Raw genomic sequence first — 57,671 nt, forward strand, 5'->3', positions numbered from 1 at the left:
CATTTTGTCATAACGCCATCTGGTACATCTTTTCGTACTTGTTCTGAAGGTATTGCAGCGTACTTTTTCTTTTTCACGAATAAATCTCTTAGCACAATTTGACCCCCTTCGTTGAGAGCTAAGGTTAGCGTAAGAAGAAAATGGGGCTAACACCAAAGTTTGATGTTAGCCTTATCTTCTCAATCTGTCTAATAACCTCACTCTTTACGTTTAACTTTAACCGCTAAGCGGTAGAATGTTTGTCATAACGTGTCATGGTCATTTCGACAAATTTTATACATTACGAGTGAAACTGTATATTCTCTACTAATTCATCGTAAATTTTTAGTGCATCATTTTCTTGTTTTTCTTCCAAAGTAGCATAAAGCTTTCTATACATATCGATAGAATCTCTTGAAACTTTACAAGAAAGAGTTGCTACGTAATCATTTACGATCATCCAAATGCGATATAGTAAATAATTATCGACTTGTTCAATAAGTGTTTTAAAGAACGTTTGATGAAGCGTTGGGACTGAGCTTTCATTTCCTTCAAGTACTTGGTGTAATCTACTTAGTACTTTAGAAAACGTTTCTTTCGGTAAATTACATACAATTCGAATCATATCTTTCTCAAGTAATCGTTTCGTTTGTAATAAATCACGAATTGTTTTCTCATCTTGCAATAAGAACGGAGCAATTAATTGTACAAGACCGTTATCATAAAAGTTTCGAATAAACGTCCCTTCACCACGTCTCGTTTCAATCAATCCTACCAGTTCTAAAGCACGCAATGCTTCTCTTACAGAGGAACGTCCTACGTTTAAGCGTGAACTTAACTCACGCTCAGACGGCAAACGATCCCCCGCCACCAAACCATCCTCTTCCATAATGGAACGGATTTTTTTTACAATTTCGAGATATACTTTTGTATTTGATGATGTCAATGGAAATTCCTCGCTTATTCTTTACCAATCAGCGCTAATTGTTTTGTTTTTTCAGCGATCTCATTTGGATCTACTTGACGGCGAGCTACTCCTGTCTCCATTGCTGCTTTTGCAACGTAAGCCGCTACTTGAGGCGCTACACGCGCGTCAAATGGTGCCGGAATGATATAGTCTGCATTTAACTCATCTTCTGCTACAAGCTCAGCAATAGCCTGTACAGCTGCCATCTTCATTTCTTCGTTAATTTGTGTCGCATGTACGTCAAGTGCACCGCGGAAAATACCAGGGAACGCCAGTACATTATTTACTTGGTTCGGGAAGTCAGAACGACCTGTTCCAACAACAGCTGCGCCCGCTGCTTTTGCCAATTCTGGCATAATTTCTGGAACTGGATTCGCCATTGCAAAAATAATCGCATCGTCATTCATTGTACGAACCATCTCTTCTGTTAATGCACCTTCTGCAGATACACCAATGAATACGTCCGCACCTTGTACAACATCAGCTAAAGAACCTTCTATACGATTCTTATTTGTATATTTTGCAACTTCATCCTTCACCGGATTCATACCTGTAGGACGACCATCATAGATTGCGCCTTTACGGTCACACATAATAATGTCGCGTACACCATAGCGATATAAAAGTTTAATAATTGCAATACCTGCTGCACCTGCGCCATTTGCGACAACTTTAATGTCAGACATTTTCTTTCCAACTAATTTCAGTGCATTTACAAGACCTGCTACTGTTACAATAGCTGTTCCGTGTTGATCATCATGGAAGATAGGAATATTTGTTTCTTTTTTCAAACGCTCTTCAATAATGAAGCAGTTTGGTGCTGCGATATCTTCTAAGTTAACGCCGCCAAAAGTTGGCTCCATTAATTTTACAGTTTCAACAATTTTATCTACATCGTTTGTATTTAAGGCAATTGGGAATGCATCTACACCAGCAAAGCTCTTGAATAATACAGCTTTACCTTCCATTACTGGAAGAGATGCTTCAGGTCCAATGTTACCAAGACCAAGTACAGCTGTTCCATCTGTCACAACTGCTACCATATTTCCCTTCATCGTATATTCATATACCTTACTTTTATCGTCATAAATTTCTTTACAAGGTTCTGCAACCCCTGGAGAATATGCAAGACTTAAATCTTTTGCATTTTCTACTTTTACTTTTGATACAGTTTCTAATTTTCCTTGATGCACTTTATGCATGTGAAGTGCTTCTTCACGAAGTGTTGACAAACTATCCACTCTCCTCAAATTATTCTTGCTGATATCAATTTCTCCAAGTGGTCTGACCACGAACACTACTACTATAATAATCGAAGTGTAGGGAAATTGTCCATTATATTTTCACAACTACATTTTCTTCCCCGACAATTTCACGAAGTGCTCCTAAACATTCTTCACTTGGATGAATCGATAAACTCCGAGATAATTGTACCATTTTATGTTCCTTTTCATAATAAATTAGTACTTTCGCAAAACCTGAATAGTCGAACAATATTTTCGTAACCTGATTTAAAAGCTTTTTCTCATACTGAGACGGCAATTTCACGTAAACAGATGCGTCTTTCTTTTCTTCATAAACATCCATTTCCTCTAGCGGATATAGTCCATTTACAATCCATTGCAGCTTATGATTTCTTAGCTCAATCGTACCGTCAACTAAAACAATTGCTCCTTCTTGCAACTTATCCGAGAAATGTATATACGTTTCCGGGAAGAGGACCGCTTCCATTTCATCATTTTGATCACAGAATGTAATAAATGCCATCTTTTGAAACTTTTTCGTACGAATCACTCTCACACTTGTTATATACACAATAGCTCTTTGTACTTTTTTCTTGTGTCGCATCGCCTGAGCGAGAGATGGAATTTCTAATTCTTTTGCTAACTTCACATATTGCGCTGTCGGATAACTTGATAAATAAAAGCCAAGCGCTTCCTTCTCTTTATTTAGTTGTTCAATAAAAGATAACTCTTCTCCTTGTACATATTTTGATTTTGGAACAGCATCTCCTAAATCACGTGCGAGATTCGCGTACTCTAACGCCCCTTTAATACTTTTCCATAAATTCGTTCTCGAAACACCAAAATCGTCAAAACATCCCGACCAGACGAAAGCTTCTAAATTACGCTCCGTTACGAACTTTGACGGCATACGAAGACAAAATTCAAATAAATCTTCGAACATTTTTTTCTCTCGTTCTTCTAATAATGCCGTCACTGTAGCCATTCCAATATTTCGGATCGAAAGTAAACTGTAACGTATCGCATTCCCTTCTATTTGGAAGTTGTAGCCACTCCTCTGAAGAGACGGTGGCAAAACGTGAAAACCTTTCCGCTTCGTTTCTCGTATATACTGTACAATCTTATCTTCATTTCCAATTGCGCTTGATAATAATGCCGTCATAAATTCCAGCGTATAATTCGCTTTCAAATAGGCAAGCTGATATCCGATCATACTGTAAGCTACAGCGTGACTTCGGTTAAAACCGTAATTCGCAAATCTTACAATTAAATCATAAATTTTCTCTGCAGATGTCTCATCATAACCATTTCGCAAACATCCTTGGACGAAATGCTTACGTTCCTGATCTAAAATATCACGATTTTTTTTACTCACCGCACGGCGCAGTAAATCTGCTTCTCCGAGCGAAAAACCAGCTAACTTCGATGCAATTTGCATAATTTGTTCTTGGTATACAATGACGCCGTATGTTCTTTCTAAAATTGGCTTTAAATCCGGATGTAAATATTCAATTTTTCTTTTTCCATGTTTCGATTCAATAAAAGTCGGTATCTGTTCCATCGGTCCTGGTCTGTATAACGAGTTAACAGCTACGATATCTTCAAACTCATTCGGTTTTAACCCGCGAAGTACATTTCGCATACCACCCGACTCAAGCTGGAATACACCTGTTGTATCCCCTCTCCCTAATAATTGGAACGTCTTTTCATCTTGAAGAGGTAAGTTTCTTATATCGATTTCTTTCCCTGTTTTGTTCGCGATAAATTTTATAATATTTTCAAGTAACGTTAAATTACGTAATCCTAAAAAGTCCATCTTAAGCAAACCAAGTTCTTCTAGCGCATCGGCTGGATATTGCGTAACATAAACATCGTTATGTCCTTCTTGAATTGCTACACTTCCTGTTAGCGGTTCTTGACTCATAATAACACCAGCCGCATGAATAGACGTATGACGTGGTAAACCTTCTACACGTTTTGCGATTTCAAATACACGCTCATGCAGAAGATTCCCTTGTATAAACTCACGAAGTGATTGTGATTCTTCATATGCATCTTTTAACGTTATACCAAGCTTTGATGGAATAAGTTTTGAAAATATATCAATATCTCGCGGCGGAAGCCCCATTACGCGGGCAATGTCTCTAATTGCCGCTTTTGCTGCAAGCGTACCAAACGTTACAATTTGCGCAACACGGAGCTGACCGTATTTATCTTTCACATAGCGAATCATCTCATCACGTCTTACGTCTGGAAAATCAATATCAATATCGGGAAGCGTCACACGTTCAGGATTTAAAAACCTTTCAAATAATAGATCGTATTCAATTGGATCAATATCTGTAATTTCTAATACGTATGAAACGAGTGAACCAGCTGCCGATCCACGACCTGGTCCTGTTAGAATATGATTTTCATGTGCATACTTCATAAAATCCCATACGATGAGGAAATAATCACTAAATCCCATACGAGAAATAACATTTAATTCATGATCCAAACGCTTTATATGCACTTCTTTCGGTTCACCATATCGTTTCCGCAAACCTTCTTCACAAACACGACGCAAGTATATATCACTCGTTTCATTAGACGGAACAGGAAACTTCGGAAGTTGATTTACATGGAACGGTATTTCTACTTGGCAACGCTCTGCAATTTTTATTGTATTTTGGATTGCTTCCGGCGCATGGGAAAATAGTGCTTCCATTTCATCCGATGACTTTAAATAATACTGATCTGTTTTCAGCCTCGGCCTATCTGGATCAGTCATTTTCGTTCCACTTTCAACAGATAGTAAACATTCGTGAACAAGCGCGTCACTTTGATTGATATAGCGCACATCGTTTGTTGCAACGACTGGAATATTAACCCTACTAATAAATTCAGGTAGTTTCTCTTGTAAAAGCAACTCATCTTGAATCGCATGATGCTGCAAACTCATATAAAAATGGCCAAACATATTTTGATACGTGCGAGCTACTTCTTCAGCCTGACTCTCATTGTCTTCTAGTAATAATTGCTCAATTTCGCCATCTTTACCTGGTGAAATTGCAATTAATCCTTTCGCATAATGCGCAAGCCACTTCTTAGGAATACCTTCTTTGGACTTTGTCATAATACTGCTAGAAATCTTTAATAAATTTTGGTAGCCTATTTCATTCTCAGCAAGTAATACAAGCGGATAAGACCTTTCTTCTTCTTCACTAAAAATAGAAGCGGTTAATCCAATAACGGGCTGTATACCATGTTTCTTACATGCTTTATAAAACGGAATAACGCCATACATAACATTTTCATCCGTAATAGCCAGCGATGAAAAACCGAGTTCTTTCGCCCTGACTACAAGCTCATCAATTTTACAAGCACTTTTTAATAAACTAAAAACGGTTTGACATTGTAAATGCACAAACTTCACTGTTGTACCCTCTCTTTACCTATTTGACTACTTTTATTATAGGTGATGAGGAAAGCGGAAATCAAAACATACTTCTTATACTTTGTCCATATATATGAAGAAGAAAGGGGAATGACGATGGATGTAAGAGAACATACTTTTTTCTCTCTGCTTATTATTAGTTATTTTATTGCCTTTGGGGTTATACTTGGCGGTTCATTAATTGGTGGATTTGGTGCGTTTCTTATCGGAAAACCAGCTCTAACTTACATTAATCAATTCGCCCAAAATTTAAGAATTTGGGCACTCGTTGCAGCAATCGGCGGAACATTCGATACCTTTTATAGCTTTGAAAGAAGTTTCTTTGGCGGAGATATGAAAGATATCGTAAAGCAAATTCTCCTTATTTTTTTCGCAACTGGTGGTATGCAAACAGGTCTCATTATTATTAAATGGCTAACGCAGGAACATGTATGAGAGTACCAAGTGCCAATACAGCAAAAAGATGGTACTTAGTATTAGCTGGAGCTGCTGTTGGAGGCGTGTTGAGCTGGTTTATTTTTTTGTACATATACGGTGTTTTTCAAGAAGAACAAGCTAGTAAAATAGCAGAACAAAGAGAAATTATAGAAAAACAAGAAGCAAAGCTCCACGTCCTTCTCGAAGATCAAGAAAAATTGAACACTGAAAATAAACGGCTCTTAACCATTCAAGAGATTAAAATAAAACTTATCAATCGAGAAAAATACGATTTAGACAATCTCACACTCGAAAATATGACTACATCTATCCATAATGACCTCCAACATCTTTTAACCAAAAACATTCAAAGTATCGCAAAAAATAAAGACCTACTTAAAAAGGTAATCGAAAATAAAACGTACAAACATTACGATCGGCTATACCGTTTTAAAGTCGATACAATATCTTTTGATACAGTGCTTGAAATTAGCATTACTATAGAGAAAGAAAAATAAAGAAGGAGGGCTTTAGCGCCGCTCCTTCTTTTCGTTCTAACATATAGTCTCTTATTTACAAATCTCACGTAAATCAGCAAAAAGACGATCCGCTTCTTCCCAAGAAGATGCCTTCGCACCAGAAGCCATCGGATGCCCCCCGCCGTTATATTGCATTGCTAATTTGTTTATAACTGGTCCTTTTGAACGAAGACGAACACGAATTACGTCGTCTTCCTCTAAAAATAGAACCCACGCCTTTAATCCATCAATATTGCCAAGCGCTCCAACAACACCAGATGCTTCAGAAGGAAGTACATCAAACTCTTCTAATACTTCTTTCGTTAATTTAATGTAAGCTACTCCTTCTTCTACCATCGTAAAGTTTTGTAAAATATAACCGTTTAAACGAGCAATTTTTTCTTTTGTCTTATACATCTCATTGTATAAATCTGTGAATTTCACACCCATGTCAACAAGCTCACTTACGTAACGAAGTGTTTTTGCTGTCGTATTCGGGAATAAGAAACGACCTGTATCTCCAACAATTCCTGCTAAAATAAGGCGGGCTGCTTCTTTTGTTATTTTTAATCCTTTATCTTTTCCATAGTTATAAAACTCATAAATCATTTCACTTGTAGAACTCGCTGTCGTATCTACCCACGTAATATCTCCATATGGATCTTCATTTGGATGATGATCAATTTTAATTAACATCTTCCCTTTTGTATAGCGTTGATCGTCAACACGTTCTTGATTCGCAGTATCACAAACAATAACAAGCGCATTTTCGTATACACTATCTTCAATATCATCCATTACTCGTAAGTATGCTAGTGACGGCTCATTGTACCCAACCGTATAAATATTTTTCTCTGGAAACGATTCTTGTAGAATTGTACCAAGACCACCCTGTGAACCTAACGCATCTGGATCCGGACGCACGTGGCGATGAATAATAATTGTATCAAACTCTTTAATTGCTCCTAAAATTTGCTCATGCATATGTATAATCTCCTTTTTAATCAACTTCTTCACTTTATCCTCCATTATAACGGAAAGTATTTCATACATGCGAACAATTGCTTTATAATAAAAGTTAGAAAGTTTAGATATTTCTTTTTCTTTTCTATTATTTTTCACAAAGCGATGGGAGTGTTCATTATGCCAGTATTAGTCTTCTGTATTATCGTCTCATTTATGTTGTACCTCTTTTACAAAACAAAATACTTTCGTACAAACCGCCCAATGGAGAAAGGTTGGCTCTCAGGAAAATCCGCAATGGCACTCGGTTCATTCGTTTTATTTTTCGGGATAAACCAATTCTTTTTAGAACTTTCAACCGCTCGTATTATCGTTGGTGTTTTATTCGTTCTATTTGGTAGTGCAAGTGTATTTAACGGGTTTCGCCAATACAAACATTTCTTGCCATTAGCAGTTAAAGAAGCTGAAGTCTATGAAGCAACGTAAAAAAGCATCAATATTGTGATGCTTTTTTACGTCCCTTAACTTTCAAAATCATATACGCAACAAACGCAGATGGTATATTAAATGGGTTCCCTTGTACGTGAAAATGTAATTGTTCTTCTCCAAAAGACATTTTTTCATATAGCTCTCGCTGAGATAATCCTGTCTTTTCCTTTTTTTCATGTAAACCTTGTAAATATAAATATTGAATCGGTATCATTACAAGAAAGTAAAATAGTGAGATACTACCAAAAAAGAGTACGGCTGACGACATAATGTATACCACCTCTCACAATTCCATTTTCTTACAATATAATCATAACACAATATACAACTGAATTGAATTATTATTCCGTCTTTTCTCACATTACTTTTCCACTCCATCCCATACATATTTCACCAAAACTCCCATCTAAAATCATACCTTTCAAATTTAAAACAACAAAAAAAGATGGAACAAATCAAAACGATTTGTTCCATCTTTTTATTTATCGATTAACTGAACCATAAGTAATGCTTTTCCAACAACATTACCTTCATGATGCACCTCTACATCGACCTTACCAAATTTACGTCCAATTTCTAATACTTTCGGATGAACAGATACAACATTATCAATTTGAACCGGCTTTACGAAATAAATCGTTAAGTTTTCAACAATTAAATCACTTTTCTTTTGCGCACGAATGACGCGATTTGTCGCTTCTGTCACAATTGTTGCAAATACACCGTACGATAACGTCCCGATTGAGTTCGTCATTTGCGGCGTCACCGAAAATTGATATAGATGCTCATTCTTCGCTTCTTTTGGTGTCATAAATTGATTCGTTACAATATCATCAATGGTTTCTCCAACTTGTGGCTGACGTTGAATCATTTGCAGTGCCTGAAGTACATCTTGACGGCTAATAATACCTTGCAGTTTGTTTCCTTCCTCAACGACAGGAAGTAATTCAATTCCTTCCCACACCATCATACGTGCCGCAGCTGCGACAGACATTTTACCGTTCACTGTAATTGGGTGTTTTGTCATTACTTTATCAATTGGTGTTTCTTTCGCTACTCCGATCATATCTTTTGAAGTTACGATTCCTAGTACTTTGTTACTTTCATCGACAATTGGATATCTTCCGTGCATTGTCTCTTCGTTATATGCATGCCATTGCTGTACTGTATCACTCGGCTTTAAATATAACGTTTCTTCAATTGGCGTTAAAATATCTTCAACGAGTACAATTTCTTTCTTAATAAGTTGGTCATAAATTGCACGATTAATTAACGTTGCGACCGTAAATGTATCGTAGCTACTTGAAATGATCGGCAGCTTTAATTCGTCTGCTAATTTCTTCACATGATCTTCCGTATCAAATCCGCCCGTAATTAATACAGCGGCTCCAGTTTCTAGCGCTAATTCATGTGCATTGGTACGGTTACCAATAATGAGTAAATTCCCAGCTTCTGTATAGCGCATCATCGCTTCTAATTTCATAGCTCCGATTACGAATTTATTTAATGTTTTATGTAGTCCTTCTCTGCCTCCAAGTACTTGACCGTCGACAATGTTAACGACTTCTGCATATGTCAGTTTTTCGATATTCTCTTTCTTCTTTTGTTCAATTCGAATTGTTCCGACACGTTCAATTGTACTAACATATCCTTTATTTTCTGCATCTTTAATTGCACGGTAAGCGGTCCCTTCACTTACACTCAAATCTTTCGCAATTTGTCTTACAGAAATTTTATGGCCTACTGGCAGGCTATTAATATGTTCTAAAATTTGGTTATGCTTGGTAGCCAAATGGTTTCACCATACTTTCTTTTCCCTAAATTCTTCATGTGTTGTACTTTTAGTATACTATATTTTCAAAACTGTTACACTCTCTCTTTGCATACCTGTACTATTTTTTTTATAACAAAATGACGCTTACATTCCACCAGTCATTCTATTACAACAATGTAATGCTATTGTCATCTCATTCGATAGTTCGCCCACTTAATTGCCTATACAATTAAGACAAGAAATAAAACAGAGGAGCGAACACATGATGAAAAAACTTTTAAAGGTTGTAGGTGCTGTATTTTTAGCTTTCGTAGATGGGAAAAAAGTTGCAATGGAATTGAATGAAACACCTGAACAACCACGTACCAAAAGAAAAGAATCACCAAAACAAATACAAGCATTAAAAGCTGGCCTACACACGTAAAAAACCCTTCACTTTTCTTTTCAAATGAAGGGTTTCTTTTCTATAGTGTAATACTTTCTCCAGCTTCTAATACTTTCCCTGTACAATTTTGTAGCTTTTCTACAAATTGATATGGATCTTGTTCAATAACTGGGAACGTATTGTAATGCATCGGTACAACAGTTTTCGCATTAATCCATTTTGCCGCTAGTACAGCATCTTCTGGTCCCATTGTGAAATTATCACCAATTGGTAAAAATGCTAGATCAACTTTATTTAATTCCCCAATTAACTTCATATCAGAGAATAGTGCAGTATCTCCTGCGTGGTATACAGTTTTCTCTTCTGCTGTAAATAAAATACCTGCTGGCATACCTGTATATGTAATCGTCTTATTTTCTTCATCAATATAACTAGAGCCGTGGAATGCTTGTGTAAACTTCACTTTTCCGAAGTCAAATTCATGTGAACCACCAATATGCATCGGGTGTGTATTTACACCTTGCCAACTTAAAAATGTTGCTAGTTCAAATGGCGCTACAACAACTGCATTATTTTTCTTCGCAAGTTCTACTGTATCTCCAACATGATCACCGTGTCCATGCGATAAAAGAATTGCATCCACTTTTACATCTTCAGTTTTTAAATCTGTTTTCGGATTACCTGTTAAAAACGGGTCAATTAAAATAACTTTTCCATTCGCCTCAATTTTCACAACTGAATGTCCATGATAAGATACTTTCATTATTACATTCCTCCCCTGTTCACATTCTCACTTTGTATTCTACATGATTTTTCAATTCCCTGTCTTTTCTAACATCTATTTACTTGTCATAACGCTTTCTTCCGAGTTAAAGTTATATTTGTAATTAAATATCTCGGGGGTGCCAATCGATGAATGCTAGATTAGAAAATTTAATGCAATGGCTAAAAGAAAAAAACGTAGAAGCTGCGTTCTTAACTTCTACACCAAACGTCTTCTACATGACAAACTTCCACTGTGAACCACACGAAAGATTACTTGGTATGTTTGTATTCCAAGAAAAAGAACCTATTTTAATTTGCCCTAAAATGGAAGAAGGTCAAGCACGTAACGCTGGCTGGGCACATGAAATTATCGGATTTACTGATACTGACAGACCATGGGATATGATTGCAAAAGCAATTAAAGACCGCGGCATCAATGCAAATGCAGTTGCAATTGAAAAAGAACATTTAAACGTAGAGCGCTACGAAGAATTAACGAAATTATTCCCAAATGCAGCTTTCAAATCAGCTGAGGAGAAAGTTCGCGAACTTCGTTTAATTAAAGATGAAAAAGAACTTTCTATTTTACGCGAAGCAGCTAAAATGGCGGACTATGCTGTTGAAGTTGGTGTAAATGCAATTAAAGAAGATCGTAGTGAACTAGAAGTATTAGCAATTATTGAACACGAATTAAAAACAAAAGGCATACATAAAATGTCATTTGATACGATGGTATTAGCAGGTGCGAACTCAGCTCTTCCACACGGTATTCCTGGCGCAAACAAAATGAAACGCGGTGATTTCGTACTATTTGATTTAGGCGTAATCATTGACGGTTATTGCTCTGATATTACACGTACAGTGGCATTCGGCGAGATTTCTGAAGAACAAACTCGTATTTACAACACTGTACTTGCTGGACAACTACAAGCAGTTGAAGCATGTAAACCAGGTGTTACACTTGGCGCAATCGACAACGCTGCTCGTTCTGTTATCGCAGATGCAGGTTACGGAGACTTCTTCCCACACCGACTTGGTCACGGACTTGGAATTAGCGTACACGAATATCCAGATGTAAAAGCTGGTAACGAGTCTCCATTAAAAGAAGGTATGGTCTTCACAATCGAACCTGGTATTTACGTACCAAACGTAGGTGGCGTTCGTATTGAAGATGATATTTACATCACAAAAGACGGATCAGAAATTTTAACGAAATTCCCGAAAGAGTTACAATTTGTAAAATAATAGAAAAAGGCAGCGGGAGTGCTGCCTTTTTCTATTTCCCTACTATTTCAAATTTCTCTACAATCATTTTTGCTGGATAACTTTCAAGTATTTGAGAAAACCATACTTTTATTTTATCCCCTGTTTTTAACTGTTTATATGCGTCTTTGTCCTTAAAGCTCAAGACTATATGTGCTGGATGCTCTTTATTCATTTGTTGTTCTATATAATGTTGCAACTCTACTTTTGTTTCAACCGTTTTATCATCGGCAAAAAACATCGTGTCATTTCTTAATATGATATACCCTTCTTTAGGTACTTCTTTTACCGTTACTTGCTCTACTTGTTTTGTATCACACGCTGATAATACGACTAGAAATACACTTAAAAACATAACAATTTTCATATGCCTATTCATTTTTAACTCCTTACTCTAGGCTATTTCAAATTTAACACCATCTTCTCCTCATACTTATCATCCCATTTAATCACAACTTCTATAGGTTCATCTTTAGAGATAGGCGCGCAACTTACACAAGAAGACTTCATTTCAACCTTTGCTCCTCTATGAACTTCTGACGTTTGTGTCATTGTACTAAAGGCTCCATTAATAGCAATCTCTAAGTTTTTAAATTCTGTCTTTCCATCCCCGCCCTTATATTGAAACGTAAACATTCCATCTTCACTGTCATCCTTAATATGCCCTTTATATTGTCCAGTCCAACTTTTGCTCTCGCTAGAAAAAGTAAAATACCAAATCGAGCAGCTTCCTAAAAAGAAAATACAAATGAAAAAGAATAACGCTCTCTTCATCATGCCCCTCCATTCAAATGCACTTATTTATTGTCTATTTCTTCCTTCTATTATACTATTAAAATACAGAATTTTCTAAAATAGAGGGTTTATATGTTACAACAACAGTTAGAAGAAATTCGTAATAATAATTACATACTGGATAACACACTTAACATTGATTCTTTAAGTTCCAATATGCTTGAGCAAATTGGCGATACTGATAGCTATTTAAGGGACAAACTCATCTACTCTACTTTTTTTCATCTCATCAAGAAGGAATATCTTTCACACACACAATTACAGAAACTATTATTAGAAAGCATCAGTGAAAAATATTTATTGTATAAGATTCATTCAGATGATGAAGATGCGGTATTTACCCGAGCATTTACAACATTATTAATTGCCCTCATTATTGATGCTGATACAAATCATAATTTCTTATCACAGACTGATATTTCAAATGTAAAAGATCAACTAATTCTATATATGAACAACGAACATGATTTCCGGGGATATGTGCAAAAACACGGCTGGGCACATAGTATCGCTCATGCTTCTGATACATTTGAGGCGCTTGTGAATAGTCCTAAACTGGAAACTTTATATTACGAAGAAATATTACAAACTTTATTAAACAAAGTTTGTGTTCATTCCATCTATTACAAATATGAAGAAGATGAACGTATCGTTTATCCGATTGTCGCAATGCTACAAAATGGCTTAAAGGAAGAAGCACTCATATTAGCCCTTCGTGATTTAGTAGCTCAATTACCCGTTCAAAAACAAACATTACATATTGAATCATACGAGTTTCTATACGGAAATATAAAATCTTTCTTACGCAGCTTATTTTTCAGACTGCGCAAGCTTTCTATATGTGAAGAAACAGAATGCGAAATTGAAAAATTGCTACAAGAACTTCCAAAATATTATTAAAAAAAGAAGGCCACTCAAAAAGTGCCTTCTTCTATTTCACTAATATTTAATTGAAATTTCACGATCCAAACTGAGAAAAGGTGGACAAGAAGCGCAAACGCCATACATGCTCCGCTTAAAAAAGTTAGTATAGGATGCGAATACACGTGCCCCAATCCATAGGATACCGCCACGAAAAACATTGTTATGTAAATATAAATTGCTCCATGTATTTGCCTCATATAAACCTCCTTTTCCCATATTATAACATAAATTTTCTGATTATTCACATTAATCGCTTGTAATCAATATTTCTCAACTGTTACACCTCTTACAGCAGCCTTAATATATGGTGCTCCTTGTAAACTTTGTAAATCCTCTGTTTTGCCTGTTACGACTACACCGTATATTGGTAGGTCTTTGGGTTTGGTGTTTTTTATTTCTTTATAGTTTGTCCTAAAAGATTCTTAATATCCCTTTTATTTTCACTTAAAGATATCCAAATACAGCTGTTCTACATTTTTATCATAATAAAAAGCACATCTATTTTGATGCGCCCTTCACATATATTTTATTAACATATAAATCACTTTTTTGAAACAAAAACTCTCACTCATCTCTCTCCATACTATCGTTATGACTTAGTTTCCATAATAATTGAACGAGGATAAAACCCCAGCTTTTCATAAAACGATACAGCTTCATTTCCCTACACTACTGTTAATTCAATTTCATCTATCTTCTTCGCTTTAAACCATTCCACTGCACTATTCATTAATTTCAAACCAAATCCGTTTCTTCGGTATCTTTCATCAACGAATAAAACTTCAATCTTTCCGTTTACACTTTTGCTATACGCTATACAACATCCTAATATATTATCTGTTTCCGCCTCAACTAATAATTCAATTCTATACTCTCCATACTTTGAATTTTGTTTATAAATTTCAATACGTTCCTCAAATGTCATTCTTGGATAGTCACCAGAAAAATGCCTTGATGTATTATTATGATATTCATACAATTTATTTAAAGGTTCTCTTATTACTTCTATTTCATCGAGAGTGATATATTTATTACTAATTCTCATCCTACAGCATCTCCAATAATATATATTCCGACCAAAAAGATGACCCTTTTACGGTTATAAAATACCAATCTATTATTTCATCGCGTCCTTCACAACATCTTGAATCATAACGACTTCTGTTTTCATATCAACAGAAGGTGCTTCTTCATCAATACACTCATACCAAAATTCCAAGTGCTTTTTATCAATTTCATAATGAGAATTTTCGACAAGAGCCCCACCTTCTCCTTGCACAGAATACCAATATAAGTACTCTTCTCCATCTCTTATTTCCCGGAAAATTGTCTCAACGTACATCTTTTCGTCGTTTAATGTCAAAAGTACTTCTTTCATATTGTCATTCAGAAGTTGCATCCATTCATCTACACGATGACTTTTATCTTGTTTCACTTTAAATCTCGTTAACTCCACATTCATTTTTATTCCCCCGTTTTCTTACGTACAAACAATCTATATTCTATTGGATGATAAAAACTTAATTTACTAGCTAATTTTTGCGAAGGAATATTGTCTACATAACAATCCCAGCACGGTATAATATCATTTTGTATGCAATGTTCAATAAACCTTGCTGCAACAGCTTGGGCTAATCCTTTCCCTTGATATGCTTTATGCGTCACAATATCAATTTCAGCAAATCCGTTCCCACTAAATATTGAAACACATTCCGCTACAATCATTCCTTCTAGTTCTATACAAAATCCAAAACCACCGTTTAAAAACGTTTCTTTTGATCCCCAATATTCTTTGTAGTACTCCTCTGTAAATTCACTGCTTCGTTCTATATCTCTTCTATCAATACGCTTCACTTCATATGTATTTTTGTTACAATCTCGTTTTCTCTCTTCAAAGGTTACGCTTTGAAATTTCATTCGCGGAATGTTTCGAAGTACATGACTAAAACGTTCTTCTATCATCATTTCCCACTCGTTACTCGAAGAGAACAATGTAAATCTCTTCTCTGTTTTTTCAATAGCCTTTTTTATAAAAGAAAATAAATCTTCGTTATAATTTTGATCATCAGTATCACCAAATAAATAATAAATACCGTTAGCTGTACGAATTAGTCCTGCTGTTAATTTCTCGTTTGCAAAAACCTCACCATCTATCACTTGATCACATACCGCATAAGCAAACGTCGTCGTTTTTGTATGACTTTCTAAAATCGGAAGGATTTTTCTATACTCGGCTACGGATAATTTTTTCATAATTGCTCCACTTTAATCGTATCCGCCTCTATATGTTCAAAACAAAGATTTACAGTTCTCTTTAATGCTCTCGTTCTATGAATCTTACATGCTGGAATTAAGATTGAATCATTTGGCTTTAAAACCGCTGTTTCTCCATCTTCAAAATCAATAAGTAATTCTCCCTCTAACACAATAAATAATTCATCCGAATTAGAATGATAGTGCCAATCATATTCACCAGTAAATACAGCGATTCGTAAGCAATGACTGTTTATATTTGAAACGACGAAGTTTTTATGTTGATCTTTAATATCCTTTGTTAATTCTATTAAGTTCACAGTCTCCATCTTTCGTCCCATCCTTTCATTAGTCGTTCTTCTAAAAAACTAACTTAATCTCCACCACCTCCGCAATCTCCTCCACCATCACTTGAGCTACTACAGTCATTGCTACTGTAGTCACCGAATCCACTTGATGAGCTTGAAGCGTATGAAGATTTTTTGCTTCTTTTTCTATCTTTTTTACTTTCATGACTAGGCCATACTGTATCAAATAATATAAAGAATAAGACTAATTCTATTGCAACAAGGAGAAATTCTAAAATACTCTCAATAATATTAGGAGTTATCTCAAAACTGTAAAACACTCCAAATGAATACATACACAAAATTACATACAGAGCCATACAAATATACCGAAATATTTTCTCTATCGTAATGACTACTTTTTGTGAAAAAGGTATGTTCTGTTCCTTTTTGTTCTTTATATACCTTTGTCTCTTTGCCTGTTTTTTCTTCCTCTTTTTGCTCCCCATCGAATCCCCTCTTTTTATTATATAATTCTAAATTATCATAATAAAAATCGATTTACACCAATAAATAACAATTATTCACATGTTATTTCTCCATATAAAAAAGACCCTCCTCACGAAAAGGAAGGTCTCAAATGTATTTCTATTATGATAAAGCAGGAGCTTTTTCAAGAAGCTCTTTTGCATCAGCGTATTGTAAGCCGTGAGCTTCCGCAACTGCTTCGAATGTTACATAACCATCTAATGTGTTAATACCTTTTAATAATGCAGTGTTGCCTAAGCAAGCTTCTTTGTAGCCCTTGTTAGCAATTTGTACTGCATATGGTACTGTTACGTTTGTTAATGCAAGAGTTGACGTACGTGGAACTGCACCTGGCATATTAGCAACTGCATAATGAACAACGCCATGTTTTTCGTAAGTTGGGTTGTCATGAGTTGTAATACGATCAGTTGTTTCGAAAATACCACCTTGGTCAATCGCGATATCTACAACGACAGAACCTGGTTCCATTGATTGAATCATTTCTTCAGTTACAAGTTTTGGCGCTTTTGCACCTGGAATTAATACTGCTCCAATAACAAGGTCAGATTCTTTAACAGCTTCTGCAATGTTGTATGGATTAGACATTAATGTTTTTACTTGGTTACCGAAAATATCATCTAATTGACGAAGACGTTCTGCACTTAAGTCAATGATTGTTACATCTGCACCTAAACCTACTGCAATCTTAGCTGCGTTTGTACCAGCTTGACCACCGCCGATGATTGTTACTTTGCCGCGTTTTACCCCTGGAACGCCTGCAAGTAAAATACCTTTACCGCCTTTGTTTTTCTCAAGGAATTGTGCACCGATTTGTGCAGACATACGACCAGCCACTTCACTCATAGGTGCAAGTAATGGTAAAGAACGATTGTCTAATTGTACTGTTTCGTATGCGATTGATGCAACTTTGTTATCGATTAATGCTTTCGTTAATTCTGGTTCTGGAGCTAAGTGTAAGTATGTGAATAAGATTAAGCCTTCACGGAAATAGCCGTATTCACTTGCTACTGGCTCTTTTACCTTCATAACCATATCTTGATTCCATGCTTCTTCAGCAGTTTCTACAAGTTTCGCACCAGCTTGTACGTATTCTTCATCTGTAAAGCCAGATCCTAAACCTGCTCCTTTTTGAACAAAAACTTCGTGACCATTTTGTACTAAATGTACTGCTCCCGCTGGCGTCATTGCCACACGGTTTTCATTGTTTTTAATTTCTGTTGGAATACCGATACGCATGATTAGTTCCCCCTTGAGTTATGAAATGACCCCTGAATCATTTTTTAAAGCGCTTTCTACGCTCTTATATTTTAACATAATATCTCAATATTTGACAAAAAAATAACACGAGTTTTCCGATAGATTTAATTTTATATTAAAGGACAGTATTATCCGCACCTCTCAGCACAATGGATAAACTGTCCAATTATTCGAAACTTCATCTTATTTTATTCTATCGATGTCTATGAATAACATCCACTGCACCAGTCACTTCAATAATTGTACCGGTAATCATATCGGAATCGTCCTCACATAAAAACGAAATGGTTCTTGCAATATCTTCACCTGTTCCAGATCTACCAATCGGTGTGTTATGCTCTTTCAGCTGACGTGCTTCTTGAATAGTTGCCTCTTTCATATCGCCAATAATATCACCAGGACATACCATGTTCGCAGTGATACCATACTCCGCTTCTTCATAAGCAACTGTTTTCGTTAATGAAACAAGTCCTACTTTCGCTGCGGCAAAAGCTGAACGATAAATCCATCCCGGTGCACTATCCGCCCCTTGAAATCCGTAATTAATAATACGGCCAAAGTTCTGTTTTCTCATGACCGGAACGACAAGTTTTAATAAATGAAATACCGCTGTTAAATTTCCCTGAATCATTTCATTCCATTCATCTTCTTCATAATCAACTAACTTTTTTCGTTCAAATACATATGGACCAGCATTATTAATTAAAAAGTCAATTTTGCCAAAACGGCTCATCGCTTCTTCTACTATTTTATGTAAATCTTCCTTTTTCGTGACATCCGCTTGCACGAATTGTAGACGCTCTTCCACATCTTTATATGTTTCTTTCATCGTTTCCATAGCCGTGATATCGCTATGGTACGTTACTGTTACTGAATAGCCTTTAGCCAATAACTTTTCTGTTACTTGCTTTCCTAAACCTTTCGTACCGGCTGTAATGAGCGCATGTCTCACAAAACTGCCCCCTTTTAAATTGCTATACTTCATATGTAACAAGTTCTCGCTCCAATTACAACTAAAATGAATTGAAACAGAGTTTTCAAAATTCTGTAACGTTTCTGGCAAGCACGTTACCAAAATTTGTTTTATAATTAAGTTGTAAACAGTTATAAAACAGATTGGGAGGAATTTACTATGAATAATACATATACAAATATTTTAATCGCAGTGGATGGTTCTAAAGAAGCAGAAAAAGCCTTTAAAAAAGCAATTCAAGTCGCAAAGCGCAACAATGCAACATTAACAATTGCTCATATCGTTGATGTAAAAGCATACTCAGCAGTAGAAGCTTATAGCCGTGCAATTGCGGAACGTGCAAATCTATTTGCAGAAGACCTATTAGAAGACTACAAAAAAACTGCGCTTGAAGCTGGTCTTGAAAAAATTGAAACTGTATTAGAATTCGGTAATCCTAAATCAAAAATTTCAAAAGAAATCGCTCCAAACCATAAAGTAGATTTAATTATGTGTGGTGCGACTGGTTTAAATGCTGTTGAGCGTTTCCTAATTGGTAGCGTCTCTGAACATATTATTCGCTATGCGAAATGCGATGTCCTTGTTGTTCGTGGTGATGAAGAGCAAGGTGAGCTTTAATTTATAGATAAAACACCAAGTCCACATAGGCTTGGTGTTTTTCATTTTATAAACTTCACTATAAACAAAAGACATGCTACGACAACAACGGTAATTGCCAACACATAAGGCGGAAGAAACTTCAAAGACCATAATGCCATCATAATCGTCGCAACCGTTAAGTACGTTCGCCTTGCACCTTCTGTCATTTTTTTACGAAATAAGAAAACATACAAATAACCAATTGGCGGCGTAATAAAGCAAAGAACGTATATGATTTTTGATTTTAAATACCACTTTTGTTCTCCAAGTTTCTTTATATCCCCTTCTATTCTCTTATGCTCTTGTTCTTTCTCTTCTTCTACAAGCGGATTTTCCTCTTCTCCTCGCTTTTCTTTCATATAAGGAAGAAAGTGCATAAAAAAATAGTATGCGAATACGAATGCTCCAAATCCAATATTTACTCTTTCTAATGGAATATGTTCACTAAAAAAAGCAGCAGTAAGCACTAAAGACAAACAGTATGTCATCATCCAAAAGGAACGTTTTCTCTTTTTCCGTTCCATTTCTTTTTTGCCTTGTATATCTTTTCTTTTCGAAAGCCATATAGAAATAAAGCAATCTACTACAAATAGAGCAAAAATAAATATCGCAACGTGTACTGTTTCTAAATCCTCAAATGAAAAGATATTTGGGAATGCAACATGTAATACAATGAATGTGTACAAAATTAGCCCTATAAAATAAATACGTCTCATTTTCCATCCCTTTCTTATTTCCTAACATTACGTTAACATACATTTTTTAGAAATAGACGGACAAAATATATATGTGTAAAAAAGGAGGATGCTATATGGATGATTCTGAACGCATTATTTTAGATGTGAACGGCAAAGAAATTGAAATGCTAGATACGATTCGCACTCATTTTAAAGAGAAGCACGGCGTTGAACTAAGTAATGGTGCATTACTTCGTGATTTGATGGATATTGAGTATATTCGAATTACGGAAGATCGACATAAGTATGATTAAAAGAAAACGACTGCAGGCGAATGCCATCAGTCGTTTTCTTTCTTTATTTAAGCTCTTGATGTTTCCCGCCCATACCACCAGACTCATTGCTATCTTGGTGTACAGTTAGTTTATTTGTTTTCGCATCTTTTAAAACTCTATATGTATATGATTCATTTGGTTCATCTTTAAACTGTACATTCATACCATAAGAATCCATTTTGCTATAAAAGGCCGGTTTTATATATAAAATATCACTTTCTTTATATCCTTTATCTTGTAAATGCCACATCGTTGCGATAACCGCTTCTTCTCGCTTTTCTTTTTCACCAACATACATATATTTGTCCAAAAGAAACACTTTAGCATTTGCAATTAAGCTAATTAACAGTACAATGATCAACACTATTTTTTTCATAGACTTCCCCTAAATTGTTATTTTTTACTACATTGTAACTTAAATGCTAGTAAAAAATAAAGTACGCCAGACTTTACTAGACTGGCGTACTTCCCAACTCAATTCTTAATAACTTCTTTCGTTAACCCCTTCGCCTTCTCCAAAGCGTTTTTGATTTGTTCAAACCCAGTCCCGCCAGCACTGTTACGACGCTTTACAGCTGCATATGGTGACAGCACTTCATACAAATCTTCTTCAAATAAGGAGCTCATTTCTTTATATGTTTCAAGAGAGACATCTAATAAATAAATTCCTTTTTGTGTGCAATATAGCACTAACTTTCCAACAATTTCATGAGCTTGACGGAATGGTAGTCCTTTGTTCGCTAAATAGTCAGCAATTTCTGTTGCGTTGGAGAAATCTTGCGTCACAGCTTGCCCCATTTTTTCTTTGTTTACAGTCATCGTTTCAAGCATGCCCGCCATAATATGAAGGCATCCTTCTACTGTTTTAACTGTATCAAACATTCCTTCTTTATCTTCTTGTAAGTCTTTATTGTAAGCGAGCGGTAATCCTTTCATTACTGTGAGTAAACTGAATAAATTACCGTATACTCTGCCTGTTTTACCACGGATTAGTTCCGCCATATCCGGGTTTTTCTTTTGCGGCATAATGCTGCTTCCCGTTGCATATTGATCGCTCATTTCAATAAATTGAAACTCTTGGCTACTCCATAAAATAAGTTCTTCGCAAAAGCGTGATAAGTGCATCATAAGCATAGAGGAGTTACTTAGGAACTCCAGTATGAAATCACGATCGCTTACTGCATCTAAACTATTTTCATAGATTCCATTAAATCCAAGAAGCTCCGCACTATACTCTCGGTCAATGGGGAATGTCGTTCCAGCTAACGCTCCTGCTCCTAATGGCGAAATGTTAATACGTTTTAACGAATCTTCATAACGATTCACATCACGCTCTAACATCCAAAAGTAAGCGAGAATATGATGAGCAAATGAAATCGGCTGGGCACGCTGCAAGTGCGTATAGCCCGGCATAATGGTTTCAATATTATTTTCTGCTTGTTGAACAAGAACAGTTTGCAATTGTTTTGTAGCTTTTATAATATGTTCTACCTTTTCTTTTAAATACAAATGCATATCTGTCGCTACTTGATCATTACGACTTCGGCCAGTGTGAAGTTTTCCTCCTACTTCGCCAATTTGTTCAATTAACATTTTTTCGATGTTTAAATGAATATCTTCTGCTTCTACTGAAAATTGTAGCTTATTCTCTTTTGCTTCTTTCAATAAATATTGAAGACCTATCTTTATTTTCTCTGCTTCTTCTTTCGTCACGATGCCCTGCTTTGCTAGCATCGTGACGTGCGCAATACTTCCTTTTATATCTTGATTTACTAATTGTTGATCGAAGGAGATGGATGCTCCGAACTCTTCAACCCATGCTTCCGCTTCTTCTGTAAAACGTCCGCCCCAAAGTTTGCTCACGCTTCCACCTTCTTTTGATTCACTTGGCTGTATACTTTCGTCGGTAAACCGAATAATGAAATGAATCCAACTGCTGCATCATGATTAAATTCATCTTGAGCAGTATATGTTGCTAATTTTTCATCGTATAAAGAGTATTCAGATTTACGTCCTTCTACAATCGCATGACCTTTAAATAATTTCACACGCACTGTACCTGTTACATTCTTTTGCGTTTCTTGTAAAAATGCATGAAGCGCTTGTTTTAAAGGTGAGAACCATAAACCATTATAAATAAGTTCTGTTATTTTCTGTTCAATCACTGGTTTAAAATGTGCTACTTCTTTTACGTGTGTTAAATCTTCCAACTCTTTATGCGCAGTGATTAACGTCATTGCTGCTGGGCATTCGTATACTTCACGAGATTTAATACCGACAAGACGATTTTCTACGTGATCAATACGTCCAACGCCGTGTTTTCCAGCAAGCGCATTTAACGTTTTAATTAATTCTGCAAGTGAATATGCAGTGCCATTTAAAGTAGTCGGTACGCCTGCTTCAAATCCGATTTCTACAAACTCTGGTTTATTCGGTGTATCTTCTAATGCCAATGTCATCTCATATGCATCTTCTGGCGGCGCTGCCCATGGATCTTCTAAAATTCCACATTCGTTGCTGCGTCCCCATAAGTTTTGATCGATTGAAAACGGGCTATCTAAATTAATCGGAATTGGTACATCGTTTTCTTTTGCATATGCAATTTCTTCTTCACGTGACCACTTCCATTCACGTACAGGTGCAATCACTTCTAAGTAAGGATTTAATGCTTGAATAGAAACTTCAAAACGAACTTGATCATTTCCTTTCCCTGTACATCCGTGTGCAACTGCAGTTGCGCCTTCTTGTTCTGCGATTTCTACTAATTTCTTCGCAATAAGCGGACGAGATAATGCAGAGACAAGAGGGTATTTCCCTTCGTATAATGTGTGTGCTTGCATCGCCATCAATGCATATTCGTTTGCAAATTCTTCTTGAACATCAATCATATATGATTTAATTGCACCTACTGAAAGTGCCTTTTCTTTTACAAATGCTAAGTCTTTACCTTCCCCTAAGTCTAAACAAAGCGCGATAATATCATAATTCTTCTCTTGTAACCATTTAATTGCAACGGAAGTATCAAGACCTCCGGAATATGCTAATACAACTTTTTTCTTCTCCATTTTGCATCCCCCTAAAGAATAAATATTCATTTTCTTTTATAATAATTCACACTTTACCACCTTTCACAAAATGTATCAAGAGTCATTTTCAAATTTTTTCAAACAATTTCGTCGAACTTCTTTCTGTTTTTATGTACAATATAAGCAGGAAAACGGGGGTGAACTTATGGAAAAGTATTTCTTATACGATGAACATCTAGGAATTGAAATTCCACATTTACAAGAAGACTGGGAAGAAATCCCCGAAAAAATGCAACATGCTATTTTACTAAAATGGGAACAAGTTCGCGGGAAAATTCCTGATCGTATAAAAGAACTTGAGCACTATATTAATACAAAACAACATTATTTAAATAACGAAGAAGACTTCGAAGTTTCTTGTAAACTAAATTCAGAAATTGCCGATCTTGCTTCCATCATTAATGACCTTTGGCTTTGGTATCGACTCACTCAAAATGTATCTGAGGGGAAAGCACACCAATGAAAAAAGCATGCCCCTCAATAACTTTGGGTCATGCTTTTTTTGTCATAACATGATTTACAATATATTTCTTGTGCTGTTTTCGCCAAACATACATCGAATGGACCAACTAATATACTTCTTTCTTTCGGCAACTTTACAAAAGCAACAAGCTCTTCTTCATATTGAATTTTTTTCTGACATGAAATGCATATTAATTCTTTTCTTTTGAACATGTCTTTTAGCATACCTTCACTCTCCCCTTCATCTATCTATATTAATATACTCTCATAATAGTTAAGACTTGTAAAAAAATGACACATTCTGAATCGAATGATTCATATACTATGTACAAAAGGAGGTTTAAAAATTATGCGTGCTTTCGTTATTATCACTTTAACTTTTTTAAGTGTGATTAGTTGGGATGCGTTTTTTAAAGATAAAAGTGATGAAAAGAACACAACGGAATAAAACCCTTTTTTCTTACTTATTGGACAAACCGTTATAAACTGTCCAATCCTCCGAAATAACTTAGGCTTTTCTACAAAAATATTTAAACATAACATTTTTTGTAGATTCCCTCCGTTTATTGTCGGTTTCCATCCGCATACATTTTTTAAAAGTATGATATAATAGTATAAATCTTGAAGGAAGGGATTTTGATATCATGATCGCTCGAAGGAGCATGTGGCATCGTATTGACGAATCATACACGTAGCGTATTTTTCAGCTCAGATACTTTAGTCTAGCGAAAAAAATACGAGAGTGGGGAAATTATGATTGCCCGAAGGATAATTTGGCAAAAAAAAGACTCTTCTTACACATAGCGTTTTGTTTAGGACTTAATTGTTACTAACTAAACAAAACAAAGAAGAGCAGGATTGCTAAATGACGAATCCTACTCCACGTTTTGTTTAGTCGTTTTAAGACTTAAACTAAAACGAAGGTAGGGAGAATTGATGGACGAGAGGATTATTCGTTATTTCTTCAGCGACATATAGCGTAGTTAGTTTTTTCGTAAACTAACTGAAAGCTACATGTGAGCTCGTAGTTAGTTTACAACACAAAAAGGACTACTAACTACGGAAAGAAGGAATAACGATGAGGAACATCCAAAGTCGGCAAATTATTAAAGAAATTTTTATGGTTTTAATCGGTTCATTTATTTTAGCAGCAGCGCTATATCACATTCACTTCCAAAACCACTTAACAGAAGGTGGATTTGTAGGAATTGCACTATTCATTCAAAACTTTTATGATATTTCACCATCTATTTCAACTGTATTAATGGATATCCCAATTATTTTACTGTGCGCTTCATTTTTAGGTAGAAAAATGGTTGGTTATTCATTCCTAGGTTCAATTTCATTCGGAGTATTTTATTCCTTTATGGAAAATTATTCTCCATTTACGGTAGATTTATCAAATAACTTATTTATAGCTGCAGTAGTTGGCGGTGCGTTAGCTGGTATTGGACTCGGTTTTATATTACGATTTGGCGGTGCAACCGGTGGAGACGATATTTTAACAATTGTATTAAGTAAACGAACTCGTTTTACAATTGGGCAAATTTTCTTCGTTTTTGACGCGATTGTTCTTGCGCTTTCATTATATTATTTAAATTGGACAGAAATTGCTTTTACTATTCTTTCGATTGCCGTACAGGCAAAAACATTGGATTTAATTTATTATCCAAAAACAGAAAAAACAGCAGAAAAGCAGCCAGTATCTGTTCCAATGTCCAAAAAACATGCAACGAATTAAAAAAGCGAAAGGCTTCGGCCTCTCGCTTTTTTTATGCTCTTTTTTCTTTCTCGACTATATGGCGCACTTGATAAAATCTATTTGCAAATTCAGTAACGTTTCTTGTTAAACGATAATTCACTGTAGATCCAATTGCCATTCCAATTACCGGTATACCTTGGAATAATTTACGACGAAGAGCATAAATCGAAAATGTCTTCAAAATTTGTTTTAACACAACCTCAGTAGAAGCTGTTTGTAGCACTGCTTCGTCTCCTTCGTAAAAGAACGAATCTTCTTGCTCCAGCTCTTGCAATAAATTGTACCATGCATATTGCTGAAGTCTTCCTGGTAGTAATGACGCATGAAACACCTTTAACGCAAGCATCATTTCATACGGCTTGTTCACATCATGTCCAAATGATGTTGCAATAAGTTGGACTGCCTTCACATTTAACGCGATCATAACCGGAAAATCCGCCGTTAATAATAATAAACCTCCAGCACCTGTTGCCCCACCTTGTACAAATGAATATAGACGATGACGTGCTGTTTGCTGCTCTGCTATGTATGTTAATTGATCAATAGATAATGCTTTCAAATCTTCAAGCTGTTCAATCGATTCATCAAATAACCTTGATGTTCCTAAAATCCGATTACGTGCATCTAACTGTGCTTGTGAACTTTGAATAAATGCATGCAAATGAAAGAGCCATCCATCTGCTTTCGTGAAGAATTCTTTTCGCTTTTTCTCAGGTAATCTCGCAACTGTAGCATGTAACCATTTATCAAACACTTTTTGAAAATCGGTCGCTTCTTGCTCAACTAATTGCGCTTCCCATTCTTTTATATTGTCTAAAATGGCTTGTTCTCGCTTCGATCGCATCGTAACAACCACCTCGTTCGATTTTTTTCTATTGTAACATATTTCTGCTTATTCTTTGCAAATATGCTTGTCTATCTTTATTCACATACCATTTTTGAATGGCATAAAATATTAACAAAAAGGATGAGATAAATCACATGAATCTATCCGATATAAAAAAAGAATATAATGCGGTATTCAGCTTAGGACAAAACTGCTGGCCCGCTTGGGCATTATATCAATTAGAATTATCACCATTTTTTGGCGTTATTGATTTTATGCTAAGTCCCTCATTAGAAAAAGTGAATGTATTATTACAAAATCGATTTGACCGCTTTTTAAATTCAGAAAATTTATCCTTCATCTCATTTTGGGATGATGATGCAAAATTAAGATTAAGGGACAACCTTTATGAAATTGACTCCTGTCATGACTTTAAAACAGATGTAAACACACCAACTTCTTGGCCTTCTTATACAGAAATTAAGTTAAACTATGAACATCGTATTAATCGTTTTCTAGCTACAATTGAAACGGCAGAATCCATATTATTTATTCGAACTGGAGGAACATATGAAGAAGCATGTTCCCTAGAACAAATTTTATCTCAAATCGTTACACATACATTCTCTGTCCTGTTACTAATTCCTGCCGATATACCAACTATCACCCAAGAAGATTGGGGATTACAACGTATTTGCGTTATGAAATGTCCTATTATGGATGTATACCAATACAATGAAGCATTTTGGAAAGACTTATTTGATGGAATTACAATTAGACCGCACACTTAAATACACGATACTTTTATCACACCATACATTATAATCGTCCTTATACAAAACAAATAAGGAGTGATTCTATATGTATCCACGTGCAAAAGCTTTCGGTCTTGCTGTACATCAAGATCGCCTTCTCGTACAAGAATATTATACAGAAGGCGAAATATATTATCGTCCTCTTGGCGGTTCAATTGAACTTGGTGAAAAATCAGCACATACTGTTATTCGGGAGTTTAAAGAAGAGCTTCATACGGAGATAGAAATCACCAATTATTTAGGGTGTTTAGAAAATGTCTTTCATCTCGATGGAGACATTGGTCATGAAATCATTCAACTATATTCTTTGCGTTTATTAGACACGTCACTATATGAAATGAAAATATTAAATATACAAGATGAAGAAACAGTAGCGTATGCGAAATGGATTCCTATTACGGCATTCATTCAGAAAGAAAAAATATTATATCCAGATGGAGTTTTAAAATACATCCAAAAGAAAAAAGACGAAATCCTATAGGATCTCGTCTTTCTTTTCATATATTAACCAATATCACCAAGACGTAGTACGTCACGAGCAATCATAACTTCTTCGTCAGTTGGAATTACGATAATTTTTACTGGAGAGTGTGGGAAGTTGATGAATGCTTCTTCACCGAATACGTTATTACGTTTTGCATCGAAGTATACGCCCATGTACTCAAGGCCTTCTAATACGCGCTCACGAATAATCGCACTGTTTTCACCTACACCAGCTGTGAAGATGATTGCGTCTACACCTTTCATACGAGCAGTGTAAGAACCGATGTATTTGTGGATACGGCTTACGAATACATCAAGTGCTACTTTCGCACGGTGGTCGCCTTCTTCTTCTTTCGCAATGATGTCACGTAGGTCACTAGAGTAACCAGTAAGACCTAACATACCACTCTTCTTGTTTAATACGTTAACTACTTCTTCTACTGTTTGGCCTGTTTTTTCCATGATGTATGGAATTAACGCAGGGTCAAGGTTACCAGAACGTGTACCCATTGTTACACCAGCAAGTGGTGTGAAGCCCATAGAAGTATCGATAGATTTACCGCCTTCTACTGCTGCGATACTTGCACCGTTACCTAAGTGACAAGAAAGTAAGCTTAAGCTTTCAATTGGACGACCTAATAATTCAGCCGCACGCTCAGTTACATATTTATGAGAAGTTCCGTGGAAACCGTATTTACGGATGCCGAATTTTTCATAGTACTCATATGGTAAGCTGTATAGGAATGCAGATTCCGGCATTGTTTGGTGGAATGCTGTATCGAATACTGCTACTGCTGGTACGTTTGGTAATACTTCTTGGAATGCTTTAATACCAACAACGTTTGCTGGGTTATGAAGTGGTGCTAAATCGCTTAATTCTTCGATATCAGCTAATACTTCATCAGTAATTAAAACAGAGTCAGCAAATTTTTCGCCGCCGTGAACAACACGGTGACCGATACCGCCAATCTCATCTAGAGATTTAACGATTCCGTTTTCAGTTAACTTTTTAAGAAGCATATTAACTGCTACTGCGTGATCTGGAATGTTTGTAATTTCTTTTTGTTTTTCGCCATCTACAGTAATAGTGAAGATACTATCTTCTAAACCGATACGTTCTACTAAACCTTTTGTTAATACTGTTTCACTTGGCATTTCAAATAATTGGAACTTTAAGGAAGAGCTTCCTGCGTTAATCGCGATGATTTTTGACATCTAGTCTTTCGCCCCTTTTTCTCTTGGTAGTTGTGTGGATGTTTCCACAAACCGCTCGATTTTATCTGATCAAATTCACCAAATATGAAAACGTTTCATCATTAGCAAATTTTATACTCACGATTTTAATTTAAACATCGTCCGACATATATTTCAAGTGAAAAAATTGTAACACCAAGAAAAAATATATATTACAGATTTCAAAAAAATTCAGTTAAATCTTGTATATATTTAAAAATATGACATATTATATAAAACTGTACTACATGAATCACTAATGCTGTTACATATACCCAGCTTTATTTATGTGTTGCAAACCAAGTATTTAATTGATCCATAATGTCTTCCATCGCCTTCATGTTAGAGAATTTAGGCAACTCCACTAATAACGCCTGTTTTGGCATTGTTACATTAGCGCCTTTCTTTTGGAGAACAAATATACTTTTTGCATTTTTCTCGTTTTTAAACATGGAAACAGGAAGCTGTAATAACCCTTGAATAAAGCATGTTTCTTTAATAAATGCATGTAATTTTGGTGCCTGGTCACTTTCAAAAATGAAGTTTGGTACTAAGAAGAATAAGTAACCGCCCTCTTTCGTATGTTTCACACTTTGTTCAATAAATAAGTGATGGGCATACGACATTCCTTCATCTGCTTTTAATTTATATTCACTTGCACCGATTTCGTTTGGATAATAACCAACCGGTAAGTCTGAAACGACTGCATCAACTGGATCGATATAAAGTGGTGCTAGTCCATCTTGATGGAAGAATTCGATTGCATGCTTTTGTAAATTTGCATTTACTAAAGCAAGTTTAATTAGCACTTCATCCACTTCTACACCAAATCCACTCATTGTTAGTCCTTCTTTGGCGCTATTAAACACTGTAGTCATTAAGTTACCTGTTCCAATTGCAGGATCTAAAACTGTGATCTCGTTTTGACCTTGCATAAATTTATGGAATAAGTAACTCATGAACATTCCAACTGCATCAGGTGTCATTTCGTGATTCGCTTGTACGCCTTCTTTCATTCCTTTTAAGATGGCTAACTGAAATGCTTTACGAATTTCTTCACCTTTATATGTTTCTTCATTAAACGTACTATATTCACGATTCAGCCTTTCAATTGCTGATTCGGATAATTCCTCTTGTAAAATCGCTCCCTCAAACAAGTTATCACCTGTCTCTACAAGCGCTTCTAAATATGTTACATCTAATTCTTTACGTAAAACTACCGCAGAAGAATCAAAAATAGAAAATAATGTTTCTACTGTCTGACTCACGTACATTCCTCCTTCTCTTTTTTACACATAACTTATATCATACCACAAAGTGATTTTTTCCAAAAAGAAAAAGCGACCTCCTATCAAGAGCTCCCCTTTAGTTATATATGATATAACGTTTTTTCTCATATATCGATGCTGTTACAGAGCAATATATGAGAAAAAACGACCTCTTTATAAGAGGTCATTTTCATCACATTACTTCGCAGATTTAGCTGCTTCTAATGCTGCTTCATAGTTTGGATGGCTTGTACCTTCGCTTACGTATTCTGCGTAAACTACTTTGTCATTGCTATCTACTACGAATACTGCACGAGCAAGTAAACGAAGCTCTTTCATTACTAAGCCATAAGCTTCACCGAATGAAAGGTCGCGGTGGTCAGAAAGTGTAACAACATTTTCTAAACCGTTTGCTGCACACCAGCGTTTTTGAGCGAATGGTAAATCAGCGCTAATTGTTAATACTTTCGCGTTTTCAATACCTGCTGCATCTTGGTTAAAACGACGTGTTTGTGCATCACACACACCTGTGTCGATTGAAGGTACAACACTAATTAATTTCACTTCACCTTTGTATGTTTCTAAACTTACTGGAGATAAGTCGTTTGCTAATACTTGGAAGTTTGGCGCTTGATCGCCAACTTTAACTTCTGTTCCAACTAAAGTCATTGGATTACCTTTAAAAGTTACGTTTGCCACTTGAAAATCCTCCCTTATTTAAACAAAATATGTACAATGTAAATGATAGTTTGTCCCTATCGATAATGCAAATAAAATCGCTTTATTTACAAAAAAATTAAAGAAGCTAACCTATTGATTAGCTTCTTTATTCGTTAAATTTGAAATTCAGGATCATCTTCTTTTCGTTTATCCATCATTTCTTTCACTTTATCAACAGCTTGTGGCGCTAATTCAATTATTTTATCGATGACGTGTGTTTGTTTATCTAAGTGCAATACTTTCACACCATCTCCATTTATAACAAGAAAGGCAACAGGATTAATAGAAACTCCTCCACCACTTCCCCCGCCAAATGGATGACGGCCCGAATGTTCTACTTTACCAAATTCACTTCCACCAGCAGCAAATCCGAAACTCACTTTCGAAACTGTAAGAATTACGCTTCCATCTGCCGCTTTAATTGGGTCACCAACAATTGTATTTACATCAGTCATTTGTTTTAAATGCTGCATTGCTGTTGTCATTAAACCTTGAATTGGATGGTCCATTCTATATCCCCCCTATGCTTGAACAGATTTTTCTGTCATACCAGATCTTTGTCTTCTCATAAATACGAGTAATTTGACGCCAGTTTTTATAGCGCGGAATATACGAAAAGATGCTGTTAACTCGCATCTTGATGCAAATCCTTTCCCTTGAAAAACTGGGGTAATTTCAAATTCTGGTACGTCGACAATATGCATATATTGTCCGACAACTCCAGCAGCCATACCTTTTGTCCCCCATGCATATCCAGTGACAATTCCAGTACTAGCTGCATCGCCTGCTCCAATTTGTGTATGCCATTTCCAACCATTGATTTTCACTCGTTTGAGAAAATCTTTAACAATAGTATGAACTTCTTGAAGCTTTTTTATCAGTTCACCAATGCTGTCAAGTTGCGCCATAATTTTATTATCGAGTCCGCCGTCCTCTTCAGCTTTTTCGATTTTCTGTCCTGTCTTTTTCTGCTGTTTTTCAATTCTTTCCAACACATCAAATGTATATCGAATCATCCATATTTTCACTTGAAGCAAACATTGCTTTTCCATTTCTGAATATAAAAATGTCACCTTAAGCTTTATTTTCGACAATAGTATAAACAAAATAAAAAGAAGAAGAATTATTATTCCAATTACGAGCCACTTCATACGTATCATCCTTTCACTCCGTACCCATTATCGACAAGTTTATTCATCGTTAAACAGAGTTTTATAAGATTGAATATAAAAATTTTTCTAAAAATAAAAAGGTATTTTGACAATTTATATCGAAATATATTATTTGAACATATCATCAGGGAACGGACTCTAATGATATGTAGCACGAAAAACAGAAAATTTAACTGCAGTGGAGGGATACATAATGGCAGATCGTCGCAATTTATTTTTCTTTTATGGTGATGACAAAGCAACGCTCGTTGAAAAAATGAAACCAATCTATCGTATTTTAGAAGAGAATGGATTTACCATATTAGATCATCCAAAAAATGCAAACGCTATCGTCAGTGTTGGAGATGATGCAACCTTCTTACAAGCCGTTCGTAAAACTGGTTTTAGAGAAGATTGCTTATACGCAGGGATTTCTACGAAAGATGAAATTTCTTTCTACTGCGATTTCCATATTGATCACGTTGATACAGCCCTTCAAGAAATTACAAAAAATGAAATTGAAGTGCGAAAATATCCAACAATTCAAGTAGATGTAGATGGCAGTACATCTTTCCATTGTTTAAATGAGTTCTCATTACGTTCTAGCATTATTAAAACATTCGTTGTAGATGTTCATGTTGATGATTTATATTTCGAAACATTTAGAGGGGACGGTTTAGTGGTTTCTACCCCAACAGGAAGTACTGCTTACAATAAATCATTGCATGGTGCAGTTGTTGACCCGCTTATCCCATGTTTCCAAGTAAGCGAACTAGCATCTTTAAACAACAACACTTACCGTACGCTCGGTTCACCTTTCATTTTAAATCACGAACGTACATTAACTTTAAAACTAAGACCAGACGGTAACGATTATCCTGTTATCGGCATGGATAACGAAGCGCTTAGCATTAAACAAGTGGAAAAAGCTGTTGTACGCTTAAGCGATAAACAAATTAAAACAGTTAAATTAAAAAACAATTCTTTCTGGGAAAAAGTACAGAGAACGTTTTTATAAGATTAAAATAACCGCAGAATTATGAAATTCCATAATTCTGCGGTTATTTATTTCCCCCGATTGACGCGAACAATACTCTCTTACTATCCGGCCGTTATTCTTGTCAGTTTTTGTCGGTAATTCGATATATTCCGAAAACCGCTCATATATTTTTACGCATCTTTTCTATAGACAACTTGGCCATCTATTACGGTCATTTCTGCTTGTACTTCTTTTATTTCTTCTGCCTCAATTTCAAAAATATTGCGGTCTAATATTGTAAAATCTGCTTCATATCCTTTTGCAATTTGCCCTCGCTTCGCTTCTTTTCCGATTGCATAGGCACTTCCTGTTGTAAATAAAGAAACAGCCTCATAAACCGTTAATCTTTCCTCAGGCATATAGCATATACCGTCAATAAAACTTCTACGTGTAACAGCGCTATATATGCCTAGAAACGGATTCACTTGTTCAATAGGAGCATCTGAGCCACCGTTGCAGTGTAATCCTGCCTCCAGTAACGTCTTCCAAGCGTACGCATAACGAAGACGGTGCTCGCCTAGTTTTTCAATGACTGACGGAAAATCTGATGAAAGAAAGACTGGCTGTATATCGATAATGGCTTGCAAGTTTTTCATTCTTTCTATCAACTCTTCACGAGCAAGCTGACAATGAATAATGCGGTCACGCACCCCTTCTGCTGGTGGATATAATTCGAGTGCATCAATGACATATTCAAGCGATAAGTCACCGATAGTATGAATCGCAACTGGCATATGTAGATCTCGTGCTTTCTTTACTAATTCCGCAAGTTCTTCACGTGAGAAAATCGCAACTCCATTTGTTTCCTTCGCATCTTCATACGGTTCACTTAATAATGCTGTTCTTCCGCCAAAAGAACCGTCAGAGAAAATTTTCATTGCTCCAAATTCAATATAATGTTCATTTTCATATTCTTTTCGTTCATGTGCTACTTCATGGTGAACGAGCAAATGGGCTTTAAATGGCATTTCTTTTATAACGTGAGAAAACGCATTATATGTTTTTCTAAAACCACCATAATAATTTAAATCTTCCGTATGCCCGCCAACAAGTCCGTATTTCCAGCAATCTTTAATCGCTGTTTGCAGAGCTCTTTGTAAATAAGCTTCATCAATTTCTGGCTGAACATGTTTAATTAATTCTTGCCCTTGTTCATATAAAAGCCCTGTTAACTTATTTGATGAATCCCTACCAATTTTCCCGCCTTTTGGATCTTCTGTCGCTGCTGTTATATTCGCTTCTTGTAGTATGTATGCATTCACCCATGTAACGTGACGACAAACTCTCTTTAGTAAAATGGGATGTTCTTTCGAAATCTCATCTAAATCACGCGCATGAACATCTTTCGTATCTGTAAAGTTATTTTCATTCCATCCTTCTCCAATAATCCAAGAGCCCTTTGGAGCTTCTTCCACTCGCTTCTGAACAAGAGTAAGCACTTCGCCATAAGATGTACAATTTGATAAATCTAGACGGAGTAATCTCTCTCCATGCCCAATAAGATGCATATGACTATCAACGAGACCTGGGATCATTGTTTTGCCTTTTAAATCGTACAATGTAACCGCGGCATATTGGTTTTCTAACTCTTCTTTACTTCCAACATCAACGATCGTACCGTTTTCAACGTAAACAGCGCCCACTTTTTCATTTTCTTCTCTCATTGTGTAAATGGTGCCGCCATACCAAATTTCTCCCATATATCCCATCTCCTTTATTTTTTATTGTATAAAAAAAAGCACCATTTCAAAACATGGTGCTTTTCTAAAAATTACTTTTGTTCAGTAGTAGACGTTGTAACTTGCCATTCAATATTAAATTTATCTTTTACTTGTCCGTATGCTGGGCTCCAGAATGTTTCTTGAAGTGGCATGATAACTTCTCCACCTTCTTGTAACTTATCGAATACTTCTTTTGCTTTTTCTGCATTACTAATTTGAATTGCGATTGTTACTTGAGATCCGATTGCATGCCCTTGACCTGGGAATGTATCAGAAATCATAAGATCCGTATTACCAACTTTTAAAGTAGCGTGTAAAACGCGCTCTTTCGCTTCAGCTGGAATCGGGTATTCTGGATTTTCAGGCATGTCACCAAAAGTTTGCATGACTTCTACTTTTGCATCTAAGGCCTCTTTATAAAACTGTACAGCTTCTTGCCCACCACCATCTAAAACTAAGTACGGATTAATACCTAAAATCATACGGACACCTCTTTTTTAAATTTATAAAATCGAACTTGTGTTCGTTTTTATTTTATCATTGATTTACATTTCATTCAACTATTTACTTCACTGTTTTCAAAATTATTTTGACGGAATCTCCATCTCTTGTTTTCTAAGTTCAATACGGCGAATTTTCCCAGAAATCGTTTTTGGTAGTTCATCTACAAATTCAATTTTGCGAGGGTATTTATATGGTGCAGTGAGTTCTTTGACGTGTTGTTGGAGTGTTGGAATTAATGTTTCTTCGTTCTTTTCTATATTCTCTCTTAATACGATAAATGCCTTCACGACACTTCCACGAATTTCATCAGGACTTGCGACAACTGCACATTCTCTTACGTAAGGATGTTTTACAAGTGCATCCTCTACTTCAAACGGCCCGATTGTATAACCAGAGCTAATAATGATATCATCGCCGCGCCCTTCAAACCAGAAGTAGCCGTCTTCATCTTTCTTCGCTTTATCACCTGTAATATAATAATCACCGCGAAATTGCATCGCTGTACGCTCATCGTCTTTGTAATATTGTTTAAAGAGGGCCGGCGTTTCAATGTGAACTGCAATATCACCAACTTCGCCTACTTTAACTGGGGTACCTTCCTCATTTACGATATCGACGTGGTTACCTGGCGTTGGTTTCCCCATTGATCCTGGTCTAATATCCATCCCTTTCATTACACCAACAAGTAATGTATTTTCCGTTTGCCCATAGCCGTCTCTCACTGTAATATGAAAGTGCTTTTTGAACGTTTCAATGACTTCTCTATTTAACGGCTCACCTGCCGATACAGCGCTATGTAGTGCCTCTAAATTGTACTGGCTTAAATCTTCTACCTTTGCCATTAATCTATACTCAGTCGGTGTACAACAAAGTACATTCACCTTATTATCGTCTAATAAGTTTAGGTACGTTTTCGGTTCAAACTTACCGTGATATACAAACCCTGTTGCCCCTGATCCTAAAGTTGCTAAAAACGGGCTCCAAATCCACTTTTGCCAGCCTGGACTAGCTGTTGCCCATACAATATCATTCTCTTCAATTCCGAGCCAATTTGGAGCGCTCGTACGTAAATGAGCGTATGCCCACGCATGTGTATGAACGACACCTTTTGGATTTCCTGTCGTTCCTGACGTGTAAGATAAAAAGACCATATCTTCTTTATCTGTCTTCGCCATTTCTAACATGTCACTCTCTGTTTCTAACGCTGTTTTTAAATTAACCCATCCATCTACTGACTGCTCGCTCAGGACAAATTTTCGAAGAGATTCCATCGCTTCTATATCATCAAACTGCCTAATATACGGCTCATAGCTTACTATCGCTTTTACTTCTCCATGTCCAATTCGATATTCTATATCTTTTTTACGTAACATTTCCGAGCTTGGAATTACGACAAATCCTGCTTTAATAGCAGCAATATACGTCATGTACGCTTCAATTAAACGCGGCATCATAATGAGAAGCTTGTCCCCTTTTTGCAAACCACTTTTTATAAAAGCGTTTCCAATTTTATTCGCACCTTGCATTAATTCAGCGTATGTAACTTCCCTTCGATTCCCTTTATCATCTTGCCAAATTAAAGCTAACTTCCCTTTATCACCTGTATATTTCTCTATTTCAGAAACTAAATTATAAGACGGTGGCGCCAACAATTCTTCTCGCTTCATAAAATATCCTCCCTTTTCTTTATGCCTCCTTTATATAATAAAGAATTTTCAGTTAATTTTGAACCCTCTTCTTTTGACAAATTTTTCAGTTCTGTCGAATTAGTAAACGAAATTACATCGACTTACCGACAAATAGCGACACAACACAAAAAAAGAAAGAGCGGGAGAACCCGCTCTTTCTAAGCCATCATATGGGATTATTTTTGGTAACCGCCTAATTGTTGCTCAGCTAGTGAAACTAGACGTTTAGTGATTTCACCACCAACAGAACCGTTAGCGCGAGCTGTTGCATCAGCTCCAAGTTGAACACCAAACTCTTGAGCGATTTCGTATTTCATTTGGTCTAATGCTGATTCAGCACCAGGAACCGCTAATTTATTTGTGCTACGTGACATGTTATATCACCTCCTTGTGAGTATAGAGTGTGATAAATAACATGACTTCATACACGTTTTAGATATGGTAATTTATGGTTTTAGAAAAGTTCTTCAAATTTTTCTTCTTCCGCCACTACTTCTACCGTTTGTAACACCATTGTTTCTTTGTTCGCTACAGCTTCATCGATCAATGGTGTGAAATCGTATTTCGCTTCAAAACGATTTGCTTTTTCACGTTTTGGCTTCGTCGCTGGGCTTGCTGGTGTGAATACAGTACAGCAATCTTCATATGGACGAATTGAAATATCATACGTGCCGATTTCTTCAGCGATTTTAATAATCTCTAATTTATCCATCGTAATAAGCGGACGAATAACTGGGTAGTTTGTTACTTCGTTAATCGTATGCATACTGTCTAACGTTTGGCTTGCTACTTGTCCAAGACTTTCACCAGTCGTAATTGCAAGTGCGTTACGCTCCTCAGCAATACGTTCTGTAATACGCATCATCATACGGCGCATAACCGTCATTGAATAGCTAGATGGGATTTCTTTATTAATCGTTTTTTGCACTTCTGTAAACGGAACAAGGTGAAGCGTTACTCGTTTACAATACTTCGTTAACTCTTGCGCTAAATCGATTACTTTTTGTTTTGCACGCTCACTTGTGAAAGGTGGACTATGGAAGTGAACTGCTTCCACAGATACGCCGCGTTTCATCGTTAAGTAAGCTGCTACTGGGCTATCAATACCACCAGAAAGAAGTACCATTACTTTTCCGCCAACGCCAACTGGTAAACCGCCAGCTCCCATACGCTCATCGCACATGATATAGCTATAGCCACTGCGGATCTCTACACGTACATTTACATCTGGATTATGAACATCTACTGTAATATCTTCTGTATTTTCTAGAATGTGTCCGCCAATCTCAGGTAATAATTCCATCGTTCTCATTGGGAAATGCTTATAAGAACGGTGTACAGTAATTTTAAATGTTTTCACATCACCTTTTACTTGTAAGAAAGCTGCTAATGCACCTTCTTTAATGTCTTCTAATTCTGATGGTACTTTCATCGCTAAGTTAAACTTATGAATACCAAATACATCCTTCAATCTTTCAGAGACTGCTTCATGATCTTCACCATTTAACTGGATGTACATACGATCGTGTGTTGCATCGATTTTAATATTTGGGAATTTTTTCAGTTTGAACTTCACGTTATCTTTTAATGTGCTTACAAACTTAGAACGGTTCTTACCTTTTGTCGTCATTTCTCCGTAACGCACTAAAATATATTCATATTTCAACATAATTTCTTTACCTCATCACTTCATATAATTTTGGCATCGTCTCTTTTACAATACCTTCAAATTGTTTTACTTCTTCCATTGTGTTTTCTGGTGCCAAACTAATACGAATAGCGCTTGCAGCTGCTGCATGCGGTACTCCCATTGACACTAACACTCTGCTCACTTCATTTGCTTTTGAAGAACAAGCAGATTTCGTTGACACATATACACCGTGTTCTTCTAAAGCATGAACGACTACTTCTGGTTTTAAACCAACAAATGATACATTTAAAATGTGCGGTGCTGCATATGCAAGCGACGTGTTAATCGTTACATCTTCCATCTCTTTAAAGAAACGAACAAGCTCTGCTTGTAAACTTTGCAAATGAGCTACCTTTTCTTTCACTTGTTCCATTGTCATGCGAAGTGCTTTCACCATCGCTACAATGCCAGGTAAATTCTCTGTACCAGAGCGATACTTAAGCTCTTGTTGACCACCTGATAAAATCGGATCTAATCTTACGCCATCGCGTACATATAGAAGACCCGTTCCTTTTACACTGTGGAATTTATGTCCAGATATTGAGCAAAGATCAATATGAGACGCATATAAATCAAGCGGTACTTTCCCTATCCCTTGTACATGATCTACATGGAATCTTATTTTCGGATGATTCGATAATAACGTTCCAATTTCAGCAACGGGCTGAATTGCTCCAGTTTCGTTGTTCACATGAATAATTGACACAAGAATCGTATCTTCACGAAGTGCTCGTTTCACATCTTCTACCGACACAACACCATGCTCGTTAACCGGTAAATATGTTACATCAAACCCGAGTTCTTCTAATTGCTTATATGCCTCAAACACAGACGCGTGTTCAATATTTGTTGTAATGATATGTTTGCCGCGCGAACGATTCCTCATCGCTATCCCTTTAATCGCAAGGTTATTCCCTTCTGTTCCACCTGATGTGAAAATAATTTCAGAAGGTTTAACACGAAGAAGCTGCGCTGCAATCGTTCTTGATTGTGTTAATAGACGCTCTGCCTCTCCTCCAAGCGAATGAATAGAAGAAGGATTACCAAAATATTTCCCAGCAACCGTCACGTACGATTGAAGAGCTTCTGGATATGGCTTCGTCGTCGCACTATTATCAAAATAGATCATCGTTCTTCCCCTTTCAGCGCTATCACATCGTATAATCATATCATAAATACGTGTCATTACGCTAAGACTACGCAAAGGTTCCGTTTTATCTCGATTGGTGAAGGCTAATAATTGTCGAGGATGCCCTCCTATTACAGTTTCACTTTATCCCGCATGAACGGGCAATAAGACTCTCACCTCAAAATCCAGTTAGAGCAAAGAAGTTAGGTAGGAGTCGGGCTGTCCGTAAATGCCCGATTGGTGAAGGCTAGTAATCAATGGGGATGAATCCTCCTACTGATTACAGTTTCACTTTATTTTGAAACGAATAACCTTGCTGTATTCCGCTATTCATTATAGCAACATCGTCTGCAAAATTACACAAAAAAACAAACCCTTTTATGAAAGGGTTTGTTCATTGTCTACATATTCAGCTATTTTTTGAACAACGCCAGGTTCAAGTTGCTCTAATACTGAAGCCGCTTGTTCTAAAGCTGCATCATATTGATATTCACGGAATAATTTCTCAGCATAATTTAAACTTTCTGCTAGGTTTTCATCATGACTACGGTAACGGTTACCGTACTGAATTAATTTTTCCACTAAATATGCTTGTCCAATTAACTCTTCTGTCATTTCAGCCACACCGTTCACAGTTGTGTATGCTTCTTCTAAACTGCTATTTACAGCGTTCATATTTAACGGCTTCACTTCTAATTGTTCATATACAGCTTGCATTGCCATTTGCCCTCTTTTTAAATCTTCCATAATACTCTCTGGAAGACCTGGCAAATTCGACTTTTGCATAAAGCGTTTCGTTTCGAAAATAGTATTTCGCATTTCTTGTAACTTCTCACGTGCTTCAAATTCTTCTTTGCGCATCGCTTGCAGCATTTCTTTATATTCTGCATGAAGTACTTTTAACGTTTCACATTGCTCATAAACCTCTTCTAGTTCCTCACGAATAATAGAGAAGGCAATATCTTGTTCTGCAACGCGTAATTGTAGCATTTCAAAACGTTTCGTTAAAATGTGCATTTGCTTTTCAATTACTTTTTGAGACTCAATGTCTTTATCTTGTAACTGATAGCTTTGTTTTACAAGTTGTGTTTCTGTTTTCGTTTCAATCGTTTCGATACGCATTTCTTCTAAGTCATCGTAAACAGAAAGTGTTTTTTGCTCCACATAATGTCTCGCATGTACTTCTTGTTCCAATTGATCGTAGAAGCCATCTAAACGTGTTTTTAAATTTTCTACTTTTTCAGCCGCTTCTGTTATATGAAGCTCCTGTATATCCATTAAACATGTTTGTAGTTGTTTCGTCATATCGCGAACTTCTTTAGGGACTTCCAAATAATCTAATACATAACCTTGTCTTACCATATCATTATGTCCGTGTAATAAATCTTCCAGCTGAACTGGTAACGTCGCTTGACACTCTACCAATAAATCTGGAATTTGGTGAATAATGATTTCTAAATCTGCTAAACCTTCTTCCAAACTAATAACAATTTCTCTCGCTTTTAAATAGTCGCCATTGTTTGTTGCTTCTTCAAAGGTTTTAAATTTCTCAGATTCAGCGTCTAGCATCTCTTCGATTTTCTGCTCTGCTGCTCCATACATATGTCTATGAGCAAGAACACTCTTTTTCATACTACGATATGTATCACGTAACCCTTCAATTTCCGAGCTATTTTTCTCATGGCTTTCTAACAATTGCTGTAATTCATTTAAAATGTCAGTAATACGATTATCAGCGTCATCTAAACCACTTATGGATTCGTTCATCGCATGCTTTGCTTTTCGGAAGGAGAATTGCGAGGCGAATTTTCGCGCTTGCGCTAAATCTTTGTCAGCTTTCGGAAGGGTTGTTGATACAATTTCATCCCATTCTTCACGCCATTTACCAAACAGTTCTTCTGTTTGACCCGTCATGTTTAAATCTTTTACCCGTTTTAGTTCATCTGCCACAGGTTTATCTTTTATCTCTTGTTTCCACTGCTCCAGTGCTTCAATATCTTTATATGAACGATTTCTTATCACAAGCTCTATCATGAGCAGCACTAGAATAGAGCTTACTACAATGATAACGATCGTCAGGATAGAATCCATGCAAAAAAGCCTCCTAGTTATATCTCTTTTTTTGTCCGTTCCGTTTATGAAATGGAAGGCATTATGTATAAAAAGGGAATTCCCCTATATTTAACAACTAACAATGTACTAATCATACCATGTAATGGTTTGTTTTTGACCTAGTTTTTTTTAAAATTTCATGTTTCTTTCAATGTGATTGTAATCTTTCTCAATATTCCGCCTACCTCACTACCTATCCTCAAATGATTGTAATAACAAACAATCTTTCGTATGGGATACGAAATAAATTTTCCGCATGAGTGGTGGTTCAACAGAAATTACATGTACATTTCCTTGCCTTACAGACTGCTCCACTGCCCTTTCTGGAAGTAACGTGATACCAAGGCCAGCTTTTACCATTGCAAGCATCGGTTCTGCGTAAGATGTTTCCACAGCTATAGTTGGTTTTACACCTATTTCATGAAACATGTTCATAATCATTTTCCTTACATCACATATTTCTGGATATACAATTAATTTTTCATTGTGTAGCTCTTCTATTTGAATGACTATCTTCTCTTTGTACGGATGATTATTTGAAACGGCACAAACAATTTTCTCTTGTTGCACTTCTTTTATATACGTAGCACCTTCTACTACTGAATCGATGAACATCGCGTCAATCTCCCGCGCTTTAAATAAATCTCTTAATACTTCCGTATGCCCGATTTGCCATTCCACTTCGAACTCACCACCTAATATATCTTTACATTCTGATATGTAATGCTCCGCTAAACTCGGTAGTATACCAATTGAAAACTTCCGGTTCTCTTGATACCCCCTCATTTCTGTTTTCACTTCATTTATTTGCTCCAAAATCGGTAACATTCTTTTTATAAATAACTCTCCTGCCTCCGTTAACTCTACTCCTTGCGCAGAACGCTTAAGTAACGTAACCTCTAAATCCGCTTCTAACTTTTGAATTTGTTTACTAAGCGCTGGTTGCGATATATGTAAAATCTTACTTGCCTTTGATAAACTTCGCGTATGCTTCACTTCAATAAACGATCGTACTGCCTCCAAATCCATCGTGCACACCTCTAACAAAAAGTTATAACCGTTATAAGAAATCGATATTTCCTCCTATAAACAATTACTCTTTATACTTATTTCATCAACTTACTATAACGAAATGTAAAGGGGAAAGATACTCTTGAACAAAAAACAAATGCTACTCGGATCCTTTCTATGCTTACTCGCTGTCACTGCCTGGGGATTTATGTTTCCTGTAATGGCAAATGCTCTGCAATTTATCGATCCATTCTTCTTCACAACGATTCGCTATGGATCAGCAGCTATTATTTTTCTTATTTTGCTATTAATTACTGAAGGAAAGACTTCACTCCGCTTAGAAAAAAGAACACTTTCTCTATTCTTTTACGGGACAGTCGGTTTCGCGGGGTATGGTTTTCTCGTTTTCTACGGACAACAACTTGCCGGACCTTCCGGAGCAATCCATGCAGCTATGATTCAATCCCTTATGCCACTGATTGCCTTATCACTGCAATGGATAACGAAAAATCGCCGCCCACAAAACTATACATTCCTTTGTATGTTTGTTGCATTACTTGGTGTTATGCTTGTCATTTCAAAAGGAAATATTCACTTATTATTTGGAGCTGTAAGCCACTTATCAACAAACATATTGATGCTATGCGGCGTTACTTGCTGGGTCATTTATACAAACGGGGGTGCTCGTTTTCAATCTTGGTCACCACTTAGGTACACGACATTAACTTGTTTATTTGGCTCCATTTCACTCATCGTTATTGTTACTTTCTTAACGTACACAAATATAGTTACTATGCCGTCACTGCGTACAGTTGTGAGCGTTCGTTTTGAGCTCTTTTATATGTCGATTATCGCAGGCGTTATCGCTGTATTTTGCTGGAATATGGGAAATCGCTATATTTCATCTATTAACGGCATATTATTTATGAATTTAGTTCCTATCCTTGCACTGATCGGTTCTATCTTTCGAGGTTATACAGTCGATAAAATTGAAATCGCTGGAGCTGCATTAACAATTATAGCGCTATTATGTAACAATTTATGGCAAAGAAAAGTAAACATAAAAATCCCCACCTCAGTTCGTTAGGTGGGGATTCTTCACATATGAACAGCTCTTGGCCATTCATGGTACATATTCGCCTTACATAATGCTTGTTCCATCCATTGCTCAATCTCTTTCGTGTACATTTCTATGAAAAATGTCTCAGACGGGAAAGAATGCAGTACTTCTGATATATATTGTGGATATAAAAACGGCATATTTATCATACCTTTTAATTGCGTCATAAACATTGTAAATGATACTTTCTGAAATTCTTTTTTCATTTGTCCTTGTCTAATCATTTGTTCTATATAATATCTTTCTTTAGAAAAATAAACGGTCATCACTTCACGAATTAATGTCGTATCAAGCGAAAGCTCTCGGTAGAAGAAACGTGTTAGTTCTCTATTTTCAAATTGATATCGTAAAATCCCGCGCACCATTTGCACCATCACATCTTTAGCCGACAAATACTCTCTCTGTTCAAACGACATTTCAATCACATGAATATATCCTTCTAAAAAATCAGTAATAAGCTGTTCTAATAAACCTTGCTTCCCAGCAAAATAATATGAAATATTCGCTACATTCACATCCGCTCGCTTTGCAATGTCTCGCACCGATGTTCCATCATACCCTTTCGTATTAAACAACGATATTGCCGCATCAATTACTTTTTGTTTCGTCTGCTTCATGCGCTCACTTCCCCTCACTGAACAGCTATAGTTTAAATTTCTTGACTTTTAAGACAAATTCCTTTAATTTTCTATCGACAAAGTCATGTGAAATACATCGTATTTTGCTAATATTTTACACATCTCGATAAAAAAGGAGCTGTTTCCATGTTTACTAAAGAAAGTTATGCAGGATCTCGCGTGCAGCAATATGAGACAGTAATTAAACAACTGGATGCGTTATTAACTGGCGAATCAAACGTAGTCGCAAACTTATCAAATGCGTCCGCATTATTAAACCAATTTTTAGATCGCGTTAATTGGGTTGGCTTTTACGTAACAGAAGGAAATCAGCTTGTCCTTGGACCGTTCCAAGGAATGCCTGCTTGCGTACGCATTCCATTTGGACGAGGCGTTTGCGGCGTAGCAGCTGAAACGAAAACAACACAGCTTGTAGCAGACGTTCACCAATTCCCAGGTCACATCGCTTGCGATAGTGCTTCTAATTCAGAAATCGTTGTACCGATTGTGAAAGAAGGAGCTGTCATTGGTGTACTTGACATTGATAGTCCTGAAAAGAATCGTTTTGATGAAGTAGATCAGCGCTATTTAGAAAAGTTTGTGGAAACACTCCTAAAACATATGTAAAAAGAAAAGAGCGAGTTATCGATTTAGTACGCCCTGTACAAAACCGATAGCTCACTCTTTTTTCATTGATTTACAGTAGATATTTTCTTTAATGCCTGCTCTAAATCAGAAACGATATCCTCCCACGATTCTAAACCGACTGATAAGCGTATTAAATTATCGAAAATGCCCATTTCTTTTCTTAGTTCAGCTGGAATCGCAGCGTGCGTCATCGTTGCTGGATGCTGAATTAACGTTTCTGTATCTCCTAAACTCACCGCAATTGTAATAAAGTGAAGATCATTAATAAACGCTTGCGTCTCTTCTTTTCCGCCTTTTACTGAAAAAGAAATAACACCGCCCCCGCGTTTCATTTGACGAGATGCTAACTCCCCTTCTGGATACCAAACACCTTCTACCGCATCATGTTTTCTTAGGAACGATACAATTTTTTCTGCATTATCACAATGACGATCCATTCTTACTGCTAACGTCTTTAACCCGCGTAATAATAACCACGCATCAAACGGTGCCATAATACCGCCAATATCCTTTCGCATCAGGCGAATCTTTTCAGCTAATGCTTTCGTTTTACAAATTGTTACGCCCGCTACAACGTCACCGTGACCACCAATATATTTTGTCGCACTATGCACAACAGCGTCACAGCCAAGCTCAAGCGGTTTTTGTAAATAAGGTGAACAAAATGTATTATCAACAATAACAAGTAAGCCATTTCGCTTTGCAACCCGAATCACTTGTTTTAAATCAATTAATTTCATTGTCGGATTAATTGGTGTTTCAACGAAAATAAGCTTTGTATTTGGGCGAATTTTATTTTCAATATCAACCTCTGTTTCCATATCACAAAACGAATGCGTAATCATAAATTTTTCTTCTAACACTTCTAAAAAACCGTACGTGCATCCGTATAATCCATTTGAACAAATAATATGATCTCCAGCCTTTAAAAAACCGATTAAAGTCGCTGAAATAGCTGCCATACCAGATCCGAAGGCAAGTGCCTCTTCTCCTTCTTCTAACACCGCCATACGTTCTTCAAATAATTTCACAGTTGGATTTCCAAGCCGTGAGTAAATATAAGATGGATCCACTCCCGCAAAACTCGCCTCTCCTTGCTGCGCAGTCTCAAATGTAAATGTAGAAGTTTGAAATAAAGGTGGTGTTAAACTTCCTTTATGTTCCTCAGGTGTATAACCGTGATGAATTAACGCTGTCTCCATATGCTTCTTTTTCATAAAAACATCCCCCTTATGTTTTTATTGCCGCATATTCATCCATAAAAATTTGATGAACGTTTTACTTCATTTTATGTAAGCGTTTTATTTGTGTTTCTATCTCTTCTTCTATATTGTTTTAAATTCCTTCTTATATTAATTTCCAAAATTTATATGCATAAAACAAAAACGTACTCGCTTGACGAAACTCTGGGTAAAAGATATAATAGCGTTTGTGTAAAATAAAAAGGCAGCCTTGTAATGTGAGTTTATCGTTTGTATTTTGTTCCTCTACGGAGGTGTATCTCGTAACTCCCTGCTGCTGGAGCGAAGGTACATGAAAACAAAATGCCCGTAAATATCGATTACGTCTGTTTTTATTTTACGTAAATAAAAACATTTTTAAAGGAGGAGTCAACTATGGCTCGTTATACAGGTCCAGCTTGGAAACTGTCTCGTCGTCTTGGAATCTCTCTAAGCGGCACAGGAAAAGAATTAGAAAAACGCCCTTACGCACCAGGTCCTCACGGTCCTAACCAACGTAAGAAACTTTCAGAATACGGTTTACAATTACAAGAGAAACAAAAACTTCGTCACATGTACGGCATGACTGAGCGTCAATTCCGTCGCACATTTGACCAAGCAGGTAAAATGCCTGGTAAGCACGGCGAAAACTTCATGATCCTTCTTGAAGCTCGTCTTGACAACTTAGTTTACCGTATGGGCTTAGCTCGCACTCGTCGTGCAGCTCGCCAATTAGTAAACCACGGTCACATCATGGTTGATGGCGCTCGCGTAGATATCCCATCTTACCGTGTAAAACCTGGTCAAACTATCAGCGTTCGCGAAAAATCTAACAGCCTTGTTGTTGTTAAAGAAGCGATCGAAGTTAACAACTTCGTACCAGAATACTTAACTTTCGATGCTGACAAATTAGAAGCTACTTACACTCGTCACGCTGAGCGTGCTGAGTTACCAGCTGAAATCAACGAAGCATTAATCGTAGAGTTCTACTCTCGTTAATGACAAAAAGCCAATCCTGTGGATTGGCTTTTTTCAATTCTCACCATATTTTTATATCCCACGTAACATAAAAATTCCAATAACCTATACTCGCATCTAAAACAAAAGGAATAACCTCCCTATTTCCATAAAGAACTCTGTTATATTATGAATTTTCACGGAATAACAATAATATTAAAGATTTTTAAACTTTATAACGAGGAGACATTAATATGGAATTTAGAAATGACATAAACAAAATAGCTAACCAAATTTTAGAACGAAAAGAGTACATAACTAATGAAGAAATGACCAAGCAATCATTAATTATCCCTTTTCTTCAAAAGCTAGGTTATGACGTTTTTAACCCTTTAGAAGTTAGACCTGAGTATATTGCAGACTTCGGAACTAAGAAGGGAGAAAAAGTCGATTATGCGGTTTTTAAAAATGGGGTTCCAATTATTTTAATCGAGGCAAAATCTGTAACAGAAAATCTCCTTAAACACGATGCGCAACTATCTAGATATTTCAATGCCTTACCTGATATCAAAGTAGGGGTACTAACTAATGGTGTAGAATACAAGTTTTATACTGATTTAACAAATGACAATGTGATGGATGAAAAACCTTTCTTCACATTCAGTGTGGATAATTTAACTAATTTAGATATTGAAACGATTGAAACTTTTACAAAAGAAAATTTTGAAGCTGAAGAAATCGTAAAATATGCCGAAGAGCTTATTTATATGACCAATTTAAACTCTACAATTAAAGAATTATTTAAAAATCCTTCAGATGACTTCCTTCGGTTTCTAATTAGAGACTTTAGCTCAACTAGAATTACAAATAACGTTTTAGAGCGATTCCGACCAATCGTTAAAAAAGCAATTAATCGAACACTATTAGAAATAATTAGTGATGGTTTAACATCAAAAGAAACAAAAACATCGGGGAAAATAGAAACAAGCCTAGTTGCAGCTGCTTCTACCGAAATAATTGAAGACATTAACAAAGAAGACAAAACAGATAGAGTTTTCACTACAGAAAATGAACTAACCGCATTTAACATTGTTAAAGAGATTTTAACTGAGCATCAAAGAGATATCAGTAACCTCAAATATAAAGATACCATTAGTTATTTTTGTATCATGAATCGTGTAATCACAAAATGGTTTATACGTCTCTTCCTTGATGGAGATGCAAAATCCTTAGTTGTAAGACTCGATTTAGAAGCTACTAAACAGCTATGCCCTAATTTTGTGGTTGAACAAGCCCCAAAATCACAGGGAGTGAGTAGAATTTTTATTGATAACGTTAATGACTTGAAAGATCTGGAAGCACTTATTATTTCATGCTATGAACAAATTTTAGTTAATGTTTAAAAGAGAAAAATATACGCTCTTTTTCCAACAACCTGACAAAAAGCCAATCCAATGGATTGGCTTTTGAAGTTTATATATAAAATAAATTTATTTATTTTCCTCTTTTTGAACATATACATAAGCATCTTTCTGCTCTTTATGTATATCAACCTTCGAATTCTCTGCAAGTTGACCCGCGTTTAGCAAAGAAAAAATAATCAAAGCTTCTAGTGACATTTCGTTTTACCACTCCTTTCTAATTGTTATACGTTTATCATACCGCTTACATGTGATTTCCGTATGAACTCGAAAAGGAGATTAAAACAAAAAAGCTTTGAGGAATTTCCTCAAAGCTTTTTATTTATTAGTAACGAATTAAGAAATATTTCTTCTTACCGCGGCGAATGATTGTGAATTTACCTTCGATGCGGTCGTTTTCTGTTACAACGTAGTCTAATGCTTGTGTACGCTCACCGTTTACGTAGATTGCGCCGTTCGTTACATCTTCACGTGCTTGACGTTTTGATGGAGAGATTTTGCTTTCTACAAGTAAGTCGATTAATACTGTATCTTCTGCAGTACGTTCTACAGATGGTACGTCTTTGAATCCTTGTTCGATTTCGCTTGCAGTTAGTTCTGCTACAGAACCGCTGAATAATGCAGCTGAAATTTTAATCGCTTGTTCTAATGCTTCTTCGCCGTGAACAAGTTTTGTCATTTCTGCACCTAATGCTTTTTGTGCTGCACGTTTTTCTGGCGCTTCAGCTACTTGCTTTTCAAGCTCAAGAATTTCTTCATGAGATAAGAATGTGAAGTATTTTAAGTATTTAACAACATCACGGTCATCTGTGTTAATCCAGAATTGGTAGAATTCATAAGGAGTTGTTTTCTCTGGGTCTAACCAAATTGCGCCGCCTTCTGTTTTACCAAACTTCGTACCGTCAGATTTAGTAACTAGTGGAATTGTTAAACCGAATGCTTTCGCATCTTCTTCTGATTTACGGATTAATTCAAGACCAGCTGTAATGTTACCCCATTGGTCACTACCACCGATTTGCAGACGGCAATTATGTTGTTGGTATAAGTTTAAGAAGTCGTATGATTGTAAAATCATGTAACTGAACTCAGTGAATGAAATACCAGTTTCTAAACGAGATGCTACCGTATCTTTTGCTAACATATAGTTTAAACCGAAGTTTTTACCGATATCGCGTAAGAATGAAATGACATCTAAATTACCAAGCCAGTCATAGTTATTAGCCATCGTTGCTGGGTTGTCCACGTTTTCAAACTCTAAGAAGTTTGAAAGTTGGTTTTTAATGCTTTCTGTGTAGTAAGCAACTGTATCTTTCGTATTTAATGTACGCTCTGCTTTTTTACCACTTGGGTCACCGATCATACCAGTACCACCGCCAACAAGTGCGATTGGTTGATGACCAGCTAATTGGAAACGACGTAACATTAATACTGGTAACATATGACCGATGTGTAAGCTATCTGCTGTCGGGTCGAAACCACAGTATAATTTAACGCTTTCTTTTTCTAATAATTGCTCAAGTCCCTCAGCATCTGTTTGCTGATTAATTAGACCGCGAAATTCAAGATCTTGTAAAATACCCATATCCTACATACTCTCCTTTAAGTTCATTACTGGCGTGAAGGTTGAAAACATAAAAAAATCGCCCCTTCAAATAAGGGACGATTTTGATTATCGCGTTACCACCCTAGTTGCAGGCAAAAAAAAGCCTACCACCTTATTTACATAACGGCTTAGCACCGTCTTTTCCCTTTTGAATACAATTCAATCGAAAAAAGATGCTCTAGGGGCGTAATTCGCGATCATCTATGTGCTGATTTTCACCGGCCATCAGCTCTCTAAAACAGGGAAATGATCACTACTTCTCCCTTTCCACGCTCAATTATTCATATACTTTTCTTTATACCATCATTTATATAGGCATGTCAAATAGAGGTCAGGTTTCCCTTCTTGTCAATCCTTTACAACACCATAAAGAGTATCGTAATAAGAGAAAGAATTGGAACCCCAACTAATAACGATACATGAAACACAATCGATAAATCATTCCCAATGGTCGCCTCCACAGGATCTTTCGTTGGGGAACCAAGAAACCCGATTAATCGATCGAATCGACTTACCGTTTTTGGAAAGTCTGGTATTTCTACATGATCACTATCTAAATGTTGCTTTAACTTATATTCACTCTTAAAGGGATTTTCGCTCAATTTCGTCCACCTCCAGCAATTGTTTCAATTTCTTTATCCCGTTATGAAGTCTCGATTTCACCGTTCCAATCGGAATGTTTAATATCTCTGCAATTTCTTTTTGCTGCATGTCATGATAATAAGAAAGGATTAGGACCGCTCTTTGCTCTTCTGGAACTTTCAAAATTGCTTCTCTTACTGTGAGCCGATCTTCGTGAGAAAATTCTTTTTCCGGAATCGGCACTAAAAATGGCAAAAGCGTAAGCCACTTTTTTCTCCTATTTAATTTATTAATCATAAGACGATAACCAATTTGAAATAAATACGTTTTTATTTTACCTTTTTCAAGTTCATACATATGTTTCTTACGCTCTAGCGTCAAAAACGTATCTTGCACAAGATCGATACTTAATTGTTCATCTCGGTTAAATCGATATAAAAATGTGTATAGCGCTGGTTTGATTAAAACATATAGTCTTTCTCCCGCTTGTTTATCTCCACTTTGATACGCAAGCATGAGCTCCTCCTCAATCCCAATCTGCGCCATGATTTTTGATCTCCTTTATTCCTTTTAACGTTAATGAAATACGGGAAATTAAATATGCAATCGCAATAAAAATCCACAATTGTGATTGATTTGTAAAAAATTGCACATATGGGTTTTGAATCGTAAATCCCATTGCAACTAAAGTATTTAACGCTTGCACACATATGCATGCATACAACGCAAGGCAGACAGAAATAGTGTCAAATACATTCCAGCGAAAATACACTTTTGTTTTTGTAAAATCAATTTTATATCCATTTTTCCGTACTATATGTTTTCTATCAAATGGAATAATGATTGAAAACACAACACTCATTATAACTCCAGCTGTAAGCATTGATACTCTATATCCAATTGGTATCGGTAAGAAAAGACCACAAGAAAATACGACTATAATTCCAAGTAAAGCAAAAGCAAGAAGTAATTTATTAGAAATAAAAAAGCCTCCCTCATCTATTCTTTCATAAATGTATACAGACGAGGAAGGCACTTCGTTCAAATATTATTTTAGTTTTTTTATAATCTTTGCAGGATTCCCGCCAACTACTACATTATTAGGTACATCTTTCGTTACGACAGCACCAGATGCGATCACCGCATTGTCTCCAATTGTTACACCTGGATTAATAATTGCTCTCCCGCCAATCCATACGTTATCGCCAATTGTAACTGGTTTTCCGTATTCTGATCCGCTTATACGCTCTACCGGATCAAGCGGGTGCGTTGCTGTATAAATGTGAACACCTGGAGCTAACATACAGTTCACTCCGATTGTTACCGGGCATACGTCTAAAATTGTACAGTCAAAGTTCGCGTAAAAATTTTCACCGACATGAATGTTATAGCCGTAATCACATCTAAAAGAAGATTCAAGATGAATATTATCTCCTGTCGTTCCGAATAATTCTTTTACGATTTCGCTACGCTCTTTCAATTGCTCTTCTGGCGTATCATTTAATTTTCTCGTTAATATACGTGCTTGCTCTCTTTCTTGTACTAAAACTGGATCAGCCGGTATGTACATTTCTCCTAGTATCATCTTTTCCTTTTCTGTTTTCATCATACTATCCCCTTTAACTTATATATATGAGTTCATGATATCATAAAAAAGAAAGGCCTGAACATTTTTCGTTCAGACCTTTCTCTCTTAATCTTCCATCGTTGATAAGTCACCTGTTGGTAAATTCAGCTCCCACGCTTTTAATACGCGGCGCATAATTTTACCACTTCTCGTTTTCGGTAATTTATCTCTAAATTCAATTTGTCGTGGCGCTGCATGAGCTGCTAGGCCTTTCTTTACAAATTGACGAATTTCTTCTTTTAATTCATCAGATGGTTCGTATCCTGCTCGAAGTGCGATAAATGCTTTAATAATTTCGCCGCGCACCGGATCAGGAATACCAATTACACCAGCTTCTGCAACAGCAGCATGCTCGATTAATTTACTTTCTACTTCAAACGGACCAACGCGCTCACCTGACGTCATAATTACATCGTCAATACGTCCTTGGAACCAGAAGTATCCATCTTCATCCATATAAGCAGAGTCACCTGATACGTACCAATCTCCCGGCATGAAATAAGATTCATATTTTTGCTGGTTATTCCAGATCCCGCGCATCATAGATGGCCAACCTTTCGCAATTGCTAAGTTACCCATTGTGTAAGGAGGTACTTCATTTCCTTCATTATCAACAATCGCTGCTTTCACACCTGGAATTGGTTTCCCCATTGAACCTGGACGGATTTCCATACAAGGGTAGTTACAAATTACTTGTCCACCTGTTTCTGTCATCCACCACGTATCATGAATACGAAGTCCAAATGCATTCATACCCCAGCGAATTACTTCTGGATTTAACGGCTCACCAACGCTTAATACGTGACGAACTTGTGATAAGTCATATTTTTTAATTGCGTCTTGTCCAGCTCCCATTAACATACGGAATGCTGTTGGTGCGCTGTACCAAACCGTCACACCGTAATCTTGCAGTGCTTCATACCAAGCTTCTGGACTAAAGCGTCCACCTAAAATAACGTTTGACGCTCCAACTAACCACGGTGCGAAAATACCGTAAGCTGTTCCAGTTACCCAGCCCGGGTCAGCAGTACACCAATATACATCGTCTTCTTTTAAATCTAATACCCACTTCGCCGTTTGATAGTGCTGAACCATTGCGTTTTGCGCATGAAGCACACCTTTTGGCTTACCAGTAGAACCAGACGTGTAATGTAGAATCAAACCGTCTTCACGGCCTAACCATTCAATATGTAATTCTTTTGAAGCTTGTTCAAATAACGGATTGAACGCTACCGTTTTACCGCCTTCTTCTACATTATCTCCAACAAGGAAAACTGTTTTTAAAGCCGGTAAATCATTTAATGGTACGCGCTCTAATAATTCAGGCGTTGTAATTAACACCTTTGCTTCGCTATCTTCTAAGCGATCGCGAACTGCGCCTTCCATAAATGCTTCAAATAGCGGTCCAACAATTGCTCCTAATTTCACTGCACCTAAAAGTGCGAAATATAACTCTGGAGAACGTGGCATAAAAATAAAAACGCGATCGCCTTTTTCTACATCGCCATAATTCTTAAGGACGTTTCCTGCTTTATTAGAAAAATCCTTCATTTCCTTAAATGTATATTTCTCTTTTCGCGATCCATCTTGATAATAAAGAGCTACTTTATTCTTTCGATCGGATTTCGCATGCTTATCAATTGCCTCATACGCCATATTTACTCGGCCTGTTTCATTCCAAGTAAAGTTTTTATTAACCTCTTCCCAGTTAAAATTCGCGTATGCCTCATTATAATTCGGCAAATTATTTTCTCCTTTAATGACAGGAAGCGTTTCTACTTTCATACTTTACATCCCCCTCCTATGTATTCTATTATCTATTATAATGACATTATTTAAAATTTTCAGTATATTTGTTGATTTTTAGACAAATTTTTAATGACAAATTTCGATTCACATCGCATATATTATAAAGTACGATATTAATAGATTCACAAACCCTCAAGGTGGTGAGCAATACATTGATTCATAAAAAAATATATAATGCTAGAAACTTAAAAACAGCGAAAGGCACTTTAATTATTGAAGGTCCTGTCTCTACACATAACTTAGAAATGTATGAGTTTCATCCAGACTTAATTGCGTTTCGTCCTGCCGAGCAACAATATAAAGCAATTGTCGAAATTTCTAAATTACCAGAAGCTCGTCTCATTATTGCTAGACATGACCAAACAATTGTTGGATATGTTACATACTTGTATCCTGATCCACTTGAACGATGGTCAGAAGGAAAAATGGAAAACTTAATTGAGCTTGGGGCAATTGAAGTAGTCCCAGCCTTCCGTGGGAGTTCTGTCGGAAAGAACTTACTAGAGGTTTCTATGATGGACGATTATATGGAAGATTACATTATATTGACGACTGAATATTATTGGCACTGGGATTTGAAACAAACAGGATTGAATGTGTGGGAATACCGAAAAGTAATGGAGAAGATGATGAATGCTGGCGGGTTACAATGGATGGCTACAGACGATCCTGAAATTTGTTCACATCCTGCCAACTGTTTAATGGTCCGCATCGGTAAACGCATTGATACGGATTCTATTCAAGCTTTTGATCGTCTACGTTTTCACAATCGTTTTATGTATTAATAAAGGGGGCAACTGGAATGATTGTAGAAGAAATTATGAATCAAAATGTAGTTACATTACATCCAAACGATACAATCGAAACAGCAATCCGAACGATACGCACGAAAGGCATTCGGCACATTCCAATTGTCGATCAAAATAATCACGTCGTAGGCATTATTTCTGATCGGGATGTAAGAGATGCAAGTCCGTCTATTCTAGATGAACAAGTTTCACTCGATATGCTACAGCAACCGCTCGAACTTATTATGAAACATCCTGTTATGACTTGCCATCCTCTCGATTTTGTTGAGGAAATTGCTACTTTATTTTTTGAAAATAAAATTGGCTGTCTTCCTGTTACAAAGGCCGGGAAGTTAGTTGGAATCATTTCTGAATCTACAGTATTACACACGTTAGTAAAATTAACAGGAGCACATCAACCAAGTTCGCAAATTGAAATTCAAGTAAAAAACGAACCTGGTATTCTTGGAAAAGTCGTTGCTATTTTTAGTGATTTACAAATAAATATCGTGAGCGTTCTCGTCTATCCAGCAAAAGACGAGAATGATAAAGTACTCGTTTTCCGTATTCAAACGATGAATCCTCTAAAAGTGATTGATGCACTTGAAGCAGAAGGCTACCGCGTATTATGGCCAAACATCATGGGGATGCAAGCATGAGTAGCGCGTTTATTTATTCGGATGACTTTCGGGGCTATTCATTTAGCCCTGATCATCCTTTTAACCAACTGCGCGTCACACTTACGTATGATTTATTACAAAAGGGCGGTTTCATCTCTCCCTCTCAAATCATCTCACCACGGATGGCTACAGATGAAGAGATCGCCTACGTTCATACAGAGGAGTACATAAATGCGGTAAAACGTGCTGGAGAAGGAAAGTTAGAAAAATCAATTGCGATGACATATGGACTCGGAACAGAAGATACACCGATGTTCCCAAATATGCACGAAGCAAGCGCATTGCTCGTTGGTGGTACGTTAACAGCTGTCGATGCTGTTCTTTCCGGAAAAGTAAAACACGCACTTAATTTGGGCGGCGGCTTACATCACGGCTTTCGCGGCAAAGCATCTGGCTTTTGTATTTATAACGACAGTTCTATCGCAATGAAATATATTCAAAAGAAATACGGTTTACGCGTCTTATATATTGATACAGATGCTCATCACGGTGATGGCGTACAGTGGTCGTTTTATGATGACCCTAACGTATGCACAATTTCATTACATGAAACTGGTCGCTATTTATTTCCTGGAACTGGCGCTGTAAATGAACGCGGACAAGGTAATGGCTATAGTTATTCTTTTAACGTTCCACTCGATGCTTTTACAGAAGATGAATCGTTCTTAAAATCATATCGAACTGTTGTAAAAGAAGTTGCAGCGTACTTTAAACCGGATATTATTTTAACGCAAAATGGTGCTGACGCACATTATTATGACCCACTTACACATCTTTGTGCGACAATGAATATTTACCGTGAAATACCGAAGCTCGCTCGTGAAATTGCAAATGAATATTGCGACGGTCGCTGGATCGCTGTCGGTGGCGGTGGCTATGATCACTGGCGCGTCGTTCCAAGAGCTTGGGCACTCATTTGGCTCGAAATGAACAACATCCAAAACATCTCAGGTTATCTCCCTCCAGAATGGATTGAAGCTTGGAAAGGACAAGCAGAAACAGAACTT

At 36.5% G+C, this 57,671-nt stretch carries 65 protein-coding genes, 2 pseudogenes and 1 other annotated feature (2 of these 68 running past the window's edge); of the genes and pseudogenes, 20 read left to right on the plus strand and 47 right to left on the minus strand.

Annotated features, from left to right (window positions below):
- From accD to dnaE, 4 genes are all read right to left on the minus strand, one after another.
- Positions 1–95, minus strand: partial view of an acetyl-CoA carboxylase, carboxyltransferase subunit beta gene (gene accD / locus V7S45_RS22765; protein WP_000942856.1) — the beginning only. It extends 775 nt beyond the left edge of the window; the window shows 95 of its 870 coding nt (coding positions 1–95); its start codon is at positions 93–95; its stop codon lies off the left edge, out of view.
- A gap of 185 nt (positions 96–280) precedes the next feature.
- Entirely contained in the window at positions 281–925 is a 645-nt protein-coding gene (locus V7S45_RS22770) for a GntR family transcriptional regulator (RefSeq protein ID WP_000204448.1), read from the minus strand.
- A 14-nt stretch (positions 926–939) separates the two neighbouring features.
- Positions 940–2,148: a malic enzyme-like NAD(P)-binding protein gene (locus V7S45_RS22775; RefSeq protein WP_161508111.1), complete on the minus strand. Its 1,209-nt coding sequence runs from the start codon at positions 2,146–2,148 to the stop codon at positions 940–942.
- Positions 2,149–2,281: 133 nt separating this feature from the next.
- Positions 2,282–5,608: a DNA polymerase III subunit alpha gene (gene dnaE / locus V7S45_RS22780; protein ID WP_000673728.1), complete on the minus strand. Its 3,327-nt coding sequence runs from the start codon at positions 5,606–5,608 to the stop codon at positions 2,282–2,284.
- Between the two features lie 42 nt (positions 5,609–5,650).
- Between dnaE and V7S45_RS22785 the strand changes: the two genes are divergently transcribed.
- Positions 5,651–6,064, plus strand: a complete 414-nt coding sequence (locus tag V7S45_RS22785) for a YtrH family sporulation protein (RefSeq protein ID WP_002005839.1) — start codon at positions 5,651–5,653, stop codon at positions 6,062–6,064.
- Positions 6,061–6,564 carry a sporulation membrane protein YtrI gene (ytrI, locus tag V7S45_RS22790; RefSeq protein ID WP_001265736.1) on the plus strand — a complete coding sequence of 168 codons (504 nt, stop codon included), beginning with the start codon at positions 6,061–6,063 and terminating at the stop codon, positions 6,562–6,564. The genes V7S45_RS22785 and ytrI overlap by 4 nt, the downstream gene beginning before the upstream one ends.
- 51 nt (positions 6,565–6,615) lie before the next feature.
- On the opposite strand, the gene V7S45_RS22795 is transcribed toward ytrI, so the two are convergent.
- Positions 6,616–7,548: a bifunctional oligoribonuclease/PAP phosphatase NrnA gene (locus V7S45_RS22795; RefSeq protein ID WP_000545138.1), complete on the minus strand. Its 933-nt coding sequence runs from the start codon at positions 7,546–7,548 to the stop codon at positions 6,616–6,618.
- 159 nt (positions 7,549–7,707) lie between these two features.
- Here V7S45_RS22795 and V7S45_RS22800 point away from each other — a divergent pair, with 159 nt between their 5' ends.
- Entirely contained in the window at positions 7,708–8,013 is a 306-nt protein-coding gene (locus V7S45_RS22800) for a YtpI family protein (protein WP_001144776.1), read from the plus strand.
- Between the two features lie 7 nt (positions 8,014–8,020).
- On the opposite strand, the gene V7S45_RS22805 is transcribed toward V7S45_RS22800, so the two are convergent.
- Complete coding sequence (locus V7S45_RS22805) at positions 8,021–8,284, minus strand: DUF3949 domain-containing protein (protein ID WP_342761497.1); 264 nt, start codon at positions 8,282–8,284, stop codon at positions 8,021–8,023.
- 210 nt (positions 8,285–8,494) lie between these two features.
- Positions 8,495–9,808 carry a CBS domain-containing protein gene (locus V7S45_RS22810; protein ID WP_000201572.1) on the minus strand — a complete coding sequence of 438 codons (1,314 nt, stop codon included), beginning with the start codon at positions 9,806–9,808 and terminating at the stop codon, positions 8,495–8,497.
- Positions 9,809–10,052: 244 nt separating this feature from the next.
- Between V7S45_RS22810 and V7S45_RS22815 the strand changes: the two genes are divergently transcribed.
- On the plus strand, positions 10,053–10,214 hold the full coding sequence (locus tag V7S45_RS22815) for a hypothetical protein (RefSeq protein WP_342761498.1): 162 nt from the start codon (positions 10,053–10,055) through the stop codon (positions 10,212–10,214).
- Positions 10,215–10,254: 40 nt separating this feature from the next.
- Here the strand turns inward: V7S45_RS22815 and V7S45_RS22820 are convergent, their stop codons facing one another.
- A complete protein-coding gene (locus V7S45_RS22820) occupies positions 10,255–10,938 on the minus strand; it encodes a metal-dependent hydrolase (protein WP_000868927.1) in 684 nt (227 codons plus the stop codon).
- A 149-nt stretch (positions 10,939–11,087) separates the two neighbouring features.
- Here V7S45_RS22820 and pepQ point away from each other — a divergent pair, with 149 nt between their 5' ends.
- Positions 11,088–12,185, plus strand: a complete 1,098-nt coding sequence (gene pepQ / locus V7S45_RS22825) for a Xaa-Pro dipeptidase (RefSeq protein ID WP_000994026.1) — start codon at positions 11,088–11,090, stop codon at positions 12,183–12,185.
- A gap of 31 nt (positions 12,186–12,216) precedes the next feature.
- Here the strand turns inward: pepQ and V7S45_RS22830 are convergent, their stop codons facing one another.
- Positions 12,217–12,582 carry a DUF3221 domain-containing protein gene (locus V7S45_RS22830; protein ID WP_001079377.1) on the minus strand — a complete coding sequence of 122 codons (366 nt, stop codon included), beginning with the start codon at positions 12,580–12,582 and terminating at the stop codon, positions 12,217–12,219.
- 20 nt (positions 12,583–12,602) lie between these two features.
- The gene (locus tag V7S45_RS22835) at positions 12,603–12,977 is read right to left on the minus strand and encodes a hypothetical protein (RefSeq protein ID WP_140158235.1); all 375 of its coding nucleotides are present in this window, start codon (positions 12,975–12,977) and stop codon (positions 12,603–12,605) included.
- 93 nt (positions 12,978–13,070) lie between these two features.
- On the opposite strand from V7S45_RS22835, the gene V7S45_RS22840 reads away from it, so the two are divergent.
- Entirely contained in the window at positions 13,071–13,898 is an 828-nt protein-coding gene (locus tag V7S45_RS22840; protein ID WP_342761499.1) for a DUF2785 domain-containing protein, read from the plus strand.
- A gap of 14 nt (positions 13,899–13,912) precedes the next feature.
- On the opposite strand, the gene V7S45_RS22845 is transcribed toward V7S45_RS22840, so the two are convergent.
- The 9 genes and pseudogenes from V7S45_RS22845 to V7S45_RS22885 form a co-directional block, all read right to left on the minus strand.
- Positions 13,913–14,119: a hypothetical protein gene (locus V7S45_RS22845; RefSeq protein WP_001248908.1), complete on the minus strand. Its 207-nt coding sequence runs from the start codon at positions 14,117–14,119 to the stop codon at positions 13,913–13,915.
- Between the two features lie 63 nt (positions 14,120–14,182).
- A pseudogene (locus tag V7S45_RS22850) lies at positions 14,183–14,353 on the minus strand (anti sigma factor C-terminal domain-containing protein); the annotation flags it as partial.
- A 158-nt stretch (positions 14,354–14,511) separates the two neighbouring features.
- Positions 14,512–14,967 (minus strand): annotated as a pseudogene (locus V7S45_RS22855) (GNAT family N-acetyltransferase).
- 72 nt (positions 14,968–15,039) lie between these two features.
- Positions 15,040–15,384 carry a DUF6176 family protein gene (locus V7S45_RS22860; RefSeq protein ID WP_001100223.1) on the minus strand — a complete coding sequence of 115 codons (345 nt, stop codon included), beginning with the start codon at positions 15,382–15,384 and terminating at the stop codon, positions 15,040–15,042.
- Positions 15,385–15,386: 2 nt separating this feature from the next.
- Positions 15,387–16,175, minus strand: a complete 789-nt coding sequence (locus tag V7S45_RS22865; RefSeq protein ID WP_000736747.1) for a GNAT family N-acetyltransferase — start codon at positions 16,173–16,175, stop codon at positions 15,387–15,389.
- A complete protein-coding gene (locus V7S45_RS22870; RefSeq protein WP_000450925.1) occupies positions 16,172–16,504 on the minus strand; it encodes a cupin domain-containing protein in 333 nt (110 codons plus the stop codon). Before V7S45_RS22870 ends, V7S45_RS22865 begins: the two co-directional genes overlap by 4 nt.
- Positions 16,505–16,548: 44 nt before the next feature.
- Positions 16,549–16,971, minus strand: a complete 423-nt coding sequence (locus tag V7S45_RS22875; RefSeq protein ID WP_205171924.1) for a hypothetical protein — start codon at positions 16,969–16,971, stop codon at positions 16,549–16,551.
- 142 nt (positions 16,972–17,113) lie between these two features.
- Positions 17,114–18,247, minus strand: coding sequence for an alanine dehydrogenase (ald, locus tag V7S45_RS22880; RefSeq protein ID WP_001219403.1), 1,134 nt, complete (start codon positions 18,245–18,247; stop codon positions 17,114–17,116).
- Positions 18,248–18,461: 214 nt separating this feature from the next.
- The gene (locus V7S45_RS22885; protein ID WP_002024902.1) at positions 18,462–19,253 is read right to left on the minus strand and encodes an SDR family oxidoreductase; all 792 of its coding nucleotides are present in this window, start codon (positions 19,251–19,253) and stop codon (positions 18,462–18,464) included.
- Between the two features lie 147 nt (positions 19,254–19,400).
- Between V7S45_RS22885 and V7S45_RS22890 the strand changes: the two genes are divergently transcribed.
- Entirely contained in the window at positions 19,401–19,859 is a 459-nt protein-coding gene (locus V7S45_RS22890) for a universal stress protein (RefSeq protein ID WP_001066673.1), read from the plus strand.
- A gap of 41 nt (positions 19,860–19,900) precedes the next feature.
- Here V7S45_RS22890 and V7S45_RS22895 read toward each other — a convergent pair whose 3' ends face one another.
- Positions 19,901–20,596, minus strand: coding sequence for a hypothetical protein (locus tag V7S45_RS22895; RefSeq protein WP_001252878.1), 696 nt, complete (start codon positions 20,594–20,596; stop codon positions 19,901–19,903).
- Between the two features lie 95 nt (positions 20,597–20,691).
- Between V7S45_RS22895 and V7S45_RS22900 the strand changes: the two genes are divergently transcribed.
- Positions 20,692–20,871 (plus strand): hypothetical protein, encoded by a 180-nt coding sequence (locus V7S45_RS22900; RefSeq protein WP_000342760.1) that lies wholly within the window; start codon positions 20,692–20,694, stop codon positions 20,869–20,871.
- 43 nt (positions 20,872–20,914) lie between these two features.
- Here the strand turns inward: V7S45_RS22900 and V7S45_RS22905 are convergent, their stop codons facing one another.
- The 3 genes from V7S45_RS22905 to V7S45_RS22915 form a co-directional block, all read right to left on the minus strand.
- Complete coding sequence (locus V7S45_RS22905) at positions 20,915–21,268, minus strand: DUF3139 domain-containing protein (protein ID WP_000725032.1); 354 nt, start codon at positions 21,266–21,268, stop codon at positions 20,915–20,917.
- Between the two features lie 98 nt (positions 21,269–21,366).
- Positions 21,367–22,755: an argininosuccinate lyase gene (argH, locus tag V7S45_RS22910; RefSeq protein WP_000041246.1), complete on the minus strand. Its 1,389-nt coding sequence runs from the start codon at positions 22,753–22,755 to the stop codon at positions 21,367–21,369.
- Positions 22,752–23,957, minus strand: a complete 1,206-nt coding sequence (locus V7S45_RS22915) for an argininosuccinate synthase (RefSeq protein WP_000412315.1) — start codon at positions 23,955–23,957, stop codon at positions 22,752–22,754. Before V7S45_RS22915 ends, argH begins: the two co-directional genes overlap by 4 nt.
- Positions 23,958–24,123: 166 nt before the next feature.
- Between V7S45_RS22915 and V7S45_RS22920 the strand changes: the two genes are divergently transcribed.
- On the plus strand, positions 24,124–24,441 hold the full coding sequence (locus V7S45_RS22920) for a hypothetical protein (RefSeq protein ID WP_000417218.1): 318 nt from the start codon (positions 24,124–24,126) through the stop codon (positions 24,439–24,441).
- A gap of 14 nt (positions 24,442–24,455) precedes the next feature.
- Here V7S45_RS22920 and V7S45_RS22925 read toward each other — a convergent pair whose 3' ends face one another.
- The gene (locus V7S45_RS22925) at positions 24,456–24,665 is read right to left on the minus strand and encodes a hypothetical protein (RefSeq protein ID WP_000910274.1); all 210 of its coding nucleotides are present in this window, start codon (positions 24,663–24,665) and stop codon (positions 24,456–24,458) included.
- A gap of 853 nt (positions 24,666–25,518) precedes the next feature.
- On the opposite strand from V7S45_RS22925, the gene V7S45_RS22930 reads away from it, so the two are divergent.
- A complete protein-coding gene (locus V7S45_RS22930) occupies positions 25,519–26,181 on the plus strand; it encodes a YitT family protein (protein WP_001244515.1) in 663 nt (220 codons plus the stop codon).
- Positions 26,182–26,212: 31 nt separating this feature from the next.
- On the opposite strand, the gene V7S45_RS22935 is transcribed toward V7S45_RS22930, so the two are convergent.
- Positions 26,213–27,046 carry an EcsC family protein gene (locus V7S45_RS22935; RefSeq protein ID WP_017674361.1) on the minus strand — a complete coding sequence of 278 codons (834 nt, stop codon included), beginning with the start codon at positions 27,044–27,046 and terminating at the stop codon, positions 26,213–26,215.
- A 137-nt stretch (positions 27,047–27,183) separates the two neighbouring features.
- Between V7S45_RS22935 and V7S45_RS22940 the strand changes: the two genes are divergently transcribed.
- Positions 27,184–27,819, plus strand: coding sequence for a DUF1796 family putative cysteine peptidase (locus V7S45_RS22940; protein WP_342761500.1), 636 nt, complete (start codon positions 27,184–27,186; stop codon positions 27,817–27,819).
- A 70-nt stretch (positions 27,820–27,889) separates the two neighbouring features.
- Complete coding sequence (locus V7S45_RS22945) at positions 27,890–28,324, plus strand: NUDIX hydrolase (RefSeq protein ID WP_000283500.1); 435 nt, start codon at positions 27,890–27,892, stop codon at positions 28,322–28,324.
- Positions 28,325–28,347: 23 nt separating this feature from the next.
- Here the strand turns inward: V7S45_RS22945 and ackA are convergent, their stop codons facing one another.
- The 5 genes from ackA to V7S45_RS22970 all read right to left on the minus strand — a co-directional run bounded on the left by ackA (position 28,348) and on the right by V7S45_RS22970 (position 32,707).
- Positions 28,348–29,541 carry an acetate kinase gene (gene ackA, locus V7S45_RS22950; protein WP_000034574.1) on the minus strand — a complete coding sequence of 398 codons (1,194 nt, stop codon included), beginning with the start codon at positions 29,539–29,541 and terminating at the stop codon, positions 28,348–28,350.
- Between the two features lie 299 nt (positions 29,542–29,840).
- Positions 29,841–30,827 (minus strand): class I SAM-dependent methyltransferase, encoded by a 987-nt coding sequence (locus tag V7S45_RS22955; RefSeq protein WP_000084367.1) that lies wholly within the window; start codon positions 30,825–30,827, stop codon positions 29,841–29,843.
- A 198-nt stretch (positions 30,828–31,025) separates the two neighbouring features.
- A complete protein-coding gene (gene tpx, locus V7S45_RS22960) occupies positions 31,026–31,526 on the minus strand; it encodes a thiol peroxidase (RefSeq protein ID WP_000024525.1) in 501 nt (166 codons plus the stop codon).
- A gap of 134 nt (positions 31,527–31,660) precedes the next feature.
- Positions 31,661–32,056, minus strand: a complete 396-nt coding sequence (gene ytfJ, locus V7S45_RS22965) for a GerW family sporulation protein (protein ID WP_000350003.1) — start codon at positions 32,054–32,056, stop codon at positions 31,661–31,663.
- A gap of 12 nt (positions 32,057–32,068) precedes the next feature.
- On the minus strand, positions 32,069–32,707 hold the full coding sequence (locus V7S45_RS22970) for a DUF2953 domain-containing protein (protein WP_002164419.1): 639 nt from the start codon (positions 32,705–32,707) through the stop codon (positions 32,069–32,071).
- Between the two features lie 205 nt (positions 32,708–32,912).
- Here V7S45_RS22970 and V7S45_RS22975 point away from each other — a divergent pair, with 205 nt between their 5' ends.
- Entirely contained in the window at positions 32,913–33,716 is an 804-nt protein-coding gene (locus tag V7S45_RS22975; RefSeq protein ID WP_000785177.1) for an NAD kinase, read from the plus strand.
- Between the two features lie 152 nt (positions 33,717–33,868).
- On the opposite strand, the gene V7S45_RS22980 is transcribed toward V7S45_RS22975, so the two are convergent.
- From V7S45_RS22980 to V7S45_RS23015, 8 genes are all read right to left on the minus strand, one after another.
- A complete protein-coding gene (locus V7S45_RS22980) occupies positions 33,869–35,437 on the minus strand; it encodes an amidohydrolase (RefSeq protein WP_025689064.1) in 1,569 nt (522 codons plus the stop codon).
- Between the two features lie 71 nt (positions 35,438–35,508).
- A complete protein-coding gene (locus tag V7S45_RS22985) occupies positions 35,509–35,940 on the minus strand; it encodes a VOC family protein (RefSeq protein WP_025689065.1) in 432 nt (143 codons plus the stop codon).
- 102 nt (positions 35,941–36,042) lie between these two features.
- A complete protein-coding gene (locus V7S45_RS22990; protein ID WP_000817773.1) occupies positions 36,043–37,629 on the minus strand; it encodes an acyl--CoA ligase in 1,587 nt (528 codons plus the stop codon).
- A gap of 197 nt (positions 37,630–37,826) precedes the next feature.
- Positions 37,827–38,024, minus strand: coding sequence for an alpha/beta-type small acid-soluble spore protein (locus tag V7S45_RS22995; RefSeq protein WP_000091640.1), 198 nt, complete (start codon positions 38,022–38,024; stop codon positions 37,827–37,829).
- An 80-nt stretch (positions 38,025–38,104) separates the two neighbouring features.
- On the minus strand, positions 38,105–39,319 hold the full coding sequence (gene thiI, locus V7S45_RS23000; RefSeq protein WP_000922337.1) for a tRNA uracil 4-sulfurtransferase ThiI: 1,215 nt from the start codon (positions 39,317–39,319) through the stop codon (positions 38,105–38,107).
- Positions 39,320–39,326: 7 nt separating this feature from the next.
- Positions 39,327–40,469, minus strand: a complete 1,143-nt coding sequence (locus V7S45_RS23005) for a cysteine desulfurase family protein (RefSeq protein WP_000638992.1) — start codon at positions 40,467–40,469, stop codon at positions 39,327–39,329.
- A 378-nt stretch (positions 40,470–40,847) separates the two neighbouring features.
- On the minus strand, positions 40,848–42,560 hold the full coding sequence (gene ezrA, locus V7S45_RS23010; protein ID WP_000377303.1) for a septation ring formation regulator EzrA: 1,713 nt from the start codon (positions 42,558–42,560) through the stop codon (positions 40,848–40,850).
- A 210-nt stretch (positions 42,561–42,770) separates the two neighbouring features.
- Positions 42,771–43,610, minus strand: coding sequence for a LysR family transcriptional regulator (locus tag V7S45_RS23015; RefSeq protein WP_000362534.1), 840 nt, complete (start codon positions 43,608–43,610; stop codon positions 42,771–42,773).
- A 124-nt stretch (positions 43,611–43,734) separates the two neighbouring features.
- Between V7S45_RS23015 and V7S45_RS23020 the strand changes: the two genes are divergently transcribed.
- Positions 43,735–44,679, plus strand: coding sequence for a DMT family transporter (locus tag V7S45_RS23020; protein ID WP_025689070.1), 945 nt, complete (start codon positions 43,735–43,737; stop codon positions 44,677–44,679).
- Positions 44,680–44,690: 11 nt separating this feature from the next.
- On the opposite strand, the gene refZ is transcribed toward V7S45_RS23020, so the two are convergent.
- The gene (gene refZ, locus V7S45_RS23025; protein ID WP_000814918.1) at positions 44,691–45,329 is read right to left on the minus strand and encodes a forespore capture DNA-binding protein RefZ; all 639 of its coding nucleotides are present in this window, start codon (positions 45,327–45,329) and stop codon (positions 44,691–44,693) included.
- A gap of 147 nt (positions 45,330–45,476) precedes the next feature.
- Between refZ and V7S45_RS23030 the strand changes: the two genes are divergently transcribed.
- Positions 45,477–45,956, plus strand: a complete 480-nt coding sequence (locus tag V7S45_RS23030; RefSeq protein ID WP_000494340.1) for a GAF domain-containing protein — start codon at positions 45,477–45,479, stop codon at positions 45,954–45,956.
- Positions 45,957–46,018: 62 nt separating this feature from the next.
- Here V7S45_RS23030 and megL read toward each other — a convergent pair whose 3' ends face one another.
- The gene (gene megL / locus V7S45_RS23035; RefSeq protein WP_025689072.1) at positions 46,019–47,194 is read right to left on the minus strand and encodes a methionine gamma-lyase; all 1,176 of its coding nucleotides are present in this window, start codon (positions 47,192–47,194) and stop codon (positions 46,019–46,021) included.
- A 399-nt stretch (positions 47,195–47,593) separates the two neighbouring features.
- On the opposite strand from megL, the gene rpsD reads away from it, so the two are divergent.
- Both rpsD and V7S45_RS23045 read left to right on the plus strand, forming a co-directional pair.
- Positions 47,594–48,196 (plus strand): 30S ribosomal protein S4, encoded by a 603-nt coding sequence (gene rpsD, locus V7S45_RS23040; RefSeq protein ID WP_000135315.1) that lies wholly within the window; start codon positions 47,594–47,596, stop codon positions 48,194–48,196.
- A gap of 212 nt (positions 48,197–48,408) precedes the next feature.
- Positions 48,409–49,557, plus strand: a complete 1,149-nt coding sequence (locus V7S45_RS23045) for a type I restriction endonuclease (protein WP_342761501.1) — start codon at positions 48,409–48,411, stop codon at positions 49,555–49,557.
- Positions 49,558–49,644: 87 nt separating this feature from the next.
- Here the strand turns inward: V7S45_RS23045 and V7S45_RS23050 are convergent, their stop codons facing one another.
- The 7 genes from V7S45_RS23050 to acsA all read right to left on the minus strand — a co-directional run bounded on the left by V7S45_RS23050 (position 49,645) and on the right by acsA (position 55,172).
- Entirely contained in the window at positions 49,645–49,773 is a 129-nt protein-coding gene (locus V7S45_RS23050) for a hypothetical protein (protein WP_000050940.1), read from the minus strand.
- Between the two features lie 127 nt (positions 49,774–49,900).
- On the minus strand, positions 49,901–51,157 hold the full coding sequence (gene tyrS, locus V7S45_RS23055; RefSeq protein ID WP_025689079.1) for a tyrosine--tRNA ligase: 1,257 nt from the start codon (positions 51,155–51,157) through the stop codon (positions 49,901–49,903).
- A 70-nt stretch (positions 51,158–51,227) separates the two neighbouring features.
- Positions 51,228–51,457 (minus strand) — a binding site (T-box leader).
- A 77-nt stretch (positions 51,458–51,534) separates the two neighbouring features.
- On the minus strand, positions 51,535–51,780 hold the full coding sequence (locus V7S45_RS23060; RefSeq protein WP_001293787.1) for a hypothetical protein: 246 nt from the start codon (positions 51,778–51,780) through the stop codon (positions 51,535–51,537).
- Positions 51,761–52,306, minus strand: coding sequence for an RNA polymerase sigma factor (locus tag V7S45_RS23065; RefSeq protein ID WP_342761502.1), 546 nt, complete (start codon positions 52,304–52,306; stop codon positions 51,761–51,763). The genes V7S45_RS23060 and V7S45_RS23065 overlap by 20 nt, the downstream gene beginning before the upstream one ends.
- The gene (locus tag V7S45_RS23070; RefSeq protein ID WP_000066434.1) at positions 52,287–52,742 is read right to left on the minus strand and encodes a hypothetical protein; all 456 of its coding nucleotides are present in this window, start codon (positions 52,740–52,742) and stop codon (positions 52,287–52,289) included. The genes V7S45_RS23065 and V7S45_RS23070 overlap by 20 nt, the downstream gene beginning before the upstream one ends.
- Positions 52,743–52,808: 66 nt before the next feature.
- Complete coding sequence (locus V7S45_RS23075; RefSeq protein WP_002026426.1) at positions 52,809–53,369, minus strand: maltose acetyltransferase domain-containing protein; 561 nt, start codon at positions 53,367–53,369, stop codon at positions 52,809–52,811.
- Between the two features lie 84 nt (positions 53,370–53,453).
- Positions 53,454–55,172, minus strand: coding sequence for an acetate--CoA ligase (gene acsA, locus V7S45_RS23080; RefSeq protein ID WP_342761503.1), 1,719 nt, complete (start codon positions 55,170–55,172; stop codon positions 53,454–53,456).
- Between the two features lie 176 nt (positions 55,173–55,348).
- On the opposite strand from acsA, the gene acuA reads away from it, so the two are divergent.
- The 3 genes in view from acuA to acuC are tightly spaced (at most 17 nt apart) and all read left to right on the plus strand, a layout consistent with a single transcriptional unit that may run on beyond the window.
- On the plus strand, positions 55,349–55,981 hold the full coding sequence (gene acuA, locus V7S45_RS23085) for an acetoin utilization protein acetyltransferase AcuA (protein WP_342761504.1): 633 nt from the start codon (positions 55,349–55,351) through the stop codon (positions 55,979–55,981).
- A gap of 17 nt (positions 55,982–55,998) precedes the next feature.
- Entirely contained in the window at positions 55,999–56,643 is a 645-nt protein-coding gene (locus tag V7S45_RS23090; RefSeq protein WP_000634583.1) for an acetoin utilization AcuB family protein, read from the plus strand.
- Positions 56,640–57,671, plus strand: the 5' portion of a protein-coding gene (gene acuC, locus V7S45_RS23095) for an acetoin utilization protein AcuC (RefSeq protein ID WP_000092826.1). 135 nt of this gene lie beyond the right edge of the window; the window shows 1,032 of its 1,167 coding nt (coding positions 1–1,032); it begins with the start codon at positions 56,640–56,642; its stop codon lies off the right edge, out of view. The genes V7S45_RS23090 and acuC overlap by 4 nt, the downstream gene beginning before the upstream one ends.

This window comes from Bacillus sp. BR3(2024), assembly GCF_039134555.1.
Classification (GTDB): Bacteria; Bacillota; Bacilli; order Bacillales; family Bacillaceae_G; genus Bacillus_A; species Bacillus_A cereus.

Coding starts and splice junctions, on each gene's coding strand:
- V7S45_RS22775 (WP_161508111.1), bottom strand. CDS start 2,148: ATGCATAAAGTGCATCAAGGAAAATTAGAAACTGTATCAAAAGTAAAA.
- ytrI (WP_001265736.1), top strand. CDS start 6,061: ATGAGAGTACCAAGTGCCAATACAGCAAAAAGATGGTACTTAGTATTA.
- V7S45_RS22795 (WP_000545138.1), bottom strand. CDS start 7,548: ATGCATGAGCAAATTTTAGGAGCAATTAAAGAGTTTGATACAATTATT.
- V7S45_RS22800 (WP_001144776.1), top strand. CDS start 7,708: ATGCCAGTATTAGTCTTCTGTATTATCGTCTCATTTATGTTGTACCTC.
- V7S45_RS22805 (WP_342761497.1), bottom strand. CDS start 8,284: ATGTCGTCAGCCGTACTCTTTTTTGGTAGTATCTCACTATTTTACTTT.
- V7S45_RS22815 (WP_342761498.1), top strand. CDS start 10,053: ATGATGAAAAAACTTTTAAAGGTTGTAGGTGCTGTATTTTTAGCTTTC.
- V7S45_RS22820 (WP_000868927.1), bottom strand. CDS start 10,938: ATGAAAGTATCTTATCATGGACATTCAGTTGTGAAAATTGAGGCGAAT.
- pepQ (WP_000994026.1), top strand. CDS start 11,088: ATGAATGCTAGATTAGAAAATTTAATGCAATGGCTAAAAGAAAAAAAC.
- V7S45_RS22830 (WP_001079377.1), bottom strand. CDS start 12,582: ATGAATAGGCATATGAAAATTGTTATGTTTTTAAGTGTATTTCTAGTC.
- V7S45_RS22835 (WP_140158235.1), bottom strand. CDS start 12,977: ATGAAGAGAGCGTTATTCTTTTTCATTTGTATTTTCTTTTTAGGAAGC.
- V7S45_RS22840 (WP_342761499.1), top strand. CDS start 13,071: ATGTTACAACAACAGTTAGAAGAAATTCGTAATAATAATTACATACTG.
- V7S45_RS22845 (WP_001248908.1), bottom strand. CDS start 14,119: ATGAGGCAAATACATGGAGCAATTTATATTTACATAACAATGTTTTTC.
- V7S45_RS22860 (WP_001100223.1), bottom strand. CDS start 15,384: ATGAATGTGGAGTTAACGAGATTTAAAGTGAAACAAGATAAAAGTCAT.
- V7S45_RS22865 (WP_000736747.1), bottom strand. CDS start 16,175: ATGAAAAAATTATCCGTAGCCGAGTATAGAAAAATCCTTCCGATTTTA.
- V7S45_RS22870 (WP_000450925.1), bottom strand. CDS start 16,504: ATGGAGACTGTGAACTTAATAGAATTAACAAAGGATATTAAAGATCAA.
- V7S45_RS22875 (WP_205171924.1), bottom strand. CDS start 16,971: ATGGGGAGCAAAAAGAGGAAGAAAAAACAGGCAAAGAGACAAAGGTAT.
- ald (WP_001219403.1), bottom strand. CDS start 18,247: ATGCGTATCGGTATTCCAACAGAAATTAAAAACAATGAAAACCGTGTG.
- V7S45_RS22885 (WP_002024902.1), bottom strand. CDS start 19,253: ATGAAGTATAGCAATTTAAAAGGGGGCAGTTTTGTGAGACATGCGCTC.
- V7S45_RS22890 (WP_001066673.1), top strand. CDS start 19,401: ATGAATAATACATATACAAATATTTTAATCGCAGTGGATGGTTCTAAA.
- V7S45_RS22895 (WP_001252878.1), bottom strand. CDS start 20,596: ATGAGACGTATTTATTTTATAGGGCTAATTTTGTACACATTCATTGTA.
- V7S45_RS22900 (WP_000342760.1), top strand. CDS start 20,692: ATGGATGATTCTGAACGCATTATTTTAGATGTGAACGGCAAAGAAATT.
- V7S45_RS22905 (WP_000725032.1), bottom strand. CDS start 21,268: ATGAAAAAAATAGTGTTGATCATTGTACTGTTAATTAGCTTAATTGCA.
- V7S45_RS22915 (WP_000412315.1), bottom strand. CDS start 23,957: ATGGAGAAGAAAAAAGTTGTATTAGCATATTCCGGAGGTCTTGATACT.
- V7S45_RS22920 (WP_000417218.1), top strand. CDS start 24,124: ATGGAAAAGTATTTCTTATACGATGAACATCTAGGAATTGAAATTCCA.
- V7S45_RS22925 (WP_000910274.1), bottom strand. CDS start 24,665: ATGCTAAAAGACATGTTCAAAAGAAAAGAATTAATATGCATTTCATGT.
- V7S45_RS22930 (WP_001244515.1), top strand. CDS start 25,519: ATGAGGAACATCCAAAGTCGGCAAATTATTAAAGAAATTTTTATGGTT.
- V7S45_RS22935 (WP_017674361.1), bottom strand. CDS start 27,046: ATGCGATCGAAGCGAGAACAAGCCATTTTAGACAATATAAAAGAATGG.
- V7S45_RS22940 (WP_342761500.1), top strand. CDS start 27,184: ATGAATCTATCCGATATAAAAAAAGAATATAATGCGGTATTCAGCTTA.
- V7S45_RS22945 (WP_000283500.1), top strand. CDS start 27,890: ATGTATCCACGTGCAAAAGCTTTCGGTCTTGCTGTACATCAAGATCGC.
- ackA (WP_000034574.1), bottom strand. CDS start 29,541: ATGTCAAAAATCATCGCGATTAACGCAGGAAGCTCTTCCTTAAAGTTC.
- ytfJ (WP_000350003.1), bottom strand. CDS start 32,056: ATGGACCATCCAATTCAAGGTTTAATGACAACAGCAATGCAGCATTTA.
- V7S45_RS22970 (WP_002164419.1), bottom strand. CDS start 32,707: ATGATACGTATGAAGTGGCTCGTAATTGGAATAATAATTCTTCTTCTT.
- V7S45_RS22975 (WP_000785177.1), top strand. CDS start 32,913: ATGGCAGATCGTCGCAATTTATTTTTCTTTTATGGTGATGACAAAGCA.
- V7S45_RS22980 (WP_025689064.1), bottom strand. CDS start 35,437: ATGGGAGAAATTTGGTATGGCGGCACCATTTACACAATGAGAGAAGAA.
- V7S45_RS22985 (WP_025689065.1), bottom strand. CDS start 35,940: ATGATTTTAGGTATTAATCCGTACTTAGTTTTAGATGGTGGTGGGCAA.
- V7S45_RS22990 (WP_000817773.1), bottom strand. CDS start 37,629: ATGAAGCGAGAAGAATTGTTGGCGCCACCGTCTTATAATTTAGTTTCT.
- V7S45_RS22995 (WP_000091640.1), bottom strand. CDS start 38,024: ATGTCACGTAGCACAAATAAATTAGCGGTTCCTGGTGCTGAATCAGCA.
- thiI (WP_000922337.1), bottom strand. CDS start 39,319: ATGTTGAAATATGAATATATTTTAGTGCGTTACGGAGAAATGACGACA.
- V7S45_RS23005 (WP_000638992.1), bottom strand. CDS start 40,469: ATGATCTATTTTGATAATAGTGCGACGACGAAGCCATATCCAGAAGCT.
- ezrA (WP_000377303.1), bottom strand. CDS start 42,560: ATGGATTCTATCCTGACGATCGTTATCATTGTAGTAAGCTCTATTCTA.
- V7S45_RS23015 (WP_000362534.1), bottom strand. CDS start 43,610: ATGGATTTGGAGGCAGTACGATCGTTTATTGAAGTGAAGCATACGCGA.
- refZ (WP_000814918.1), bottom strand. CDS start 45,329: ATGAAGCAGACGAAACAAAAAGTAATTGATGCGGCAATATCGTTGTTT.
- V7S45_RS23030 (WP_000494340.1), top strand. CDS start 45,477: ATGTTTACTAAAGAAAGTTATGCAGGATCTCGCGTGCAGCAATATGAG.
- megL (WP_025689072.1), bottom strand. CDS start 47,194: ATGAAAAAGAAGCATATGGAGACAGCGTTAATTCATCACGGTTATACA.
- rpsD (WP_000135315.1), top strand. CDS start 47,594: ATGGCTCGTTATACAGGTCCAGCTTGGAAACTGTCTCGTCGTCTTGGA.
- V7S45_RS23045 (WP_342761501.1), top strand. CDS start 48,409: ATGGAATTTAGAAATGACATAAACAAAATAGCTAACCAAATTTTAGAA.
- V7S45_RS23050 (WP_000050940.1), bottom strand. CDS start 49,773: ATGTCACTAGAAGCTTTGATTATTTTTTCTTTGCTAAACGCGGGTCAA.
- tyrS (WP_025689079.1), bottom strand. CDS start 51,157: ATGGGTATTTTACAAGATCTTGAATTTCGCGGTCTAATTAATCAGCAA.
- V7S45_RS23065 (WP_342761502.1), bottom strand. CDS start 52,306: ATGGCGCAGATTGGGATTGAGGAGGAGCTCATGCTTGCGTATCAAAGT.
- V7S45_RS23075 (WP_002026426.1), bottom strand. CDS start 53,369: ATGATGAAAACAGAAAAGGAAAAGATGATACTAGGAGAAATGTACATA.
- acsA (WP_342761503.1), bottom strand. CDS start 55,172: ATGAAAGTAGAAACGCTTCCTGTCATTAAAGGAGAAAATAATTTGCCG.
- V7S45_RS23090 (WP_000634583.1), top strand. CDS start 55,999: ATGATTGTAGAAGAAATTATGAATCAAAATGTAGTTACATTACATCCA.